Origin of the sequence: Bradyrhizobium sp. SRL28, assembly GCF_018596315.1 — a bacterium.
Taxonomy (GTDB): domain Bacteria; phylum Pseudomonadota; class Alphaproteobacteria; order Rhizobiales; family Xanthobacteraceae; genus Bradyrhizobium.
Genome location: NZ_JAHEAG010000002.1, coordinates 338,690 through 396,360, shown reverse-complemented (window position 1 = coordinate 396,360; position 57,671 = coordinate 338,690). Strand labels below are relative to the sequence as shown.

Genomic DNA, 57,671 nt, shown 5'->3' with positions numbered 1-57,671 from the left:
CCGTTCGACATGCTGCGTCATCAACGGCCGTGTGTATGCATTGACCACCGTCGTCGAGGCACGGTCATATTCACGGATCTCCGGGCAGACATCGGAGGACAGCGAGACCGAAAGCTCCGGTCCGGCAGCGGCCAGCAAAGCCCCGACCTTCCGCTCATGTTCCGGGAATTTATAGGAATGCAGCAGGCAGACGGCGACCGAGGTGACGCCCCGCGCCCTCAATTCCGCGACGATGAGGCCAACGCTGCTCTCGTCGAGCGGCGTGATGGCGCGCCCATCCGCCGCCATGCGCTCTACGATGCCAAAGCAGCAATCGCGCGGCACCAGCGGCGCGGGATATGCGATCTTCAGATCATAGAGGTCGTAACGACCTTCGGTGCGAATCCTGAGCAGGTCCTGGAAGCCGTCCGTGGTGAGGAAGGCCGTCTCCACACCCTTGCGCTCCAGCACCGCATTGGTCACCACCGTGGTAGCACCCAGGATCTGCAGATTGTCCTTGGAGGACTGCACGCCCGGTCGCACCAGGAGTTCGCCGACCCCCTGAACAACGGCAGCCGCCGGGTTTGCCGGCGTGCTCAGCACCTTGTGCAAATGCAGGATGCCTACATCGTCGATGAGCGCGAAATCGGTGAAGGTGCCGCCGGTGTCAAATGCTAACCTAGCCATAATGGTATCCGTTCTTGCTTCGTCAGGCCAATAAAGTTCCAATCGCGCATCCGGCCTGCGGCTGCGCGGTGTCGCACTGCATCGTGGATGTGTTGGCTCCTCGAAGGAGCTGCGCGTTACTTTTTAGGCAATCGGGGCCCTCGTAGCTGCCTCAACTTCGTTTCCGATCTGCCCCGTCATGAAAAGCTGTCCAAGTTCGGCGTGGGTAATTTCGCTGGTGCGTCCGTCCCAGATGACTTTGCCGAGGCGCAGCACGACGGCGCGTTCGGCGACCTCCATCGCCTTGCGTGTGTTCTGCTCGACGAGGAGTATGGCGCGGCCATCGGCATGCAGGCGCTTCAGCTCGTTGAACACGATCGTGATCGCTTGCGGTGACAGCCCAACGGATGGCTCATCGATCAGCACGATCTCCGGCTTGCGCAGCACCGCCATGGCGGTTTCAAGCAATTGCTGCTCGCCGCCCGAAAGGTTGCCGGCGAGCTGATAGCGCCTCGCCTTGAGGATGGGAAACAGTTCGAAGACATAATCCAGTTCCGCCTTCACCTCGCGGTCGCGGACAATATAGCCGGCCATCTCCAGATTTTCGTCGACGCTCATCAGCGGAAAATTGCAGCGGCCCTGTGGCACGATACCGATGCCCTGGGAAAGGATCGACTGCGGCTTGGCGCCGCCGATGTTCTTGCCACGCCAGCGGATCATGCCTTGCTTGAAGGTGGTCATGCCGAAGATGGTCATGAGCAAGGTCGACTTGCCGGCTCCGTTCGGCCCCATCAGCGCGATGAAGTCGCCGGGGTGCACGGTGAGATCGACGCCGTTGAGGATGTCGAGCGCACCATAGCCGGCGCGCAGTCCCTCGATCGAAAGATTGGGATCAACCGCCAAGATAAGCCTCCACGACCTTCTGGCTGCGCATGATCGCCTCTGGTTCGCCCTGGTCGAGCAGCGCGCCCTGATCCAGCACGACCACGCGCTGGCAAAGGCTCATCATCGCGTCGATGTTGTGCTCGATGACGATGAAGGTGACGCCGAGTTCCCGATTCACATTGCGGATGCTCTCGACGATGCGCTCGATCAGCATTGGATTGACGCCTGCGAGCGGCTCGTCCAGCAGGATCAGCCTTGGCTCCGGCATCAGACTGGAGGCAAATTGCAGCAGCTTCTGCTGGCCGAACGAAAGCTTTCCGGCATCCTGGTCACGTACATGCGACAGGCCGACCATCTCGATCAGATGGTTGGCGCGCTCCCGAAGCCGTGCGACTCGACGGCGCGAGGCCGGACCGGGCGAGAAGGTCGAGAGCAGGCTCGGGAAATCGAACATCTGCCCGGCCGCGATCAAGTTCTCTTCCGGCGTCATCGTCGTGAAGACCACCGTCTTCTGGAAGCTGCGCAGCATCTTGCCTTCATGCGCAATGCGGTGCATCGGCCAGCCGGTGATGTCGACCCCGTCGAGATGGACCGTGCCCGCGTCGGCCCGCTGCAGGCCGGTGACGCAGTCGAAGAAAGTCGACTTGCCGGAGCCGTTGGGGCCCATGAGGCAGCAGAGTTCGCGCTCCCGGACTTCGAGGTCGATGCCACGCACCGCCTGCACCGCGCCATAGCTCTTGCGAAGGCCACGAACGGTGAGAAGCGGTTTGCCAAGGGCGGGAAACAGCGAGGTCATTTGCGCGATCCCGACAGCATCGCGAGCCCGCGGTCGATGAGCGGCGTCAGGCCACTGGGCAGCCAGAATACCAGCAACAGCAGTACGAGGCCGTACATCACCATGCGGTATTCGGGGGAGATGCGCAGCGCCTCGGAGACGGCGACGAAGACAATGCTACCAACCACGACGCCTCGGATCGAACCCGCTCCGCCGCCGAGCACGATAATGAGGATCGTGGTCGAGTAGAACATCTGAAAGGTCAGTGGGCTGACCGTCGTGAGATAATGGGCGTAGAGACTGCCACCGAAGCCGGCAAAGGCCGCGCTAATGGTGAAGACGACGAGCTTGTAGTTCCAGGTCGGAATGCCGAGCGCCTCGGCCTGGATCTCGTTGTCGCGGATCGCGATCATGCTGCGGCCGGCCGGCGAGGTAACCAGGGCGTAAAACAGCCCGGTCATCAGCACGGCAACCGCCAGATAGAGATAATAATATCCAGTGATCGTTGTGACGGTGAGAGGATCCGCGCCGAAACCCAGAACCGGCTGCGGCACGCCAGACAGGCCCATATCGCCGCGCGTCAGGCTCACCCAGTTCTTGGCCACGGCCTCCCCGATGACGACGAGGCCAAGCGTGCACATCACGAAGGAATAGGTCCGAAGCCTCAGCGCCGGAATGCCAAGCGGCAACGCAATCAGCCCGGTCACCATCCCGGCCAGGATGAAATTGACGTAGAACGGCGTGCCGAAGTGCATCGCCGCCAGGGCCGAAACATAGGAGCCGATGCCGAAGAACGCTCCCTGAGCCAGCGAGAGCATGCCCATGTAGCCGACGATCAGGTTCAACCCATGCGCGGGTAGCAGGAAGATCATCGAGATGATGACGGCGTGCAGATAGTAACTGTCGAGCACGAAGGGTGCGCCGAGGAGCGCAATGAGGATCGCCAGACCCATCAACCGCGAGGTTGTCCGGGAGGCGACGCGTGCGCCGGGAGCCTGCAGGGATGTCGAGTTGGCCGTCATCGTCCGCCCCCCTAGAACCTGGACTGGACGCTGAAGAATCCGGTCGGACGGACCATCAGCATTCCAATCAAAATGACGAACCCAACCGCATCGCGATATTGCAGCCCGATAAAGCCCGCTACAAAGCTTTCGGCGATGCCGAGAATCCAGCCGGCAATCAGCGTGCCCCTTACGTTACCCATGCCGCCCATGACGATCACCGCAAAGGTCTTGAGAGTGATGGCCTCACCCATGCCGCCATAAACCGTGACGTTGATCGGCCCTGTCAGCACACCGGACAAAGCCGCCAACCCGCCGCCGAGCACAAAGGTACCCAGCACCACCCGCTCAATGTCGATACCGTTAACCAGACAGCACGCGGTGTTCTGGGAGACCGCCCGCATCGCCTTGCCCATGCGGGTGCGCCTAACCAGAAACTCGAGGGCGATGAACACCCCGATCGTCACCAGGACGATGATGATGCGCTGCCAAGCGAGGCTGATCTCGCCGAAGAAGACCGGCTCGAGCCAACCGCCAGGGAATATCTTGTAGGTGCCTCCGAAGGTGATGATGATCAGATTCTGCAGGATCAGCGACAGGCCGAGCGTGGCGAGCACCCCGGACTGGAATGGCGCCGTGACGAGTCTCTGCATCACCAGCCGGCCGATTACCACCGCGATGCCCATGGTAATGATCACCGCCAGGAAGATCGCCACCGGATAGGAAATGTTCAATTTTGTGATGACGTACCAGGCTGAGAAGGTGCCCAGCATATAGTATTCGCCGTGAGCGAAGTTGATCGCCCGCAGCACGCCGAAGATCATCGTCATGCCGGCGGCGACCAAAGCGTAGACAGAGCCTGCGACGATGCCGTTGATGATCTGCTCGATCAGCAACTCTGTCATGATCCATATCTCCTGCCGTTACGGCGGTGATCTGCTCAGCGGGTCGAATATTTGATCTGGGTATTGAACGTACCCTTGATCACGGGCTTTCCGTCGATGATCTCAAACAGGATCATCGGCAGATTGGCCTGATTGTGATCGTCGAAGGTCACCTTGCCCATGACGCCCTCATAGGACATCGTCGAAAGCGTCTTGCGAATATCGTCCTGGTTGTCGCTCTTGGCTTCCTTGGCCGCGGCGGCTACCAGCCGCATCGTTTCCCAATAGGCATAGGCGTGGACGTTGGGAGTCTCACCGGCATAGGCCTTGCGGTAAGTGGCGACGAATTCGTGATTCTTCGGCGTATCCCATTCAGGCACATAGGCCGCGGCCTCGACTGCGCCGTTCAGCGCTGTCGGAGCGATCTTGATCGCTTCGGGATTGTTGAATTCGGCACTGCCGATCAAGATGACCTTGCCGGCAAGTCCGGCCTCAACCATCTGACGGGCGATGATGGGCGTCGTATCGGCAAGTCCGTACATGATGATGGCGCCAGCACCCGAGCGGCGGATATTGGCCAGAACCGGGCGGAAATCCGCTTCCTTGTCCTTGTAATAATCCTCGCTGACAATCTCGGCGCCGAATTCGCCGAGATATTTCTTGGTCAGCACGATCGCGCCACGGCCATAGTCGCTGTCGACGGAGAGTACGGCGAACTTCTTGATCTTCTTTTGCTCGGTCGCATATTTGAGCACAACCGAAGCGCGGTTCTCGTCAGTCGGATAGTTGCGGAATGACCATTTGAAGCCGCCGACACCAGCCTTATAGGTGATGTCGGGATTGGACGAGGCCGCGTTGACGAGCAGGACACCGGCATTCTCCACTACGGGCTGCATGGCGATCGTGACCGAGCTGCAGACATCACCGATAACAACGCGAACCTTGTCCTGCGCGATCATGCGCTGCACCGAGGACACGCCTTCGGTCGGAATGCACTGACTGTCGCCCTGGAACAGCACGATTTTCTTGCCGTTGATACCACCCGCAGCATTGATTTCATCGCGGGCCAGTTGTGCTCCCCGCCAAGCGAAAGCGCCGTAGCGCGCGGCCGCTCCCGTATTGGGACTGACGATGCCGATACGCACGACATCGGATTGTGCCATCGCAGGAAAGACAACGGAGCAGGACAGCGCGAACGATGCAACTGCGACGCTCACAGCGGAAGCGAAACGACTGGACATGACACCCCTCCTCAAACCGACAGACATAAGATCAGGGTGTCGGCCTAGCTTAAGCCTTTTGGTCCAATCATCCCCGTCAGCGACGGAACGAAGCTTAGAACGATCAATCGACAGCCGGCTTCTTCGATCTCATTCTACCGTCATAACAAATGCTTATGGCGGATCGCGACGTGAGCTGCGCTTTCGGCCGGCCGGACCGTTCGCAGGCGGCATGCCCTCCGCAGCTGCGAAATCCACCGCCATTTTCAGGACGATCTCGCGAACAACCAGAGCCGCCTCGGAAAGCGGCAGATGATCGGATTGGCAAAGCGAGATCGTTGCGGAGATGACGGGTCGGATGAGGCGGCGCGTCACCAGGTTCTCGCACCCCCGGAACTGTTCCGCGGCCGAACTTGGCAGGATGGTCGGGCCAAGCCCTGCATTCAAGGCAACGCGCATCGTCGTCAGGGACTCGATCTCGGCTGCCACGCGCGGTGCAATGCGGACGTGGGCAAAAGAAGCTTCGATCAGCTTGCGCAGGAAATGGTAACTGCTTGGCAGCAACATCTTGACGCCCTGCAACGCGGCAAGCTCGACGGGATCATTCGGCCGTCCGGGCAATTTCAGCGAGCGCGGAGCGACGAGGAAGAATTCCTCCCGGAACAATGGCTGCAGGCGCGTGCCCTTGATCGCTCCAAAGCTGTAGATCAGCGCCATGTCGAGCCGGCCGGAGATGACCAACTCGCTCAGGACATGGCCAAAACTGTCACTGATGTTGAGCACAATGTCCGGATGCTTGTCCGCAAGTGCAAGCAGTAAAGGCCCCGCAAAATTGGCGGCGCCGCTGAAGGTGGCAAGGCCTATCGAGACATGCCCCTGCAGGGAAGTGGTCGCCTTGGTCACGTCGCGCTGGGACTGTTCCAGTTGCTTGAGCATCGCCTGGGCGTGGCGGTAAAGGGTAAAACCGGCTTCCGTCGGGGCGACCCCGTGATTGCTACGCAGAAGCAGCTTTTGCTTGAAATGCGCCTCGAGCGCGGCGACCTGCTGGCTCAACGCCGGTTGGGCGATCCGAAGAGTGTTGGCGGCACGCGACATGCTGCCCGTGTCGACGATCTTGACGAAACTGCTGAGTTTCTTGAAATCGACGCTCACGTACTACCTTTAGTTTGGTAACAAGGTCAGTCTGGGAAAATCACCGTCAAGCTACAGATGTTGACGGTTTATCGCAAACAGATCTCGAAGGAGCGACGGAGGCGCGTTTCGCGGCGATCGCACACTGTGCGTCATCGTTAAGCCTCCTGATTTCAAATCTCGATTTCAGGGAGATGCCAAGGCCCAAAGCGCGGATTTGGCGGCAGCGATTTTGATGGTTTCCCCGACCTTGGGACACGTCAGCGCCGGAACCTCAATCCGGAGCTCCCCGGCCTGCGTGCGCACAAGCAGGGTACGCCGCGCGCCGCGAAACACGGAATTCAGCACCTCGCCGCGCCACTCGGCGTCGACTTCGTCCGGCACCACACCCGCCGTTATATCCTCCGGTCTGACCAGAATGCGGACCCGGTCGCCGGCCGCAAAGCGCTGATCGCCATAGGCGACACCCTGCCAGCTCTCGCCCCGCACCCCGAGCTTGAACGAATTCGCAGCCGCCTCCACCGTCGTCACGGTGGCGTCGAGCAGATTCGGCGCACCAAAGAATGTCGCCACGGCTTCCGAATTCGGACGCTGATAGATGTCCTGCGGCGGGCCTGCCTGGAGAATCTTGCCGGACCGCATCAGCACCACGCGATCCGACAGCGCCATGGCTTCGTCCTGATCGTGCGTCACATAGAGCGTTGTGATGCCGAGGCGCTTTTGCAGCGAGCGGAATTCGTCGCCCATTTGCGCCCGCAACCGCGCATCGAGGTTACTGAGCGGCTCATCGAGCAGCAGCACTTCGGGCTCGAACACCAGCGCACGCGCGATCGCCACCCGCTGCTGCTGCCCGCCCGACAGCGCCGGCGCCGGACGGTCAGAAAAATGGTCCATCTCGACCAGCGTCAGCGCTTTTTCGACGCGCTGACGGATTTCGCTTTCCGGCCTGCGGCGCACGCGCAGGGGATATGCCACATTGTCGAACACCCGCATGTGCGGCCAGATCGCATAGGATTGAAACACCATGCCGAGCCGCCGGCGATCCGGCGGCAGATGAATGCTCTTTGCGGGATCATTGACCACGCGCGCGCCGATCGATATCCGCCCACCGGTGGTCTCCTCGAGCCCAGCCACCATGCGCAGCGTCGTGGTCTTGCCGCAGCCCGACGGCCCGAGCAAGGTGACGAACTCGCCGGCGTCGACCCTTAGATCGATGCCATCGACCGCGACGAAACCGCCGAAGGCACGCGAGACATTTTCGAGGACGAGTTCTGACACGGCAAATCCAGTCTAGAGGGTACTGATGTAGCGCTTGATCAGTCGGAGCTGAACCCAGCGGAAGACGAATACCAGGAGCATCATCATCAAGCCGATGACGCTGACCGTTTCGGCCTGTCCGTTTTCCCACATCCGCAGCAGCACCACGGAAAGTACTTCGGAGCCGACCGAATAGAGTAATACCGAGGCGCTCAGTTCGCGCATGATGCCGAAAAAGGTCAGCACCCATCCGACGGCAAAGGACGGCCAGGCCAGCGCAATCATGATCCGCCACAAGGTCTGCCACCAGGTCGCGCCATGAACCCGCGAGCATTCCTCGAGATCGAACGACAGCTGGCGGTAGGCCGCCGACATCACCCGCACCGCGATCGGCGTGCCCAGCGCGACATAGGCAATCAGCAGCGCCCAGATGGTTCCGTAGATCGAGATTGCCGAGGGCAGAAAGGCAAACCCCCACAGGAATCCCACCGCCAGCACCATGCCGGGCATCATCCAAGGCAGCCACGCCAGCACGTCGAGCACCTGGCGGCCTGCCCATCGCGTCCGCGTCGAGATATAGGCGACGATAGCGCCGAGCAGCATCGTGCTCGATGCACCGACCAGGCCGAGCAGGAAGGTATTGCGGAACGCCCGCCAGACTTCGCTATTGCCCAGCACGGAGCGATAATGCTCCAGGGTCAGCATGTCCCACTGGTAGAAGCCGAAAAACTGGAAGAACGATCCCAGGATCAGCTGGCCGATCGGCAGCACGACGCTGATCAGGAAGAACGCCACGCACAGCCCAAAAGTCAGCCAGCGCCACGGACCGAGATCGATCAGCCGCGGCGAATAGCCCTTTCCCGTTACAGTCTGGAAACTCTTGCCGCGCAACAGCCGCCATTGCCACAGCACCAGCAGGAACATCAGCGCCATGATGGAGAAGCTCAAGGCGGTGGCGAACTGGTAATTGGCGATCGACTGGTGATGGATTGAATTGTAGATCGCGGTGGTGATCACTTCGATTTTCGCCGGCGTTCCGAAGAACAGCGGCGATTCGAAGCTTTCCAACCCGCGGATAAAGCTGAGCAGGAACGCGGTGACGATGGCCGGCAGCATCAGCGCGAAGGTAACGCGGCGAAAGGTCCGCCACTGCGAAGCGCCGCACATCCGGCTGGCTTCTTCGAGCGCGGGATCCATCGAGCGAAAGGCCTCAACGACGAACAGAAACAGGAACGGCGTCGAATATTGCAGCATGTGCCAGACCACGCCGCCATAGGAATAGACGTTCACCAGCGCATTGTCCGAGCCGGTGATCCAGCGCCAGGCCAGATTGATGACGCCGACCTGCGGGTTGCCGAGCATGCCCCACGCCATCGCGGTGAGTATCGGCGGCACGAAGAACGGCAGCGTGATCAGCACTTCCAGTGCGCCGCGCGCCGGCGTGTTGGTGCGCGCGATGATCCAGCCGAACAGCACGGCCAGCGCCAGCGAGATGACGGTCTTTAGCAGAGAGATGCCGACCGTATTGGCGAACAGCACGGCAGTCGGCCAGGTCAGCACCTGGCGGTAGCCGGACAGGTCGAAGGTTCCGGGGATACCGGGCGGCGTGGTGTGCAGGCTCCCGTACAACAGCATCGACAACGGGTAGAGCGAGAGAAAGGCGAGCAGCAGAACCAGCGCCGCGACCGCGAGCCGCCGCGGCAGCTTGCCGTCGCGCAGGCCTTGCAGCCGGCTCGACGGCGCAGACGCCGGGCGTTCGATCTGTTGCGACGAGAGCGAGGTCGAGGTCATCGAGGAATTACTGGTAAAGCTTTTTGGCGAGCTCCATCATCGCCGGACGCTCCTCCAGCAGGGCCGGTCCCATCAGCTTGGCGTTGGCGAACGCCTTGGCATCGTCATTGGCGCGGTCGGCGACGCCTTCGACCACCGGCAGCATCCAGCCATTGGCGTAGAGCAGTTGCGACTCCGCTTCGAGGAAGTGGTTGATCAGAAGCCGCGCGGCGTTGGGATGGGCGGCGTTCTTCAGCATGGCGAATTCCATCATGGCGTAGGGCGCGCCCTCCTTCGGAATCACCACCTTGACCGGAAGTCCCTTCAGATCGGAAGCAAACGCGAAGATCTGCGGGACGTAGATCGGGTATTCGCCGCGCGCCACTCGCCGCGCGTCGTTGCGCATGTCGCGGCTGAAAACCGGTTTCTGTTCCGCCAGCTTTTCGTTGAACGCGGCGCCCAGCTTTTTCTGCAAGATGGCGAACATGGTATTGCCGCTGCCGAGCGGACGCATGTCGTCGGAAAGGATCTTACCCTTCCATCGGGGATCGTTGAGGTCCTCCCAGCTCTTCGGCTCGTCCTCCGGCTTGACGATGCGCGTATTGATCAGGATTCCCATTGGTTGCACATAGGCGGGAACGCTGACCTCGGTGGCCTTGAACGGGGCTCGCAAATTCTTGACATTGGGAATAGTGCCGACGGCCTGGATGTAATCGCCGGTCTTGCGCTGTTCCTCGATCATGGTGGTGGTGATGATCTCGGTATCACCCAGGAAGCGGCCGGCGGCCTGCTCGGTCCGGACCCGCTCGGCGAGTTCGCTGGCGCGCAGATCGAGGCTCTCCACCTTGATGCCGTATTTCGCCTCGAACGATTTCAGAACCGCCAAATAATATGGTGCCCCCAGCGCCATGCTGTAGACAACGACCTTGCCCTCTTTCTTGCCGGCGGCGACGACGGAGTCCCAGCCGCCGTCTTGTGCTGACGCCGGGAATGCGAGGCTGGCAAGAAGACCGGTAAGCCCGATCGCCAATGCGGTACGCTTCAATTTCGTCAACACGTCTGTTCTCCCCATATTTTATTGCTTTGCTACCGGCCGCATTACCGCGGCCTTCAAACTTCGATCACCACATATTGCCGCTCGATCGAAACCGGAAATGTCTCGGCTCGAAGCAGCGTCTCCTCGACCAGCGCTGCGCCTTCTTCCACTTTCAGATCAAAGGCGCGAACCTTGGTGCGGCGCGGATCACAGAATGATTTTCCAGTGCGGAGATCGAATTCCCAACCATGCCAGGGGCAGCGGACCATCTCGCCGGGCCGACTGAACTGATAGGACCCCGGCTCGCTGGATTCCACGAGGCCGACCACACGGCCCTTGCACAGCGACGCGCCTTCATGCGGACAGCGGTTGGCGATGGCGAAGAACTCGCCGCCGACATTGAAAATCCCGATGTCGCGGCCCTCCACCTGCACCAGCTTGCGCTGGCCGGGAGCGATGTCGTCCACGGTGGCAACGACGTGACGCGCCATCAGCCGATCCCGTAGAACGCCTGGGCGTTGCCATAAAGCAGCTGGGCGCGCTGCGCCTCGCTGAGCGGCGCCTTGAAGGCGTGGCGCGGATCGTCGAAATCCCAATGCGGATAATCGGTCGAGAACAGCAGGCGGTCCCAGCCGATGCGGTCGAACAGGTCGATTAGCTGCGAAGCGCGGCCCGGCTCCTCCATTGGCTGCGTGGTGAACCAGACATGCTCGCGGACATATTCCGACGGGCTGCGCTTGAGATGCGGCACTTCGCTGCGCAGACGCAGCCAGTGCTTGTCCATCCGCGCGCTGAACGACGGGATCCAGCCGAGCCCGCCCTCCATGATCACGACGCGCAGTGCCGGAAACCGCTCGAATACGCCTTCGAAAACCAGGCTCGACAGCACCGATTGCATGGTTTCGGCGACCGCGTGATGCTCTTCCATGTAATAGGACGGCCAGCCGCCGCCGGTCGACGGATGACCGTTGGTGCCACCGACATGGACCGCGACCGGCAGATTGTTGCGCGCCGCGGCCTCGAAGATAGGCCAATAGCGGCGGCGGCCCAACGGCTCGTCGGTCCGCGGCAGCAGCAGAATCTGGGTGAAATTCGGATCGGACGCCCGCGCCTCGATTTCCGCGACCGATCCCACGGTGTCTTCCTGCGCGATCAGGATCGACGCCCGCAGCCGCGGCTCGTTCTTGACCCAGCGCTCGACCTGCCAGGTGTTCATCGCCTGGGTCAGTGCCACGCCGAAATCCAGATTGCGCTGGCTGCCCGGATTCCAGCGCAGCGGAATCAGCATGCCGAAAGCGACGCCGTTGGGATCGAGATGCTGGCTCCGCATCAGTGACAGGCTGGAGCCCGGCGGGCCGCCCTCGTCGGGATAGGCATCGACACGGGCCGCATCCGGCGACATCCGCGGATGGGTCAGCGCCTCGGAAAAGGCGTGGCGCAGATGACTGCCATAGACCGTCAGATGCTCGATCCATTTTTTGGCGAGATAAGGATGGACCTCGGTCCAGGCATTCATCGCTGGATGAATGTCGCAATCGATCACGCGCAATTTCGCTTCCGTGGGCCGGCCGCGATCGAGCTCGAGCGTGCTCATGCGTTTACCTCCATGGCGTGGTTGGCCTTGGCCAGCCGCGGATAGGTTGCCAGCGCGTTGCCGTACAGGATCTTCTGGAGCACCGCCTCGGAAAGTCCGGAGGGCAATGCGCCGTCGCCGTCGAATTGCCAGTGTGGATAGTCTGTCGAGAACAAAAACAGCGCGTCGGATTCCAGATGCTCGATCAGGCGCATGATCGCCGCCAACTCATCCGGCGCATCGATCGGCTGCACCGTGAAGCGGACGTGATCGCGAATGATCTCCGATGGTGCGCGCGTCACCCAGGGCACCTCGGCGCGCACGCCCTTCCAGGTCTTGTCCGCGCGCCAGATGAAGCCGCTCAGCCAGGTCAACCCCGACTCGATGGCGACCAGCTTCAGCCCGGGAAATTTGGCGAACACGCCTTCCGAGATCAGGCTCTGCAACTGGTTCTCGAAAGCGGAGGATTGCGCAACGTAGTCCTCGACATAGTAGGATGGCCATCCCACCGCGGTCGGCGCATAACGATAGGCGCTGCCGGCGTGAACCCCGATCGGCAGGCCGAGCCGCTCGGCGGCCTGGTAAATCGGCCAGAGCTGGCGCCGGCCGAGCGTGACTTCGCCGGACACCAGCATCAGCACCTGCACGAAGCGGGGATCGTCGGCCCGACGTTCGATTTCCGCGACCGCGAGTTCAGTATTGTGGGCCGGGATCACGATCGAGGCCCGCAACCGCGGGTCACGGCTGAGCCATTCGTCGCGAATCCAGTCGTTGGTGGCGCGGCAAAACACCGCCGCCATGTCCTCGCTGTGCATTACCTGCGCACCGTAGAGGCAGTTCAGAATGCCGAACCGGGGCTGGTAGCGGTCGAGCACATGGCGCTGCATCGCCTCCAGCGACGAACCGGGCTTGGCGTACCCCTCGGGTTTCCAGTCCGGGCGGCACGACAGCGGCGCGTTCTGCGGATAGCTGGTCAGACTGAGATTGAGACGATCGAGCGCGCGAACCGAGACCATCTCGCGCCAGTAATCATCGAGATAGGGCAGCAGCACCTGCATCCCCGGCAACGCCGGATGCAGATCGCAATCGATCGCGCCGACGTATCTCGTCGGATGGTCGTTATCGGCTGATGGGCGGCCTGCCACCATGAACTGGTCTCTATTCGCTGTCCGGCTGAGGGTTTTGGTCGCCGTGCGACCGGCTTATATTGACGCATCAATAAATGACGTGTCAATTGATTTGATCCAGATCGATGCGCCGGGAACCCGACGGGTTTCCGCGCCGGAGCCCCAAGGATCGGCCGGAATGCGGAGCCTCAAGAAGGCAGTGAAGACAGCGGTGAAAGTCCCGGAGGCGAAAGCCCGGACCGGCGGGCCGCCGGGCCAACCGACTGCGGGGCTGCTGACGCAGCAGCACATCACTGTACTGCTGGTCAGCATCGGACTGCGACTCAACCGCGGCGCCAGCGCCTACTACCGCGCCGCCTTCGACCTCGGCATGGCGGAATGGCGACTGCTGCTGGTGCTCATGAGCACCGAAGCCCTCAATGTTGGCGAATTGTCCGCCGCCGCCGATCTGGACAAGGCCGCCGTCAGCCGCAGCCTGGTGCTGCTCGAGGAACGCAAATTGGTTTCGGTGACGCAGACCCGGACGCGTGGCCGCGCTGCGATCGCCAAACTGACGCCGGAGGGCAAGAAACTGTCGGCCCAGCTGATGCAGGTATCGCTGCAGCGCCAGGCCCGGCTGTTCAAGAACTTCACCAAAGTCGACAAGGAACGCCTGCATGCGCTGCTGGCTCAACTCTCGCAGGATCTTACCGGAGCCGATTGGGACCAATAGCCGACGCCTTGAGCCAACCGTCCCGCGACCGCCTGCATCGTTCCACCGGAGACATTCATGAAAATCAACGACCTGTTCGACGTGTGCGGCCTTGCTGTCTTGATCACCGGTGGCGCCAGCGGCATTGGGCTCGCCTATGCGCAAGCGATGGCGCAAAACGGCGCCCGTATCATGGTGGCCGATATCAACCCCGAGACGCTCGCCGCGACGGTGACGACGCTGAGGGCGCACGGAGCGGAGGTCGAGGGCGAGACGGTCGACGTCACCGAGCGGGCCGATCTCGATCGCGTCGTCGCCGCGACGGTGGCACGCTACGGACGCATCGACGTCGCCTTTGTCAATGCCGGCATCAGCGGCGGACCGGGCTTTCTCAGCGCCGACAAAAGCCGGCTTCCGGAGCGTTCGCTGGAGGCAATTCCCGACGAACTGTGGACACGCGTGCTGGAAACCAACCTCACCTCGGTGTTCCGCAGCTTTCAGGCCTTGGTGCCGCAAATGAAGCTGCAGGGTGGCGGGCGCATCATCGTGACCAGCTCGATTTCAGCGACCAAGACCGAAATTCATGTCGGCTCGGCCTATGTCGCCTCCAAGGCCGGTGTCGCGCAATTCGTCCGCCAGGCCGCGCTGGAACTCGCCAAATTCAACATTCTCGTCAACGCCATCGCACCGGGCCCGGTGATCACCAATATCGGCGGCGGGCGGCTGAAGGCGAGCGACGCGCGCAAGCCGTTCGAAAGAGCCTGCCCGATGCATGAGGTCGCAAGTCCTGACGACCTCAAGGGCGCGGCGATCTATCTGGCATCGAAAGCCTCGCGCTTCGTCACCGGCGCGCAGATCGTGGTGGATGGCGGCGTCACCCTCGGCGAAGCCGACTAACGCAGGCGCGCGGCATCCCGGTCACGCAACCCGCGCCGCGTGTCCGGACTTTCGATCGGCGATGATCATCGCCGCGCCCTTTTCCGCGATCATCATGGTCGGAGCGTTGGTGTTTCCCGACACCACACGCGGCATGATCGAGGCATCGACCACGCGAAGCCCGTCGATCCCGCGCACTCGCAATCTGGCGTCGACCACCGCCGAGGCGTCGCTGTCCGGCCCCATCTTGCATGTGCCGGATTGAAGATATGCGGTCATCACCGTCTGCCGTGCATAAGCGAGAAGATCGGCGTCCGTGGTGGCATTGCCGCCGGGCGCGAGTTCGACCGGCGCGAACCGCGCGAGGGCATCCTGGGCGACGATGCGCCGCGACATGCGGATGGTCTCGATCGCCACCCGCTCCGTCTCCGGGGTAGCCAGGAAATTATGCAGAATGGCGGGAGCCTGACAGATATCGGCGCTTGTGATGTGACAATGGCCGGTGCTGTGAGGATGCAGCACCGCGATCAGCGCCGAGAATCCCGGCTCCGTATGCACCTCACCGCCCACGCTTTCCGAACTGTATGGCGAGACATGAAACTGCAGGTTTGCCTGCTCGCGTGATGGATCGCTGCGCGTAAACGCGCACAGTTGCGGCGGCTGCAGGCTCATCGGTCCGCGATGCGTCGCCAGATAATAGGCCCCCATGGCATAGCGCCGCAGCGGATTGGTGATCCATTGATTCATCGTCACTGTGTTGCGGACGCGATAAGTGACGCGCAGCTGCCAGTGATCCTGCATGTTTTCACCGACGCCCGGCATATGATGCCGGACTTCGACGCCATGCCGGCCGAGAACATCGCCAGGACCGATTCCCGAAACCTGCAGCAATTGGGGCGAACCAATAGCGCCGGCCGCAAGGATCACTTCTTCTCTCGCCTGTGCGCTCTCGAGGCGGCTATTGCGCCGGAATGCGATGCCGGTGACGCGACAGCCTTCATACATGACCGCCTGCACGTGGGCCTCCAGAACGACCCGCAGATTGGGACGAGCCATCGCGGGGCGCAGGAACGCCTGCGACGCCGACCAGCGCCGCCCCTTACGGATCGTCGCCTGCACAAAGGCAACGCCAGCATTGTCGCCGCGGTTGAAGTCTTCCGTCTCTGGGATGCCGGCTTCGATCACCGCGCGCTTATAGGCGTGGATGATAGCCCATGGCGAGTGGGTATCCGAAACCGTCAGTTCGCCACCCGCGCCATGCGCCTCGTGCGCTTCGGCGTGCGGATGGTCTTCGATCGCACGGAAGTAAGGCAGCACGTCATCCCAGCCCCAGCCCGGATTGCCGAGATCGCGCCACCCGTCATAATCGCGCGCATGTCCCCGGATGTAGCACATTGCGTTGATCGACGACGAGCCACCGAGCCCTTTACCGCGCGGCACCGCAGTGATGCGGTTATTGGCATGAGGTTCTGGTTCGCTCACAAAACCCCAGTTGTGCTTTGGGTTGCCTAAAATTCGGCCGAGCCCGACCGGGGTATGAATCCAGAAATTACGATCGTGACCGCCGGCTTCGACCAGCAGCACGCTCACCGATGGATCGCGCGACAACCGATTGGCCAGAACGCAACCCGCCGATCCGGCGCCGACGACAATGTAATCGAACGTGCCGAACTGCTCCGAATTCTCCGGCATCTCGGCGGCCGCCCTCAGCTCTTCACGAACGGGCAGCCACCTTCCGACAAGGGCCGCCAGGCCTCCTCCACCGGAATCGTGCGGATTGGCTTGAAGCAGTCCCAATCGCTGGTCGATTCTTCCGGCGTCTTCGCCGAGAGCAGATAGGTCGGATGCAATTTCCGGCCATCGGCGCGAATAACGCCCTTGCCGAAGATGACGTCGTCGGTCGGAATCGCTTTCATCGCATCGACCAGCGCCTTGCCGTCGGCGGCGCTCTTAACCTGCGCCATCGTCTTGATGAGATGCTGGACCGCTGAATAATTGCCGGCCTGCTGGTCGTTGGGCATCAGCTTGCGCGGATGCGCGGCCTGATAGCGTTTGGCGAAGGTACGAGTTCCGTCGTTCATGTCCCAATAGAACGACACCACGATCTTGACGTTGGTGATCGCCTTGATGCCGATCGCGGGAATATTGGTGACATTGAGGATCAGGCCGGCCAGCCGCTGCTTCTTTCCGATGCCGAATTCAGTCGCCTGCTTCAGGCAATTGCTGGTGTCGTCCCCGGCATTCGCCAGCGCGATGACATCGGCGCCGGATGCCTGCGCCTGAAGCAGATAGGAGGAAAAATCCGAAGTGTTGATCGGATGGCGCACGGCGCCGAGTACCTTGCCGCCTGCGGCCGTGACCGCGTCGGCGGCGCTCTGCTCAAGATCCTTGCCGAAGGCGTAGTCCGCCGTGATGAAGAACCAGGTCTTGCCGCCGTCCTGGGTCAAAGCGCGGCCGAGGCTGTGGCCGAGCGACCACGTGTCATAGGTCCAGTGAATGAAATTCGCCGAGCATTGCGCGCCAGTCAATACCGACGATCCGGCACCAGATCCGATCAGGATCTTGTTCTTTTCCCGGGTCAGCCCCGAAATGGCGAGCGCCACGGCCGAATTTGGCACGTCGAGGATGACGTCGACGTTCTCGTTGTCATACCAGCGGCGCGCGATGTTGAGACCGATGTCCGGCTTGTTCTGATGGTCGGCAAACACGATCTCCACCGGCACGCCGGCTTTCGCGGCGAAATCGTCTGCGGCCATCTGCGCGCACAACACAGAGCCGATGCCCTGATGGTCGGCGTAAGGACCGGACATGTCGTTCATGACGCCGATCTTCAGCGGCTTTGAGTTTTGCGCACGTGCGAACCTAGGCAGTACTGACAGCGCGACGCCGGTGACCAGAAATCCTCGTCGATCAAGCATGATGTCCTCCCCTAACCCAGATTATTTGTAGATTTCTTTGGCGAGCGCGAGCATGGCGTCCTGGGTGTCGACATTAGTGGTGCCGAGCAGCTTGGCGCCGGTCAGAGCCCGCATCTCTTCCTTGACGGCGCCTTCGGCGGTCGGGACCACCGGGATCAGGCCCGCATTGGCATAGATCAGCTGCACCTCGTCGCCGAGATAATGATTGATGAACAGCCGCGCGGCATTGGGGTGCGGCGCGTTCCTGAGCAACGCCATGTCGAAGCGGATATAGGGCACGCCTTCCTGCGGGATCACCAGCCTGACCGGCAGACCCCTGAGCACGGTGGTGTTGGAGAATAGTTGCGGAATCCGCATCGGATACTCGCCGCGCGCGACGCGGCGTTCGTCATTGCCGACGTCACGGCTGAACACCGGCTGCTGGGTGGCGAGCTTTTCGTGAAAGTCACGGCCGAACGCATCCTGCAGCACCGAGAACATGACCTGGCCGCCGCCGAGCGCGCGCATGTCGTCGCAGAGAATCTTGTCCTTCCAGACCGGATCGAGCAGGTCCTTCCAGCTCTTCGGCTCCTCTTCACCCTTGACCTTGCCGGCGTTGACCAGGATGCCGTAGGCCAGAATGTAGCTCGGCACCAGCACGTCGGTCGCTGGCTGCTGTGGCGAAAGCCGCTTGGTGTTGGCGATGCCGCCATGCGATTGCAGCTCGCCGTCGCGCTGCGAGCGGATCATGGTCGCCGCACCGTTCTGGATGACGTCCCCGATGAAGCGCCCGGCCGCCTGTTCGGTGCGCAGCCGCTCGCGCAGTTCGCTGGCCCTGACGTCGAGCAATTCGACAGTGATGCCGTATTTCTTCTCAAAGCTCTTGATGGCGGCGAGATGGAACGGCGCGCCGAGAAACGAGGTGTAGAAGGTAAGCTTGCCTTCCTGCTTCGCAGCAGCAACCAGCGCCGGATCGTCGGCCTGCTGGGCCATCGCACCAAACGAGATCGCACACAGCACGGCCGCCGCCGCGACGACACGCAAACCAGCCCTTGTCATCTTGCTCCCTCGTCCCCTGTCGTCCCTCTAGTGGGGCTCTCAAAACCTGCACGCGCCGTCCCGCGCGCAGGGTCACGCAGATTTCTTGGTGATCTCCACGACGCCGCGGTCGGCATCGACCTTGACCCAGTCGCCGGTCTCGATGATGTCGAGCGGATCACTGTCGAAATCAGTGACGGCGGGCACCCGCATCACCACCGCGCCGAGCGCGACCTTGGTGGTGGTCCGGTTGTAGAGAATGGCCTTCGGGGCCGTACCAGCGAGCCGCGCCAGATGAAAATATTGCGACCAGCCCGACGAGCCCTTGGCGCCGGGGAAAACCAGGACCTTGTCCTTCAGCGAGATGCCGCATAATTCGTGCCGTGTCTCGACCACCTTGCCGGTCCGCGGATCGAACCCGCCCCAGCCCGATACGGTCTCCCGCGTCACCAGCGCCTCGCCCTCAGACACGCCGCCGACGACCTTGCGTCCGTGCAGAACGATCGTGCTCATCGCAGGCCTCCGTTCCAGCGCCCGCTGACCGCCGCCTCGACGCAATCGGCGACCGAGCCGAACCAGGCCTGCACGCCGGTAATGGCCGGAAGGTAATGCGCCTGCTTGGCGGAGTCGGTGGCGACCACTTTTGTGTCCTTGGGCATGATGCGCGAGATCGCCGGACAGGTATCGGTGAGGACGTGTCCCCCCGCCGCCTCGATCAGCGCGGTGTAGCCGCTGCGATCGGCGACTTCCTTCAGCGCGCGCGGCGTGAACACCCACAGCGAAGTATTGGCGCTGAGCCGCCTGCCCTCCAAGAGGCGGGCGGCGAGACCGACCTGTTCGATGGAGTTGTGTGGACAGCCGAGCATGATGAAATCGACGTCGTGCGACTTCGCTGTCGAATTCAGTTTCTCGTAGGCTATCCGCCGCTCGGCCTCGCCATAAACCAGTGTCGTCAGCGGCGCACGGCCGCCGAAAGCATATTCTTCCGAACGGGTCTCCGGCGTCACGCCGGGAATATGGTACATCTCCACGCCGCCGGATGACGCCGCCGCCGCACCAAAGTGCTTCAGCTTGATCATGTTGGGTTGCGCCACGAGGCCGCGGAAGGCGGGAATGTCCTCTTCCACCATTTCACCGATGGCGTAACCGAGAATGCCCCAGTCCATCATGTCGTCCACCGGCACCTTCACGTCGATCAGGTGAGTAGCGACGCGGTTCTCCGGGATGTGCAATCCGAAATAGGGAATCCGGCCGGTGATACTGGCCGCACCGGTGCTCTCGCGTCCCTCGGTGTTGGTCCGGGCGCCGAGCACAGCGTTGCAATAGATCACCGCGGAGGATTCCATCCAGGCGCAGTGTTCGCCCATGACAGGCACATTGCCGACCTGATAGGGCGTGCAGGTCGCCAGCATATTGACGCCCTTGGCGCCGAAGAACTTTTCGCCCTCTTTCTGAATCCGCACCGTCTCTTCAAGGCCCTGGTTCATCTCCGGGTGCTTGCTGTCGATGCCCATCACCAGATGGCAGGTGTAGGCCTTGACCTGCGGCATCTCGACCCTTTCGGTGCTATCGAGATTGAATTCGGAAAAGATCGCGTCGTTGCCCTTGCTGGCGAATTCGCGGATCATTGGGCCGGCGGCGACGAAGGTGCCGCAGACATTGTTGACCGGTACCAGCCGTTCGGCGCCCAGCGCCTCCCCATAGCGCACCAGAAGGTCCATCGCGCGGTGGACGGCGGGACCTTCGCCGCCATCCAGCATCCTCTGTTCGTCGTCGGTGAGCTTCATGATCAGGCGTTCGCTTCTGCAAAGGGGCGAATAGTGCGGGCAATCTCGTGTCCGCTGACATTGCGCTCTAGATTGTCGCGCAGGCGGACTTTCAGCGCCTCCATATCGATCTGGTGCACGCTGCCGGTGCCGGCGAGATCGAGCGCATGGGCGGCCGCCGCACCCATCGCGATGCAGGGTCCCATCACCCGCACGCTGGAGAGCGCAGCGTTGTCGGCATCGATGCAGCGGCCGGCGACGACGATGTTGTCGGCGTCGGCCGGCGTGAGGCTGCCGAACGGAACATAATGCATGTGGTCGTCGCCGAACGGCCGCCAGACGTGGTCGTTGCCGGAATCGTGCAGTTCGATCGGCCAGGCGGTACGCGCGATGGCGTCGTCGAATTTGCGCCCGGAGACAACGTCCTCGACCGTGAGCTGCTGCCGGCCGCGGATCCAGCGGGTCTGCCGGATGCCCGGAAAGCCGTAGGCGCGCACCCGCGCCTTGCCGAACGCTTTGGGAAATTCGGTCTTCAGGAATGTCACCGCGCGGTCGGCCTGGTCGCGTCCTTCGAGAGTCTTGGTGGACATCTCGAACGGGTCGAGCGGGGTTTCCATATGGGTCATGTTCATTGCGGCTATGCCGCGGCCCGGAATGATAAAGCTCAATCCCTCACGCCGGACCAGGCCGTATTGTTCGCCCTTCTCGCGCATTCGCACCGGCAGCTCGGCGCGGCTCGGTACGTGCTCCTCGTCGATGCCTTCGAGCACCACCATCTGGGTCCCGAACACCGGGCCGTCGGCGGCCTCCTGGCACGGAAACCCGGCCTGCCACACCAGCGCGGCGTCGCCGCTGGCATCGACGAAGCCGGTGGCGCCGACGCGAACGTCGCCGTAACGTGTCGCCAGCGACAGCGAGCGGATCCGCCGCTCCTTGACTTCGACCTCACGGACGATGGCGCCGAGCAGCACCGTGATGCCGGCCTCGCGAATGGCGTTCTCGATCCAGCGGCCGAGCGCGACCTCGTCGTAGACGATGATGTTGTTGACGCCCTGGCGGTAGTGGATCGCGCCGGTCTTGGACAGGTCGCGGATGATGTCCTCGGCGATGCCGTAGGTCACCTGGTAGCCGTCGGCACCGTTGGAAAACATGCCGCAGATCGTGCCGACGATCGAATTGACCGCCTGCCCGCCCAGCACCGGTAGCCCGTCCACCAGCAGTACCTGCTTGCCCAGCCGGGCGGCTTCGATCGCCGCCGATACGCCTGATATCCCCGACCCGACCACGCAAACATCGGCCTCGCGAAACAGCGGCGCGCTGCCGTGGCGAACCACCGTGCGCGTCGCCGTCGACGCCTTGGTACGAAAAGAGAAAGAACCGCCGCCCATGATGACCTTGCACGTTTCCTGATCGCGGCCCGCGATGAAGGGACTGCTTTGCGCCAGCCTGCCCTTTTGCAACATGGAAATAAACTACCTGTTTTAGGTGGTCAGTATTCTCGTTTTGGAAAAACTGCTAGGGTTCCTGCAGCGACGTATGGGAACAGCAAAAGGGAAAGACCATGGACACCGTTCGAAACATCAAGGCCTTCCTGCTGGTCGCCCGCACCAACAGCATCTCGGTCGCGGCGCGCCAACTCGGTGTGGTGCCCTCGGTCATCACCAAGCGAATCGATCGGCTGGAAGACCAGATGGGTGTGCCGCTGCTGCAGCGTTCGACCCGGGGCATCTCCCTGACCGGAGCCGGGGAAGCGCGGCTGCCGCGCCTGCAGACGCTGGTCACGGAGCTTGATGCGATTTTCCAGGAATCCCAGGTCTCGACCTCCGAGATGGAAGGTCATCTGCGGATCAAGTCGCCGACCACCATCGCCATTCTCGATCTCGGCGAGATGCTGACCCGTTTCCAGATCGCTCATCCCAAGATCAGCATCGAGCTGGTGATGCTCGATCGTTCGGTCAATCCGATCGAGGAAGGCTTTGATCTCGCCATCGGCGCGCTGCCGACATCTTATCCCGGCGTGATCGACGAACCGCTGTGCCCTTACCCGCGCGTCGTCTGCGCGTCACCCGCCTATTTGGAGCGCTGCGACACCCCGCAACATCCGCGCGATCTGGTGCAGCACGACTGCCTCACCTTCGCCACCACCGGCCTGAACTGGACCTTCGAAAGTCGTCGCGGATTGATCAACGTCGACGTCAAGGCAAAACTGAGCGCCAACGACAGCCAGTTGCTGCTGCGTGCGGCCATCGCCGGCATGGGCATCGCCCGGATCGCAAATCACATCGCCATGCCCAGCATCGAGAGCGGCGAACTCGTTACCTTGCTGCCGGACTATCCGGTGCCCGAATTCTGGGTGAAGGCGCTGATTCCCAAGAACCGGATCGATAAGCCGGCGGTGCGCCAGCTGGTCGGCATTTTGAAGCAAGGTTTTGCGCAAGGGACGATCGGCCAGAGGGCGCGCCCCGCTGCGAGCGACCACGCTGCGCCGCTTGCATGAGGATCTCCTGCGACGAATAGGCCGCCATTCCGGGGGGGCGCTCCTGCGCTAACCCGACGAAGGACAGACCTAGCCATGGACGCTCGCCTTCGCCTGCTGAATGCCGCGATAGACGCGGGTTCGCAGTTCGGCAAAGCGGGGTTCGACCCGCGTTGTGGCCTGGCTACGCGGTCCCGCGATGTCAATCGGGACGTCATCGAGAACACGGGTGGGCGACGACGACAGCACCAGCACGCGCTGGCCGAGATAGACGGCCTCGTCGATGTCGTGGGTCACGAAAATCACCGTGAGATCGAGTTCGCTCCAGAGCCGAAGCATCAGGTCTTCGAGATCGGCGCGGGTCTGGGCATCGACCGCTGCGAACGGCTCATCGAGCACCATCACCTTCGGCTGATAGGCCACAGCGCGCGCAATCGCCACCCGCTGCTGCATGCCGCCCGAAAGCTGCCAGGGATAGGAACCGGCGACGCCGGTGAGTGCGACCGCCTCCAGCGCCTCATCGACCAGGCGCGCACGCTCGGTCCTCGCGATCTTCTTCTCGCGCAGCGGCAGCTCGATATTCTCCCGCACGGTCTTCCACGGGAACAGGCTGCGGCCGTATTCCTGGAACACGACCGCCATTTCCGCCGGCGGCCCGACCACCGCGTGCCCATTGACCAGAATCGCGCCAGAGGTCGGCGCCAGCAGCCCGGAGAGACACTTTAGCAAGGTGGTCTTGCCGGCGCCCGACGGGCCGACGATGCACGTGAAGTCGCCGGCCGCGACGTCGAAGGTCAGATCGCCGATCGCTTCGACCCGGCGCTCCCTGGACTGGTAGACTTTGTTGAGATGGCTCACCGACACCACCGCAACTGCGTTCATTGCCATTCAGCTTCGCCTTTCCAGATCTCGCATGCCGTAATACCATTTCAACGCTCGCCGCTCGAACAGCCTGAAAACCACCGAGAGCGCGAACCCGAACAGGCCGAGCATCAGCACACCGCTCCACATCTCCGGGATCTCAAAACTGCGCTGGAACACGATGATGGCGGCGCCGAGTCCCGTAGTGGCGGCAAACATCTCGCTGATCACCATCAGGATGATGCCGATCGACAGCCCGACCCGCATGCCGACCACGATCTGCGGACTGGCACTCGGCAGTACGAAGTTCCACAAGCGGCTCATGCCCCTGATCTGGTACGTGCGGCAGGTCTCGTCGAGCACACTATCGGCGCCTTTGACGCCTTCCACCGTGTTGAGCAGTATCGGCCAGATCGCGCCGGTGACGATGACCGCAACCTTCATGGTGTCGCCGAAACCGGCCAGCATCACCAGCACCGGAATCAGTGCCGGCGGCGGGATCGCGCGAAAGAATTCCAGCACCGGCTCCGCCGCGCGGCGCAGCGCGGCGAACATGCCGAGCGGCACGCCGATCACGACCCCCGCAAGGCAGGCGATGGCGTAGCCAGCGATCAGGCGGCCGAGACTCGGCAGCACGTCGGTGACAAACCGCGGGCCGAGCCACAGCGCATCGAACCGCTCCAGCACGCGGGCAAGCGGCGGAAAGTAGAAATTGGTCGAATTGGCGCTCACCGCCAGCAACAACCCGAACAAGGCGAGCGGAAGCACGAGCTCGATCGCCAGACGATGCAGAATTTTTCCGGTGGTCCGAACCATGCTGCCCCGTATCCCCGGCTCAGATCGCGGCCGTATTGCGCACCGACGGGTGCCAGCGCAGCAGGCGCTGTTCGATCCCCCGTGCCGCGACGTTGATTCCGACGCCCATCAGGCCGGTCACGATCACCAGCGCGTACATGGTCGGGATCGCATTCGAGGTCTGCGCGACGACGATGCCGCGTCCGATACCATAGGTGCCGATCACCATCTCCGCGGTGACAGCGAGCACCAGCGCGATCGATGCGGCGAGCCGAATGCCGGTGAACAGAAACGGCAGCAGCGTCGGCCATGCGACGTGCACGATGAAGCCGGTCCGGCTGAATCGAAACGAACGCGCGGTGTCTCTGGCCACCGCGTCGATGTCGTTGAGGCCATACAGCATCTGCAGCAGCACCTGCCAGAACGCCGCATAGGTGATCAGCACCACGCCGGATTGATAGCGCGAGCCGAAAATCAAGATGACGCCGGGAATCAACGCCACCGAGGGGATCGGGCGCAGGAACTCGATGGTGGAATGGGTATAGGTCCGCGCGCCGGGCACGAGCCCGATCGCGAGGCCGGCGATCACGCCGGCCGCTGTCGCCACCACGAGGCCGATCGCCCAGGTGCGCGCGGTGCTCAGCAGGTACCCCCAGAACTCCTGCGTCGCGGCCAGGCTGAACAGCTCGACCAATAGCCTACTGAGCGGCGGAAAGAATTGTCGATCGGCAAGGCCAAGCCGCGGGGCGACCTCCCACAGAATGGCCAGCAGCAGAAAGCCGCTGACGCTGTTCAGACGTCGAGCCACGTTACTTGGCCTCGCTCCAGACGATGTCGTCATACACCGTGGGCTTGTTGATCATGCCGAATTCCTTGGCGTAGGTGGAGAATAGCTCGATCGATTCCTTCGGCACCGCGGTGAGGTAGGTCGGAAGAATCAATTTCGCGGCGACCTCGGGGCCGAGCTTGGTGAACTTCGGCAGCTGCTTGCGGACGCCGTCAGGATTCTTCTGGGCATAGTCGAGCGATTCGTTGATCGCCGCCCGAATGCTCTTGAACAGCTCCGGATTGCCCTTGAGCTGGTTCTCAAAGGTGAAATAGGCCGAGGTCAGCATGCTCTTCTTCGACATCGCGATGTAGGGCGAGTTGATCGCCGGGAAACCCGCAGCGATGGCGGCGGTGCCGAACGGCTCCGCACCGACCATGGCGTCGATCTTGCCGGATTGCAGCGCGGCCAGCGCGTCCGCGAAACCAAGTTCGATGAAGCGGACCTTGCTGGGGTCACCGCCATCGGCTTTCACTGCGATCCTGCCAAGCAGTTGCAGCAGTCCATTGAGTGCGTTGACGCTGACTGCTTGCCTTCGAGATCCTTTGCCGACTTGATGCCGCTGTTCGGTCCCGCGTGAATCATCGTGACGTCGGCGCCGCTGGTTGCGGTCGAACTCGAACCGGCAGCGATGATCTTGACCGGCAATCCCTTGTCGCGCGCCTGCAGCAGCGACACCAGGGAACTGAAGGCGAAGTGGTATTCGCCGCTCATCACCGACGGAACCAGTGCCGCGCCGGTCGTCCCCATATTCACTTTCAGATCGATGCCGTGCTTCTTGAAGATACCCACCTCTTCGCCGAGATAGAGCGCCGCCACGTCGGTCACCGGTATGAAGCCGGCCTGAACCGTCACGACCGCCTTCGGCGTGTCGGCTGCCGATACGCCGCAAAAACCCGCGATACCGGCCATGACAAGACCGAGCGCAACGGTCAGGACTCTCGAAGCGACGCTCATATTGATCTCCCCCTTTTGTTGTTGATCGCGGCGGCTGCTCGTCTTCGCCGCGATAGCGATCGGGCCGCTATTGCTGCAAGCCTTGATCAAGCCGAGCAGTCGCAGGCTCCGAATGAATTTACAAGAGGGATGCCGCAGCAAGCTCGGTCACGAACAAATTCGAAAAAGACCTTTTCCATTTTGGCAATACCGGCGCCCTCTAGAACCTGATGTTCTGTGGATTCTCCGGACGGCGCAAATTCGCGAATTGCCGAAGAAGATTCCCCCTCACCAGACATCGGTCTGCCGCCAACTAACTGCAGCGGATTCCCACTCAGCCTGCTCGCGTCGGTTGTCGTTGGATTTTCTTTGATCTCCCGGTGCACACATCGTGCACACACCGCCTTCTAACCAATGGTGCACACGAAAACCCGAGTGCACACGCGTGGCGACCTTCATCTAATTGCATTCCGATCCAGCACGCAGATTGTCGCTGGAAGCATTTCTTTCCCAATTCACATCGCAACGCGAGCGACGCGATGAAACGCCGACAACGATACACATCCAACCGAAATGAAAATCAGATCTGGCAATGAAGCCCGCATTGATCAAGTGCGAACTGAAGAGATCATGCGCGCTCCAACGTCAGCGTATGTGAGGAAACACCTCAATAGAATGAGAGCAGCGTGATGACGCCGTCTACCACGCTCGTCATAGACGCTGGCTGTCAGTCGGCTTTCGCCTTCACATATCGACCGGGTGCAGATTCGCCCGGAGGATAGAGGTTGCTGCCGAGTTGCGTGCGCGCCGGTAGTTGTTCTTCCGCCCGCGGCTTGAGCCAGGCGATCCAATCATTCCACCAGCTGCCGGGCTTTTCATCGGCGCCGGCCAGCCAGGTCGCCGGGTCGTCGCACCGATTGGTCGACACCCAATAGCTTCGCTTGTTCTTCGACGCCGGATTGATCACACCGGCGATATGGCCGCTTGCGCCAAGGACAAAGCGAGTATCGCCGCCGAACAGGCCCGTTGTCCGATAGGCGGATCGCCACGGCACGATATGGTCCTCGGCAGTCGCCAGAACATAGGCCGGCAGGTCAACCCGCCCCAGATCGACTGAAGTGTTGCACATCGTCAACCTGTTCGGTTCCCGGAGATTGTTCTCCAGGTACATGTTCCTGATATACCAGCAGTACATCGGGCCCGGCAGATTGGTTACGTCGGCATTCCAGAACAGGAGATCGAAACGCTCGGGCGATTTTCCTTTCAGATAATTATTGATCACGTTTGGCCATATCAGCTCTTTCGAACGCAGGGTCTGGAACACGAACCCCAGCTCGGCGCCGCGGTAGATGCCGCCATTTCCGATGGTCTGCTCACGCTGTCGCACGCTCTCCTCGTCCACGAATACGCCGAGATCACCCGGTTCGCGGAAATCGAGCATGGTCGTCAGCAGCGTCACGCTGGCGACCGATTCGTCGCCTCGGGTCCGAAGGATGGCAAGTGCAGACGACAGGATGGTTCCGCCGACGCACCAGCCGACGACATTGACCTTGTCGGCGCCGGAAATCGATCGAGTGATCTCGATGGCACGCATTGCGCCGTGCTCGACGTAATCATCCCATCCAAAATGCCCGCAAGAGGCATCCGGGTTGCGCCAGGAAACGATGAAGACCGTCATGCCGTGCTCGACCGCAAACCGGACGAAGGAATTGGCCGGCTGGAGGTCAAGAATGTAGAATTTGTTGATGCAGGGCGGCACGATCAGCAGTGGCCGCACAGCCACCTGCTCCGTCGCCGGTTCATATTGAAGCAGTTGAAACAGGTCGTTCTCGAATACGACCGCGCCCCTGGATGCCGCGACGTCCTTTCCGACCTGGAAAGCGCCCTCGTCCGTGATCGTCAGACTGCCCCTGCCCAGATCCGACATCAAATTGTCCAGGCCTGCCTTGAGGCTTTGGCCTTCGGTGTCCGTCGCGAGCTTGATGACGTCGGGATTGGTGGCGACAAAATTGGTCGGACTCATCGCCTCGACGAGTTGGCGCGTGAAGAAACGCAGCCGATGCTTTTCCTTTTCGTCCAGATCCAGCGCTTCGACGAAGTCAGTGCAATAGCGCGAATTCAGCAAATAGCATTGCTTCAGCAGACTATGGAGCGAATTGTCCCGCCATTCCGTGGCGTTGAACCTGCGATCGCCGCGCAGAGGTTCGAGGGCCGCCTCGGTCTGCATTCCTGCCGCCGATTTGAAGACGTTTTCCGTGAGCTGGTACAGACGCATCAGATGTTCAGCCTGTAGTTCGGCGATGCGTCCCGACGAACTCAGAGCTGAGCTGACGCTCGCGCCGTCGCGATCGGCATTCGGTGTCCATCCCAGCGACCGCCACAGGCTCGCACCCGCCTTCATGAATCCCTCGACAAACTCGTCAGGCATATTGAATGGCCGATTCATCGTTTCCCCTCACTCAGCAAATTGAATGCTTCGTTTGTTTCCGGTTTTGGGCCGCTTCTGTCCGGCGCCCTTCGTTGTCGTGCCCATCGCGCTCGCCACGTCCGTCCAGCTGCCGGAGGCCGGCCCGCAAGCCTGCGCAAGGGCGTCGCAAGGGTTCGCTTGATCGTCAGGATCCGGTGCGAACGATTGTCCCTTCCCTGATCTCGTCGACATTCACTGAAAGGCGTTTGATCTTGTCGTACAGCGTCTGCTTCGGGATGCCCAAAAGCATTGCAGTCGCCTGAACGTCGCCCTGCTTGCGCCGCAGCGCGTCCTCGATGATCGACCGCTCGATGTTCTCCAACTGTCGAGGCAGCGACACGTCCGATGCGCCGAACCCGGGCTTGTTGACGGCCTTGCCGTCGAGCACGCCGAGCACGAAGCGATCGGCGACGTTACGGAGCTCCCGTACGTTTCCCGGCCACGAATAGGCCAGCAGGACGGACAGCGTCTGCTCGTCCAGCAGCGGCGCGTCGCGCTCGAACCGTCTGGCAGCATCCAGCGTGAAGTGCTCGAACAGGAAGGGAATATCTTCGCGCCGCTCGCGAAGTGGCGGCAGTTCGATGAATGCGACTCCGAGGCGATAATAGAGATCGGCGCGAAACACCTTTTTTTCGCTCAGCTCGAGCAAATTCGTTTTGCTGGCCGCAATGACACGGCAATCGACGGAAATCGGCTTGTTCGAGCCGACGCGCTCGATCGACCGGTCCTGCAGCGACCTCAACAACTTCACCTGCACGCTCAGCGGCATGCTCTCGATTTCGTCGAGGAACAGCGTTCCGCCATTCGCATATTCGATCTTTCCGATACGCTGACGGGTGGCGCCGGTAAATGCGCCCACCTCATGGCCGAACAACTCGCTCTCGACCAGCGATTCGGGGAGGCCGCCGCAGTTTACCGCGACATAATTGCCGCCGCGTCGCCCGCTGTGATTGTGGAGACAGCGCGCAACCACATCCTTGCCGGTTCCGGTTTCGCCATAGATCGTGACGTCGACATTGGTCGCGGCCAATGTGGAGACGAGCCTGCGCACTTCCAGTATCTGCGGCGACCGGCCCAGCAGGCTCGCCTCGATTCCCTGGCGGTCCGCCAGAGCGGATCTCAACGAGCGCACTTCCAGGGTCAGCCGTCTCTTTTCGGCCGCCCTGCGCACCACCGAGATCAGCTGCTCCGAGGAACATGGCTTCTCGATGAAGTCGTAGGCACCATTTCGCATCGCCTGCACGGCCATGGAAATATCGCCATGTCCGGTGATCAGGATCACCGGCAGATCCTGATCCAGCCGGCGCAGATCGGACAGCCACTCAAGGCCGCTCTTGCCGCGCAGGAGCACGTCGCAGACCACGACGAATGGCATGTCAGCGGATACGGACCCAGCAGCGGTCTCGACCGAGGCGAACCCCGAGACGGAAAACCCGGCGAGTTCGAGCGCCTGAACGCCACCGATCCGGACATCGTTGTCGTCCTCGACGTAGATCACGCCGATCGATTGGTCATCGCCCATGCGAGGTCTCTGATGTGCCAGCCAATGGAAGGATCACGACGAATTCGGCGCCGCTCGGCGTCAAGTTTCGTGCGCGCAGTTCGCCACCAAAGGAGCGCGCGATGTGGTTGGAGAGCATCAAGCCGAGACCGAGCCCCTTGCCGGCAGGCTTGGTCGTCACAAAAGGCTCGAACATGCGCTGCAGAACATCGGACGCGATTGCAGGACCGCTGTTGCTGATGACGATGCGGCAGCGGGCGGTCTGCGCTTCTTCCCGGGTCGCGCGTATCAGGATCGACTTCCGATCGGCGCCCTCCACGGCGTCCAGCGCATTCGCCACGATATTGCACAACAGCTGCTCAAGTCGCGTCTGGTCGGCAACGACGGAGAGATTCGCGTCAATATCCGTTACGAGGTCGACTCCGGTCTCCTTGACGCGCGCGGCGAGGATCTTGAGGGATTCGGCCATAGCATGCTCGACAGCGACCGCGTCAAGCGGGCTGCTCGACTTGTATGCAAAGACCCGCAGTTGACTGGTCAAGCGTCCGAGCCGACGTACCAACTCGCCGATCCGGGTGAGATTTCCGCGGGCATCGCCGATCAACCCGCGGTCGACGAGCAGAACCGCATTGTCTGCGGCAGTCTGCAGGGCGGCCAGCGGCTGGTTCAGTTCATGCACGATTCCGGCCGACATCTGGCCGAGGGCGGCGAGCTTGCCGGCATGGACCAAATCATCCTGCGCAGCCCGCAATTCAGCGGTTCGCTCCTGCACCCGGATCTCGAGCATGTCGTTCGCCGCCTGCAACGCCGCCTGGTTGGCCAGGCGCTGCTTGATCGCTCGCCTGCGTTGCTCGACCAGACCAGCCGCCAGCAACGCAACGATGGAGGCGAGACCCGACATCGCACCGATGATGAGCGCAGTCTGCCGTATTGGCGCCTCATCGTCGAGAAGGACCAGCTTCCACAGACCGTGGTTGATCGGCCGTTCGCTGAGGGTGTAGGCGCGGTTTTCTGCGGTGACGCGTGCAGAGCCATCCGTGGACTGAGCGGCAAAGGTCCATCCGAGCGGCGTCAGCTCGTGGTTTCCGTATGGCTTGGATCGCGAAATCTCATCGCGCATCTGAAGCGACAGCGGCTCCATTGGACGAAAGCGCCATTCGTCGCGAGAGGAAAGTATCGCGACCCGGCGCTCGTCGAGCAGAAGAATATCGCTGTCAATGTCGCGCCACGCGCGCTCGAACGAGCCCAGGTTGACCTTGACAGTGGCGACACCCTTCGTCACCCCGCCCTCCTTCAGCGCATAGGAGAGATAGTAGCCGGCGCGCGCGCTGGTGATGCCGACTCCAAAGAACGCCCCTCTGCCTTTCGAGAGAGCCTCGCTCACATATGGGCGGTAGGAAAGGTTCTCGCCAAACGGCGTGCCCGGTTGGTCGAAATCGGCCGCGGCCAGCGTCTCGCCGGAGACGCCGAGGACATAGAGGTTGTCGGCTCCTGCCAGCAGATTGATCGATTTCAGGTACTGGCTGACGGCTTGCCGCAACGCGGAATCGCCGGGCGCCCCGAGCAGCTGGAAGACGCTGGGGGACGTTTCGAGCAAAGACGGCAGATACTCAAATCTTGAAAGATGACCGTCGAGCCGGGCTGCTTCCACGGCCAGCCGCTGCTGGGCGGCAGCGCGCAAATGGTCAAGTCCGCGCTGGAAAGCCACTGCATATCCTAGCCACGAAGCGGCAACGACCAGCGCGACTGCAATTGCTCCGCGCACAAGCCAACGCGTGGAACCCGACGCCACCGAACTGATTTCGGGTCGCCCCTTGATGTTCACCAGCGATGGAAGGTCCGTCATCTCGGGAACCAGACAAATCCGAGGAGCGCCGGCCACGACGGACGACCGCTCATGCATAGTCTAACTCTATGGTCTTGCCCCGGAATACGCGATAGGAAAATCCGGTATAGGCGATAATGACAGGCAGCGTGACGCACACCCCGATCAGGATGATCTTGAGCGACTCGGGGCTGCTGGCGGCTTGCCAGACGGTAAGCCTGTCGATCACCACGAAGGGATAGATGCTGTAGCTGAGGCCGAGGAAGCTCAGGAGGAACACGAGCACAAGCAAGGCAAACGGCAACCAGCACAGGGCGCCGCGCACGGCGGGCGAGCCGAGCAGGAGGCGCACCGTCAGCAGCGCTATCCCCGCCGTTATCGGGATCGACGCCACCGCAATCATCGCCGGCAAGGAAAACCACCTATCGCGAACCGTCTCGCTGATCCAAGGCGTCGCCATCGAAATCAGTATCAAGCCTACGACCATGGGCGGCCAGGCGATCTTGCTCCATTCGATCGCCTTGTCCTGGAGCTGGCCGTCGGTCTTCATCACCAGCCATGTCGCGCCGAGCAGCGCGTATGCCATCGGCAGCGCCACCGCAATGGCGCCGGCAAAGATCGGATAGTTCCAGCCCTCGCCGAAGCCGCTGATGTAGCGACCGAGCATCCAGCCCTGACACACGGAGGCGAGCATCGATCCGGCGATGAAGAGGCGGTCCCACATCGCCTTCCGGTTGGTTTTGGCCTTGACCCTGAAGTCAAAGGCTGCGCCGCGCAGTATCAGGCCGACCAGCATGAGAGCGGTCGGCAGATACAACTCCGACAGGACCAGCCCATGCGCCTTTGGGAAAGCTACCAGAAGCAGGCCGACGCCAAGGACCAGCCACGTTTCATTGGCGTCCCAGAACGGACCGATGGACGCGACCATGGTGTCCCGCTCCTCGGGCGTCGCCCGATGCATGAGCATGCCGACCCCGAGATCGTATCCGTCGCTCACGACGTAGACGAGCAGCGATACCCCCATCAAGCCGATGAAGATGAGCGGAAGGAGTTCATCGAAGGACATCGAAATCATGCGAATTCTCCCCGGCGCTGATACTGGTGCGGGCCGTCCTCATGGTCTTTCGATGTGATAGGGCCTTTGGTCTTTTCCGCTATCTCCGACATGTATTTCAGCACTCCGACATACGCCACGAGCAAGGCCAGATAGAGCACAACGTAGATTGCGAGCGTCAGGGCAACGCTTGACGACGGCACCCGTGAGGCAACGTCGGCCGTTCGAATGAGACCGGAGACGATGAAGGGCTGGCGTCCGATCTCCGTGACGTACCATCCGGCAATGGTGGCAACCCAGCCGGCAAAGGTCATCCCGGCGAACAGCTTGAGCATGGGCCGCGGCATCCGGGCGAAATCCCAGCCATCGCGCCAATGCCTCCACAGGCCGATCCAGCTAACCAGCAGCATCAGGATGCCGGTCCCCACCATGATCCGGAAGCACCAGAACACCGCAAAGGCCGGCGGATGGGCCGATGGAAATTCGTTCAGCCCCTTGATTTCACCTTCAAGATCGTGCCGGAGGATCAGGCTCGCGAGCTTCGGTACGGCCAGCTCGAAATGATTCGATCTCGTCGCATCGTCCGGGATCGCAAACAGAAGAAGCGGCGCGCCGCGCGTCGTTTCCCAGACGCCTTCCATCGCCGCGATCTTCTGCGGCTGGTGCTTCAGCGTGTTGAGTCCGTGCAGATCGCCCGCCACCATCTGCGCGGGCGCCGCCAGCGCAGCGAAGATGAGCCCGGTCCGCAACACGCGTGATGCAGTGTCGATCGCGACGCCCTTGAGTATCTGCCAAGCGCTGATCCCGATCAGCAGGAACGCGCAGGTCAGCGCGGATGCCAGCGTCATATGGACCAAACGATACGGAAAGGAGGGATTGAAGATAATCTCCAGCCAGTTCTTGGCGTGAAACACCCCATCGACGATTTCGTATCCCGCCGGCGTCTGCATCCATGAATTCAGGGCCAGGATCCAGAACGCACTCATCAGCGTACCGAACGCGACAAGGAAGGTCGCTCCCAGGTGAACCATCTCGCCGACCCGGCGGTGGCCGAACAGCATGACGCCGAGAAAGCCCGCTTCCAGAAAGAATGCGGTGAGCACTTCATATGCGAGCAACGGGCCGGCGATATTGCCGACGCGCTCCATGTAGCCCGGCCAGTTGGTGCCGAACTGAAAGCTCATGGTGACGCCGCTGACGACCCCGAGCGCGAATGTCAGGGCGAATATTTTTGTCCACAGCCGGTAGGCGCGCAGCCAATCCAGCTTTTGCTGCGGGTCGGTCGCGCGCAGGTGCTTCAACCGAAAAAACAACAGAACCCAGCCCAGCGCGATCGAAATCGAGGGGAACAGAATGTGGAACGTGATATTGGCGGCGAACTGGATGCGCGCAAGGAACACAACATCCATCAGGATTCCCTCCAGCTTCGGCGCAGCGTCTTCGCATCAAGCAAGCTTGCATCGGCCGACACGACGTCCCTCCGCTTGCGACCCGATATCAATGGAGCTTCACATGCGGCTCGGTGCGCCGGGTGATCAGGCGGGCCAGCGTGTCGAGCGCAACCTTCACCGAGCCGTGCAGCGCGTGTTCGTGCATCTTGTAGAGAGACAGGTACATCATCCTGGCGAAGATGCCTGCGAAGACGAGGTTACCGCCCACGAGCGCTCCCATCATCGAGCCGACCGTGCTGAATTCGCCGAGCGACACCAGCGAGCCGAAGTCCCGATACCGGTAGTCCTTGAGCGGCTCGCCTCGCAGATAGCGCGGAATCTGTGAATACAGATGAGAGGCCTGCTGGTGAGCCGCCTGCGCGCGAGGCGGCACATTGCCGCGCTCGCCCCACGAGCAAGCCGCGCAGTCGCCGATTGCAAAGATGCCGTCGTCGCGCGTTGTTTGCAGTGTCGGCCGCACGACGAGCTGATTGATGCGGTTGGTTTCGAGGCCAGCGATATCCTTCAGGAAATCGGGTGCCTTGACTCCCGCAGCCCACACGATCAGTTCGGCGGGGATCGTCCGACCGTCCGTCAGGTTTACCCGGTCGGCACCGACCTCGGAGACCTTGGCGCCCACCAGCAGATTGACGCCCAGCTTGACGAGCAACTTCTCCGTCTCTTTCGAAACCCGTTCGGGCAAGGCGGGAAGCACCCGTTCGGCGGCTTCAATCAGCGTAATCCTGATGTCCTTCTGGGGATCGACCTGATCGAGGCCATACGCCACCACTTCGCGCGTCGTTCTGTGGAGCTCGGCCGCAAGTTCGACGCCGGTCGCACCGGCCCCGATGATCGCGACTTTCAACTGGTGCGCTCCCAGGGGCGCCGACTGGGCATGCGCGCGGATACACGCATTGACCATTCTTTCGTGGAACCGCCGTGCGTCCGACTGTGATTCGAGCTTGATCGCATGGTCCACAACCCCAGGCGTGCCAAAGTCGTTGTTCTGGCTTCCGACGGCGACGACGAGCGCGTCATAGTCAAAGGTCCGCTTCGGCGTGACCTTGCGGCCCTCAGCGTCGAAATACGGCGCAACCAGCACCTGACGGCGATCCCGATCGATTCCGATCATCTCCCCGATCCGGTAGCGAAAGCCATGCCAGTAGGATTGCGCAAGATAGTCGACCTCGTGGGTGGCGATATCCATGCTCCCGGCGGCAATCTCGTGGAGCTTCGGCTTCCACACATGCGTGCGGTTTCGCTCGATCAGCGTAATGTCGAGCTTTCCCTTGCGCCCGTATTTGTCGCCCAGGCGCGTCGCAAGCTCCAATCCACCGGCTCCGCCTCCGACGATCACGATGCGGGATGTTCCCAACTGTAGCTCACTCATGATGGCCTCGACCGATCAGTTCACAGCTCGTCCAACCGCTTTCCCGATCAAGCTCGCTCCGAAACGGCGTCAGCGGCCGCGACGGCAGCCATGTTGACGATGCGCCGCACGGTGGACGACGGCGTGAGAATGTGGGCCGGCTTCGCCGCCCCGAGCAGAATGCCGCCCACCGTCAGCCCCTGCCCTGCGGCCATCCGCAACAAATTGTAGGAAATATTGGCGGCATCGAGATTCGGCATCACCAGCACATTCGCCGGCCCTTCGAAATCGCTGTCGGGAAACTCGTGATCAAGCACCGACTGCGACAGCGCGGCATCCCCGCGCATCTCGCCCTCCACGGACAGATCAGGCGACCGCTCGCGAATGATCGCGCGCGCCTCACGCATCTTGTGCGCTTCCGGGACCGCCGAGCTGCCGAAGCTCGAATGCGACAACAGCGCCACCCTCGGCGTGATGCCAAACCGCCTGACCTCGGCGGCCGCCAGCAATGCGATATCGGCGACCTGCTCGGCGGTCGGATTGAGATTGCAATGCGTGTCGCAAATGAACAGCTGATGCTTTGGGAGAATGAGCATCTGCATCACGGCGAGCGTGCGCACACCGTCCCGGGTCCCGATCACGTGGCGTATGGCGGTGAGGTGATTGGCGGTCCTTCCGATGACCCCGCACAGCATTGCATCGCCGATGCCCCTCTCGAGCAGGATCGACGCCAGCACCGTCGCATCGCTTCGCGTCTCCGAGAGGGCCAGCGCGGCCGACACGCCATCGCGCTTTCTGCGCGCATGGTACACTTCCGCGCACTTGGAATAGACCTGCGCATCATGTGGATCGATGATCTCGCAATCGCTGCCTGGCTTGAGCCGGAGACCGAAAGCCTTGATCCGCTCTTCGATCGTCGAGGGCCGGCCGAGAAGCAGCGGCCTGGCAATCCTTTCGTCGGCAATGACTTGTGCTGCGCGCAGCACGCGCTCATCCTCGCCCTCCGCCAGAAGCAGCGATTTGCCGCTTCCCTTCGCCACCAAGAAGACCGGCTGCATCGCGTTGCCGGACTGGTAGACAAACCGGCCGAGTTTCTGACGATAGGCCTCCATATCGACGATCGGACGCCTGGCGACGCCGGTGTCGGCGGCTGCCTTGGCCACCGCGGGCGCGATCATTTCGATGAGCCGCGGGTCGAACGGCTTGGGAATGAGATAGTCGCGGCCAAAGCGCAGCCCCTCCCCCTTATAGGCGGCGGCGACCACCTCCGGCACCTCCGTCATCGCCAGATCCGCGAGCGCGCGGACCGTAGCGAGCTTCATCTCCTCATTGATCGTGGTCGCCCCGCAATCCAGCGCGCCTCTGAAGATGAACGGAAAGCACAGCACATTGTTGATCTGGTTGGGGTAGTCGGAACGTCCCGTCCCGATGATCGCGTCGGGGCGGACCGCCAGCGCATCCTCCGGCATGATTTCGGGTATCGGGTTGGCCATGGCGAAGATCAGGGGATCTCGCGCCATCTTCTTGACCATGTCTGATGTCAGCACATTGCCGGCCGACAAGCCGAGGAAGATATCCACGTCCTGAATGATCTCGTCCAGCTTTCGCGCATCCGTTTTCACCGCATAGCGCGCCTTGTTGTCATCCATGCCCTCGGTGCGGCCCGCATAGACAACGCCTTTTGCGTCGGTCACGATGATACGATCGTGTCGCAATCCAAGACTGACGATGAGATCGAGGCATGCAAGCGCCGCGGCGCCGGCGCCGGAGCAAACCAGCTTGACGTCCGCGATGTCCTTCTTGACCAGCTTCAGCCCGTTGAGGATCGCCGCCGCCGCGATGATCGCGGTGCCGTGCTGGTCGTCGTGAAAGACAGGAATCTTCATCCGGGCGCGCAGCTTCTGTTCGATGTAGAAGCATTCCGGCGCCTTGATGTCCTCCAGGTTGATGCCGCCGAAGGTCGGCTCCATCCTGGCGATCGTTTCGACCAGCGCGTCAGGATCCTCCTCGGCGAGTTCGATATCGAATACGTCGATTCCAGCGAACTTCTTGAACAGGCACGCCTTGCCCTCCATGACCGGTTTGCCTGCCAGCGGGCCGATATTGCCGAGACCGAGCACCGCGGTGCCGTTGGTGACGACGGCCACGAGGTTGCTGCGCGCCGTCAGTTCATCGGCCTGCAGGGGGTCCTTGGCGATGACCAGGCAGGGCTCCGCCACGCCGGGCGAATACGCCAGCGCCAGATCGCGCTGCGTTGCCATTGATGTCGTCGGCACGACGGAAATCTTCCCCGGCGTCGGCAGGCGATGATATTCGAGTGCGGCTTCCCTCAGATCCTGATCCATCGTGTTTCCTCGACTTGATTTCTTCGTGCGAAAGGCCGGTGCGACCGATCCCTTGCTGCCTTGAGCTGTGAGTGGCTTCACGCGCTTCCGCTGCGATTGCGCGTGGCCGCCATTCCGTCCTCGAAGCGGCGGTGCAATATTTCCATCGTTTGCTTCTGGGAATCGGCCGCCGTCTCGGCAAGCTGGCGCATGTTGGCCAGGGCCTTCTCGAATCCCTGCCTGGCTATTTCAGTGCGGCGTCCCGCGACAGATTCGACGCTTGCCTCGGCGGCGATCGCCTTCATGGTTTCCTGGAAAACCTCGGTCTGTTGAGCCATCAGGCTTCGCCAGCTGTCATATGCCGAACGATTAACCTCGATGAGCGCATCGATGTTCTTCTTCTCGGTGTTGATCAAGGCCATCATGTCGACGCCGCTGATCTGGCAAGACTCGATGAGCTTGGCGAAGTCGAACCCGGTAAAGCCCCAGTCGGCCTCGTTTGATCTTGATTTGCTGTCGGACATTTCCTCTCCTTCATCGGTTGTTGGTGCAGTGTCAGGTTTGAAGCGGAGTTGACGGTCGAGATGCTTCCTCTTGTCGATCAGGCGCGATCGGCGCAGGACGTCCCTCGCCGTCGAGCGCGACGAACGTAAAGATGCCCTCCGTCACCTTGACCCGGTCCCCCAACCGACTGCGCAGCGCCCAGGCCTCCAGGCGAATCGCCACCGACGTACGCCCGACACGTTCGGCCGCGGCATAGACGCAGAGGACATCTCCGACATGCACCGGTTTGATGAAATGCATCGCCTCGATCGCAACCGTTGCGACACGCCGCTGCGCACGCTGTCCGGCATGAATTCCTCCGGCGATGTCCATCTGGGAAAGCACCCAGCCACCGAAGATATCGCCGCTCGGATTCGCATCCGCCGGCAGGGCGAGCGTTCGTGTCGTGAGATCCCCTCGTGGCTGCATCGACATGGCGGCGGCTCAGACCATGCTCTGGCCGCCGTTGGCGGATATCGTCGAGCCCGTGATGAAACCGGCATCATCAGATGCCAGGAACACGACCGTGCGTGCGATCTCGTGCGGTTCGCCCAGACGGCCGACCGGGATCAGGGGAAGAATGTTCTTGGCCACGACTTCCGGGTTGATCGCCTTGACCATCTCGGTAGCGATATAGCCGGGACAGATCGTGTTGACGGTGATGCCGGAGCGAGCTCCCTCCTGGGCCAGCGCCTTGACGAACCCGATGTCGCCCGCCTTGGCGGCGGAGTAGTTGACCTGGCCCATCTGGCCCTTCTGGCCATTGATGGAGGAGATGCAGATCACGCGGCCGAACTTGCGCTCACGCATTCCTTCCCACACCGGCCGCGTCATGTTGAACAGCGAGTTCAGATTGGTGTTAATGACCCCATACCATTGGTCCGGCGTCATCTTGTGGAACATGCCGTCCTTGGTGATACCGGCGTTATTGACCAACACGTCCACCGGGCCCAGATCGGCTTCGACCTGCTTCAGACCTGCAACGCAGGCGTCGTAACTCGACACGTCCCACTTGTAGACGTTAATGCCGGTCTCTCCCCTGAACTTCGCGGCCGCTTCGTCATTGCCGGCATAGCTTGCAGCCACTTTGTAGCCGGCCGCCTTGAGCGCGATCGAGATCGCCTCGCCAATGCCTCGCGTTCCACCGGTCACCACCGCAACTCTGGACATCTTCCCCTCCTGTTCCTGATCGGTACGTTGTGTGTTCGCCGGCTCTCGGCGAGCCGTTGTCGCTCGCGGACGGCGGGTGCCGTCCGCATCCGGCTCCGGTCGCAACGACCGGGCTCGTCGCTCGCCTAACGCTCGACCGTGAGGGCGACGCCCATGCCGCCGCCAATGCACAGCGTGGCAAGGCCTTTCTTCGCGCCGCGTTTCTGCATCTCGAACAGAAGCGTCGTCAGAACGCGCGCGCCGGATGCACCGATCGGATGGCCGATGGCAATGGCACCGCCGTTCACGTTCACGATCGAGGGATCCCAGCCCATATCCTTGTTGACGGCGATGGCCTGCGCCGCGAAGGCCTCGTTGGCCTCGACAAGATCGAGATCCCTGACTTTCCATCCGGCCTTTTCAAGCGCCTTGCGGGACGCCGGAATTGGCCCCGATCCCATCACCGCCGGATCGACGCCCGCGGTCGCCCAGGACACGATCTTCGCAAGCGGCGTGAGCCCACGCTTGCTGGCTTCGTCGGCGCTCATCAACACCATCGCGGCCGCGCCGTCGTTCAGGCCCGAGGCATTGCCGGCGGTTACCGTGCCCTCCTTGTTGAAGGCGGGCTTGAGCTTTGCCATCGCGTCGAGCGTCGTGCCGGCGCGGATATACTCATCCTGGTCGACGACGACGTCGCCCTTTCTGGTCTTGACCGTGACGGGAACGATCTCGTCCCTGAACTTGCCGGCCTTCTGCGCGTCCTCGGCCTTGTTCTGCGAGCTGGTGGCGAACGCGTCCTGCTCTTCCCGGGTGATCTGCCATCTAGCGGCGATGTTCTCCGCCGTGACTCCCATGTGATAGCCGTGGAACGCATCCAAGAGGCCGTCCTTCAGCATGGAGTCGACGAACTTGGTGTCGCCCATCTTGGTGCCGTTCCGCATGTGTGACAGATGCGGCGCCATCGACATCGACTCCATGCCGCCGGCGACGATGACCTTGGCATCGCCGTTGGCGATCTGCTGCAGGCCCAGGGCGACCGAGCGCAGGCCCGAACCGCAGAGCTGGTTCATTCCCCACGCCGTCTTCTCCTGCGGAATGCCCGCCGCCATGGCGGCCTGCCGCGCCGGATTCTGGCCCTCGCCGCCGGCAAGGACCTGGCCAAGGATGACTTCGTCGACGTCGTTGGGTGAGACATTGGCTCGTTCGAGCGCGCCTTTGATGGCAACGGCCCCCAATTCATGGGCAGAGACCGAGCCGAGCGCTCCGTTGAACGCACCGACCGGCGTCCGGGCGGCAGACACAATTACTACTTCAGTCATGATCAACTCCTCGTTTAGCGTTCCCTGCGCTTCCGCTTCCGTTTTCAAGGTCAAGCAACGACTGGTCGAGGCGCGCCTGCCTCTATCTCGTCATCCGCAATCTTTACGGACTCCGGATCGTCTGCTTCGACATCCCGCTCCTGGTTCAGACGCTGATGGAGCATTCTTTCATCGAGCGCCCCTTCCCATTTGGCGACGACGACTGTCGCAACGCCGTTTCCTATGAGGTTGGTGAGCGCGCGCGCCTCCGACATGAAGCGGTCAATGCCAAGGATCAAGGCGATGCTCGCGACCGGAATCGTCCCGACGGATGCGAGTGTTGCGGCCAGAACGATGAAGCCGGATCCCGTGACACCAGCGGCGCCCTTGGATGTAAGGAGCAGAACGCCAATGATGCCGAGCTCTTGCCAGATCGTCAGCTCCGTACCGGTCGCCTGCGCCAGGAAGATCGCGGCCATTGTCAGGTAAATACAAGTGCCATCGAGGTTGAACGAATAGCCGGTCGGAATGACCAAACCGACGACCGACTTCTCGCAGCCAAGATTTTCACACTTGGCGATCATGCGCGGCAGTACGGATTCCGACGACGAAGTGCCAAGCACGATCAGGAGTTCTTCCTTGATATAACGGATGAACTTGAAGATCGAGAAACCGCTAAGGGCAGCAACGGAGCCGAGCACGACGAAGACGAACAACAAGCATGTTACGTAAAACGCCAACATGAAGTTTCCCAACGAAATTAGCGTCGCCACGCCATACTTGCCGATGGTGAACGCCATGGCGCCGAACGCTCCGATCGGCGCAACTTTCATGATGTAGCCCACGATCTTGAAGAACACGTGGCTCACGACATCAATCAGCCGCAGCACGCCCTCACCGTGTTGACCGAGAGCTTGCAACCCAAATGCAAACAAGATCGCAAAGAACAACACCTGTAAGATTTCGCCATTGGCAAAAGCGCCGACGACCGTCGACGGGATGATGTCCATCAAAAACTGGACCGTGCCCTGGTCCTTCGCTTTTGCGGTGAAGGCCGCGATCGATTTTGTGTCGACGGTCGACAGATCGACGTTCATGCCTGCGCCAGGCTTCCACAAATTGATAACGATGAGTCCGATGATCAGCGCAGCCGTCGTTAGCACTTCGAAATAGATCAATGCCTTCAAACCAACACGCCCGACCTTCTTCATGTCGCGCATGCTGGCAATCCCATGCACAACCGTGAAGAAGATGATCGGGGCGATGATCATCTTGATGCATTTGATGAACGCATCGCCGAGCGGCTTCATCTGCTCGCCAAGCTGCGGATAAAAATGGCCTAGTAATATGCCGGCTGTGATTGCAGCCAGAACCTGCACATAGAGGTGCTGATACCATTTTGCGGAATGGTGACCGCCTGTCGTTGCTGCTGCTGTTGCCATATCTCATTCCTCCCTTAATTTTTTCTCAGTCCGCATGCACAACCCCAGGCGTAAGCCTGCTGCGATACCAACTGACCGCGCCGCCATGCAGCGGAATGAAGTTGTTGCGCGTGATGTTCGAGGGGATCGTTTCCGCCGCCGCCGGATGAAATTCGATCATCCGCTCGTTATTGGCGAACACTGTGTTGACGATGGCTGTGACCAGATCGTCCGGCAAATCCTTATGCGCAACGGCAAAATTGAACAGGCCGACCGTGTCGTAACGGCGCCGCAAGGTGGGATACGTACCTGCCGCGACAACGGATGCGGAGAGTTCCGGCATCGTCAGGCGCAGCGTTGCGATCTCCTGCCGCGTGAGAGGCAGGTAGCGCACCTTCGCCTTTCGCTCTATGTCGATAAGCATCGGAGCCGGTACGCCGGCGCCGACCGCGAGCGCATCGATGGTTCGTGCCACCGACTTCTCCGCGAGTTCCGCCCAATCGCCGTGAACCAGGGTGGCCTCGATCTTCAGCGCCTTGAGGAACTCGGGAAAGTAGGCGGCGGTGGTGCCGCCCTCGGGCCCGACACCGATACGTTTGCCGGCGAAGTCGGCAAACGATTGAATCGGCGAGTCACCGAGCACCTGAAACTGAAACGGCGTATCGTACATCGCGAACATGGCGCGCATGTTTCGGTATTGCCGCCCATCGGTCCAGGCGGCGCTGCCGTTCCAGGCTTGCAACGCCACGCCTTGTGTGACGAAGGCCAGCTGAATTTCACCGGTCTCAAGCAGCTTGATATTATCGACCGGGCCGCCGGTTGGTCGCGCCACCACCGCGATGCCGAGTTCTCGCGAGAGCAATCGAGCCAGCCCTTCGCCATAGACATAATAAGTGCCGCCTTCCGACGCAGTGCCGAGCGTGAGCACCTGCGGCCAATGCGCCTCGCGCGCCGACGCCAATTTGGGCGGAAGCAGAACAAATGCGAGAAGGATAAGAACTCGCCACGTTCTTGAAACCATGACTGTCTCCCTCATTTCAACCGCGCCCTGACTGTACGCCGCTTTACTTCACAGTCACTTTTTCTTTTGCGGCGGCAGGTCCGTGCAGTGGCCCTCGAACACCTCGGCCGCCATGCCGATGGACTCGCCGAGTGTGGGATGCGGGTGAATGGTCTTGCCGATATCGGCCGGCTCGCAGCCCATCTCGATCGCAAGGCAGATCTCGCTGATGAGATCGCCGGCATGCGTGCCGACGATGCCGCCGCCGATGACGCGGTGCGTCGTGGTGTCGAACAGCAGCTTGGTAAAACCCTCGTCGCGGCCGTTGGCGATGGCGCGGCCGGAGGCCGCCCACGGAAAGACCGCCTTGCCGACCTTGAGTCCCTCGGCCTTGCACTGCTCCTCCGTCTTGCCGGCCCAGGCGACTTCGGGATCGGTATAGGCGACGGAAGGAATCTGCCGGGCGTCAAAGTACGACTTCTCGCCATGCGCGACTTCGGCGGCCACATGGGCTTCATGCACGGCCTTGTGCGCCAGCATCGGCTGGCCGACGATGTCTCCGATCGCGAAGATGTGCGCCACGTTGGTGCGCATCTGCTTGTCGACGTCGATGAAACCTCGATCGGTCACCGCGATTCCGGCCTTTTCGGCGCCGATCTTCTTGCCGTTCGGGCTTCGGCCGACTGACACGAGAACGAGATCATAGACCTGCGGCCCAGCGGGCGCCTGCTCGCCCTCGAAGCTCACCTCGATCCCGGCCTCGGTCGCCTTCGCGCCCACCGTCTTGGTCTTCTGCATGACCTTGTCGAAACGGCCGGCGTTCATCTTCTCCCAGACCTTGACCAGATCACGGTCGGCTCCCTGCATCAGTCCGTCGAGCATTTCGACGACGTCAATGCGAGCACCGAGCGTCGAATAGACCGTCGCCATCTCGAGACCGATGATGCCGCCGCCGATCACCAGCATGCGCTTGGGGATTGATTTCAGTTGCAGCGCGCCGGTCGAATCGACGATGCGCGGATCCTCTGGCAGGAACGGCAGCTTCACGGCCTGGCTGCCGGCAGCGATGATGGCGTTGGTAAACTTGACCGTCTTCTTGCCTCCGGCCGAGACAATTTCGAGATGATGCGGGTCGAGGAAGGCGCCGACGCCGGTCGCAACCTCGACCTTGCGGGCCTTCGCCATGCCGGCAAGGCCGCCCGTCAGCTTTTTGATCACGCCATCCTTGAACGCGCGCAGCTTGCCGAGGTCGATCTGCGGCGCGCCAAAGGAAATGCCATGGTCGGGGAGATGCCTGACCTCGTCGACCACGGACGCCGTATGCAGCAGCGCCTTGCTCGGGATGCAGCCGACGTTGAGACACACGCCTCCGAGCGTATCGTAACGCTCGACCAGCACCGTCTTCATGCCGAGATCGGCGGCGCGGAAGGCGGCCGAGTAGCCACCGGGGCCGGCGCCCAGCACCAGCATGTCGCATTCGATATCCGCCTTGCCTGAATAGGATGCTGCGGAAGGCACAGCCGGCGGCGGGCTGGCAGTCGCCGCCGGCTGCGCTGCTGGCGCGGGCGTCGACGCGGCAGCGGCGCCTGCAGCCTCCAGCACGAGGATGGTCGATCCTTCGCTCACCTTGTCGTCGACCTTGACCCTTACCTCCTTCACGACGCCGGCGTGGGAAGATGGAATCTCCATCGATGCCTTGTCGGACTCAACCATGATGAGGCTGGTGTCGACCGCGACGGTCTCGCCCGGCTTCACCAAGACCTCGATCACCGCGACGTCCTTGAAGTCACCGATATCGGGAACCTTCACTTCGATCTGCTGAGCCATGCTGCTTCCCCCGATCTCAGAACAGCACGCGCCGCAGATCGGCGAGCACGCTTGCGAAGTAGACGTTGAAGCGCGCGGCCGCCGCACCGTCGATGACACGGTGGTCCCAGGACAGCGACAGCGGCAGCGTCAGCCGCCAGTTCGACGTCTTGCCGTCGGGGGAGTGCTGCTTCCAGTAACCCTTGCAGACGCCCATGATCGCGACTTCGGGCGCGTTGATGATCGGCGTAAAATAGATGCCGCCGATGCCGCCGAGCGAGGAGATCGAGAAAGTCCCGCCCTGCATCTGGTCGGGCTTGATCTTGCCTTCGCGCGCGAGTTTGGCGAGGGCGTTCATCTCCTTGGCAATCTCCGGCACCGATTTCTTGTCGGCGTCGCGGATCACAGGCACCATCAGGCCGTTCGACGTATCAGCGGCAAAGCCGATGTGCCAGTAGTTCTTGTAGACGAGCGCGTCGCCGTCGAGGCTCGCATTGAACTCCGGGAATTTTTGCAGCGTTGCTACCGCGGCCTTCACCATGAACGGCAGCAGCGAGAGCTTCACGCCGCTCTTCTCCAGTTCCTTGTTCATCGTCACCCGGAATTGTTCGAGATCGGTGATGTCAGCCTCGTCGTGGGTCGTGACGTGCGGGATGACGACCCAGTTGCGGTGAAGATTGGCCGCGGAAATCTTCTTGATCCGGCCGAGTTCCTTGCGCTCGACCGGCCCGAATTTTGCGAAATCAACCTTGGGCCAGGGCAGAAGGTCTATGCCGCCCAAGCCGCTTCCGCTTGCGGCCGCTGCTTGCGGCCTGGCAGAGGGTGCCTCACCTTTGCCGAAGGCTTCGACGTCTTCACGCAGAATACGGCCGTGATTGCCTGAGCCCTTGACCTTGCCGAGATCGACGCCCAGTTCGCGCGCCAGCTTGCGTACGGCCGGACCGGCATAGGCGAGCGCGAAACTTTTTTCGTCAAGGGCGCCGACCACCGCCGTTCCTGCGGCGATGGCCGGCGAGGATGCAGGCGGCGACACGGGAGGGATGTCGGCCTGCAAAGGTGCTGCCCCAGTTGCGAGCGATAGGATGATCGAGCCCTCACTGACCTTGTCGCCGGTCTTGACCTTGATCTCGCGCACGATGCCCGCGAGGGGCGCCGGCACTTCCATCGTCGCCTTGTCCGACTCGAGCGCGATCAGCGGATCCTCCGCCTTCACGCTGTCGCCGGCCTTTACGAAGATCTCGATGACCGGAACGTCCTTGAAGTCGCCTATGTCAGGGACGCGCACCTCGGCGACTCCGGCCGGTGCGTTGACCGGCGATGGCGGAGCGCTGACGACCGGGCGTGCCTCGGCCTGCTCTGCGCCGGCGCCCTCGAACTGCACAACCAGCGTGCCTTCGCTTACCATGTCGCCAACCTTCACGGCCACCGACTTCACCACGCCATCGCGTGGCGACGGCACCTCCATGGTCGCCTTGTCGGACTCCAGCGAAACCAGGGGATCCTCGGCCTTCACCTTGTCGCCCGGCTTGACGAAGACCTCGATCACCGGGACGTCCTTGAAGTCACCGATGTCGGGAACCTTGATGTCGATCAGACCACTCATCGCTCTGTCCTCGGCTCCGCTGGCTCACACGGTCCAGGGCGCAGCACGCCCGGCGTCGATTTTGTATTTGGCGATGGCCTCAGCCACGATTGCCGGCTTGATCGCCCCGTCGTCGGCGAGCGCCTTGAGCGCAGCGATTGCGACGTAATGCCGGTCGACCTCGAAGAATTTCCGCAGCTTCACGCGATAGTCGCTGCGGCCAAAACCGTCCGTGCCGAGCACGACGTATCGACGGCCGGCGGCCTGCACATATTCCCGGATCTGATCGGGGTAGTTGCGCATGTAGTCGGTGGAGGCCACGACCGGCCCGGGATGTCCGTCCAGCTGCGTCTCCACCCAGCTCTTGCGGCGCGGCTCGGTCGGATGCAGCAGGTTCCAGCGTTCCGACGCCATGCCGTCACGGCGCAGTTCGTTGAAGCTGGTCGCGCTCCAGATGTCGGCAGTGACGCCGAAATCCGCCTTGAGCAGATCGGCGGCCGCGATCACCTCGCGCAGGATCGTGCCCGAGCCGACGAGCTGGACGCGAAGCCCCTTCTTTGGCGTCTCGCCGCCACTTTTCAGGAGATAGAGCCCCTTGAGAATTCCCTCCTCCGCTCCCTTGCCGGCGTCGGCGAGGGCCGGATGCGGATAGTTCTCGTTCATCAGGGTGATGTAGTAGTAGACGTCCTCCTGCACCTCGTACATTCGCCGCATGCCTTCGCGGACGATCGTCACGACCTCATAGGCAAAGGTCGGGTCGTAGGACACGCAGTTCGGTATGGTGGCGGCGAGGACATGGCTGTGGCCATCCTCATGCTGCAACCCCTCGCCGTTGAGCGTGGTGCGGCCTGCGGTGCCGCCGAGCAGGAATCCGCGGGCACGCATGTCGCCGGCGAGCCAGGCGAGGTCGCCGACGCGCTGCAGGCCGAACATCGAATAGTAGATATAGAACGGAATCATCGGCACGTTGTTCGTGCTGTAGGACGTCGCCGCGACGATCCAGCTCGACATGGCGCCGCCTTCGTTGATGCCCTCCTGCAGGACCTGCCCGCTCTTGTCCTCGCGATAGTACATCAGTTGATCGGCGTCCTGCGGCCGGTAGAGCTGGCCAACCGATGAATAGATGCCGAGTTGGCGGAACATGCCTTCCATGCCGAAGGTCCGGGATTCGTCCGGCACGATCGGCACAATGTGCTTGCCGATCGCCTTGTCGCGCACGAGGGTACCGAGCATCTGCACGAACGCCATCGTCGTCGAGATTTCACGGTCGCCGGTGGCGTCGAGCAGCCGCTGGAATGTCGACAGCGGCGGAATTTGTAAGGACGTGGATTTGCGCCTGCGCTGCGGCAGGCTGCCGCCGAGCTTTTCGCGCTGTGCGCGGAAATACTTCATCTCCGGGCTGTCTTCCGGCAGGCGGAGGAAAGGAACCTTCGCCAGATCATCGTCGGCGACCGGCACCTGAAAACGGTCGCGGAAGCCGCGCAGCGCGTCCTGCGTCATCTTCTTCGCCTGATGCGCGATCATCTGGCCTTCGCCGGACTCGCCCATGCCGTAGCCCTTGACCGTCTTTGGCAGAATGACCGTCGGCTGGCCCTTATGATTCACTGCGGCCGTATAGGCCGCAAAGACCTTCTCCGGATCATGTCCGCCGCGCGCGAGCTTCCAGATCTCGTCGTCGCTCATGTCAGCGACGAGCTGTTTCAATTCATCGTACTTGCCGAAAAAATGTTCGCGGATATAGGCGCCGCTCTTGCTCTTGAAATCCTGGTACTCGCCGTCGACGCACTCTTCCATGCGCTTCAGCAGCAATCCGCTCTTGTCCTTTTCGAGCAGGCGATCCCAACCCGAACCCCACAGCACCTTGATGACGTTCCAGCCGGCGCCGCGGAAAACGCTTTCGAGCTCCTGGACGATCTTGCCGTTGCCGCGAACGGGCCCGTCGAGCCGCTGGAGGTTACAGTTGATGACGAAAATCAGATTGTCGAGATTTTCGCGACCTGCGAGCGAAATCGCGCCGAGCGATTCCGGCTCGTCCGTTTCGCCGTCGCCCATAAAGGCCCAGACCTTGCGATTTGATGTCTCGGCCAGCTTGTGGTTCTGGAGATACTTCAGGAACCGCGCCTGATAGATCGCCACCAAGGGCCCCAGTCCCATCGACACCGTCGGGAACTGCCAGAAGTCCGGCATCAGCCACGGGTGCGGATAGCTCGACAAGCCCTGGCCGCCGGTCTCCTGCCTGAAGCCGAGAAGCTGCTCCTCGCTCAGCCGTCCTTCGAGAAAGGCGCGCGCATAGATGCCGGGCGAGCAGTGTCCCTGCACGAAAATCAGATCGCCGCCATGGCCGTCGGTCGGCGCATGCCAGAAATGGCCGTAGCCGATATCGTAGAGCGTGGCAGCCGACTGAAAGCTCGCGATATGACCGCCGAGCTCCGAACTTTCCTTGTTGGCGCGCAGAACGATGGCAAGAGCGTTCCACCGGATGATCGAGCGAAGCTTGTGCTCGATCGCACGATCGCCCGGCAGCGCCGGCTGCCGATCCGGCGGGATCGTGTTGCAGTAGGGTGTTGTCAGCGACTGCGCTATCTGAAGCCTGTCACGGCGCGCGGCGTCAATAACCGCGTTGACGACGAACTCGGCTCGTTCGTTGCCGCGATGACCGCGGACCGCCGACAAGGCGTCCAGCCATTCCCGGGTTTCCTGCGGATCCAGATCCTGCGCGTCCGCTACCTTCATTACGCTCTCCATTGCAGGCCAAGCCGAAAACAGGCGTCAACGTTCATTGCGCTCCGCGTACTGCGGAAACCGCGCAATGCCACACAGGCGATATCGCCCGGCGCTCTAGGTCATCAGTTGAATACTGGCTGGCATCTGAACGTCCCCTCGCGTTGTTTGTTCTCGAGCTGTCGCTTCTTTTGCGGATAGCTTCTTTTGCAGATACCCGTGCAGCATTCGTGCCAGACCACGAAGGGCACCACGGTTCGCGTGCATGTCATTCATTTTGCTTGATATTGCGATGCAAGCCGCCGCGTCTCGCGATGCGACCGGTCCGGATCTGTCTGATGCTCCGGAAAACCAACCGGACGGGCCACACGAAATGTCGGACCGGCGCGGCGGCGGGTTCCAAGTGCGAGGTTCGAAGCCGGAAACCGGCCTGCGCGCTCGAAGCGAAAGCGCCCGCAACGCAGCGTCCGGTCACGACGGGGTCGCTGCTGGGAAACAAAGAATCGAATTGACGAAGTTCGCTTGGATAGCTGAATGTCCGCAACCGGCGCATTCACGAGGCTGACCAAATGACCGTCGTACTCGATCTCCTTAACAACGATCCGAGAACGAAGATGCGGCCCGACATGCCGCGTCATCCCGAAAAGGCCAATCGCCCCGACACGCCCATGCAGAGCAAGCCTGCCTGGATTCGCGTGAAGGCTCCCGGCTCTGCCGAATGGGCCGAGACGAAGCGTATCGTGCGCGAGAACAAACTCGTGACTGTCTGCGAGGAAGCGAGCTGCCCCAACATTGGCGAGTGCTGGGCGAAGAAGCACGCGACCTTCATGATCATGGGCGATACGTGCACGCGCGCCTGCGCTTTCTGCAACGTTCGCACCGGTCTGCCCGGTCCGCTCGACGCCGATGAACCGGTCAAGGTCGCCGAAGCAGTTGCCAAGCTGGGACTGGAGCATGTCGTCGTCACCTCGGTCGATCGCGACGACCTTGCCGACGGAGGCGCCGCCCATTTCGCTGCGACGATTGCGGCCATCCGCGCTGCAAGCCCGGGTACGACGGTCGAAATCCTGACGCCAGATTTTCTACGCAAGAAGGGCGCGCTCGAAACGGTCGTTGCGGCGAAACCCGACGTGTTCAACCATAACCTGGAGACGGTGCCGTCGAAATATCTGACGGTACGGCCCGGCGCGCGCTATTTCCATTCGGTCCGGCTGCTGCAGCGCGTGAAGGAACTCGACGCACAGATCTTCACCAAGTCCGGGATCATGGTGGGCCTCGGCGAAGAGCGCAGCGAAGTGCTGCAATTGATGGACGACCTTCGTTCCGCCGACGTCGACTTCCTGACCATTGGCCAGTATCTCCAGCCCACGCGCAAGCACCATGCTGTCATGCGCTTCGTACCCCCTGACGAATTCGAGGCGTATGAGAAGGTCGCTTATGCCAAGGGCTTTCTGCTGGTGTCAGCCACGCCGCTGACACGCTCCTCGCACCACGCGGGCGATGACTTCCGCAAGCTGCGTGAGCGCCGGCGGGGCTAGCGATTGGTTGTGGTCGAGCCACACGTTCCGGTGCTCGACGATCAGGCCCGTGGTTAAAACCGAGCTCGTTAGCTCAGCAGAACCATCCCAACGTCTTCATCTTGCCTGCACCCTCTAACTAACTATTTAAAAAATTGACTTCTCGTTCCAAACCATCATGGGCAAGTTTGAGCTAGCTTCAGCCAATAACCTCTTGAGGTCATATCGACAATCAAGCGTCAGAAAGCATCACGCGTTGAAACTGCCGTAGCGGAGACGTTGAGCGAGCGCCAGCACACACGTCTTCCCGCCAAACGAGCTGCAAGCGAAACCCCGGTCAGCAGCTCGCTAGACGGCCTTTGTCAGAGCCCCATCGACGATGAGGTTGGTGCCGGAGATGCGGCTAGCTACCGGGCTCGCAAGGAACACCACGCCAGCGGCGACTTCCTGCGGCGTCCCCATGCGTCCGGTCGGATTGAGCGACATCGCCGTCTTGTAGAGATCGGGCATGCCGCGCTCGATATTCTGCCAGATGCCGCCTTCGAAATAGGTATTGCCCGGCGACACCGCGTTGACGCGGATGCCCTTGGCGATCAGTTGATTGCTGAGGCCCTTGGCGTAGTGGATCAAGGCCGCCTTGAACGCGCCATACGAACCGGCGGCGAAATCGACCTCGAAGCCCGACACGCTGGAGACGATAATGATCGAGGCCGATCTCGACTTTTCCAGATAGGGCACCGCGGCCGCGACGGAATTGACGGTATGCATCATGTCGGTGCGGAACGATTTCTCCCAGGTCTCGGGCGTATCGCCAACCGCCAGCGCGCTGACATTGCACACGATGGTATCGATGCCGCCGAGTTCGGCGGCGGCGCCATCAATCCAGCCCTTCAGCGCATCCGGGTCGGCGACATCAACCGCCCTGCCCCACGATTTGACGCCTTTCGCCAACAGGCTCTTCACGACATTACCGACCTCGTCGGCATTCCGCGCGCAGATCGCGACGTTGGCGCCCTCGGCTGCAAACAGCTCGGCGATCGCAAGCCCAATGCCCTTGCTACCGCCGGTCACGAGCGCGCGCTTTCCCTTTAGTCCGAGATCCATGGTCGCCTCCGTTGCTGGTGCGGCGGCCTGCTCGCATGCCGGCAGGCCGCCTCGGTCCGGTTACATCTTCCTCCAGTCGCCTGCGCCTTCGAACGCGGCGGCGGCCCGATAGATTGTCGGCTCGTCAAAATACTTGCCGATCAACATCAGCCCGACCGGCAGACCGTTGCTCATGCCACAGGGAAGGCTCATTGCCGGATGTCCGCTGGCGTTGAACGGCGCGGTGTTGGGAACCATTTCGAACGCGCGCTGGATATAGAGTTCGCGCGGCGCGTCCGGCGGCGGCAGCGGCGTCGCCTTCATGGGCAAGGTCGGCATCAACAGCAGGTCGTAATTGCTCATCGCCGCGTCATAGGTAGCGCGCAGCTTGCGGTTCAAATTCTGCGCCTTGGCGTAGAAGTGACCGCGATAGTGCTTTGTGAAATATTGGCCGAGCAGCATCGTGATCTTGAGACTGTCAGACAATTCGTCGGCGCGATGCTTCCAGGCCGAGTGGGCGTCAAGCAGCGTGGTATTGTAGAGACCGCGCCAATTCGTCCCCATGCCGTTGCCCTTCATCATGAACTCGGTGGCGCCTTCGGCGGCGATCGGCAACCAGATCGCGGGCGCCGCGAGATGCATCGGGATTGAGATTTCCTCGACGGTGGCGCCGAGCTTGCGGAACAGGTCGGCGCCCGCCTTGACCTTGGCATCGACGTCCGCCTCCGAGCTCGGATGCCCAAAGCCTTCCTTGACGACGCCGATACGCAATCCCCTGACGCCGCCGCCGATCTCGTCGGTATACTTCGCAACCCTGAGCGCGCCTTGGCGGGGATCGAGTCCATCCGCACCCGCCAGCACCTCCAGCAGCAGCGCGTTGTCGCGGACATTGGCCGTCATCGGGCCCGTGTGATCGATCGTGAGCTCGATCGGCATCACGCCGGTATAAGGCACGAGGCCATAGGTGGCCTTCATCCCGTAAATGCCGCTGAAGGCCGCCGGAATGCGGATCGATCCGCCCTGGTCGCCACCGATCGCCATATCGGCCTCACCGGTCGCCACCACGACCGCACTGCCCGACGACGAGCCGCCCGCGGAGTAGCCCATCTTGTGCGGATTGTGGACCGGACCGGCAGCGCAGGTGTGGCTCCCGCCGGAGAAGCAGAAATATTCGCAATGGACCTTCCCGATGATGGTGCCGCCGGCATCGAGCATGCGGGTGACGATGGTCGCATCCGTCTCAGGCGTGTAGCCTTCGAGGGTCGAGGCGCCGTTCATCATGGGAACGCCGGCGAGGCAGATGTTGTCCTTCAGCGCGATGGTCTTGCCGGCAAGCTTGCCGCTGGGGGCGCCCTTGATCTCGGTCTTGACGTACCAGGCGTTGTATTTGTTCTCCTCGCCTTCCGGGCGATAGCCAGGCGTACGCGGATATTTCACCGCCGGAACATAGTCCGGCATGGCGTCGACCGCTTCGTAGGCAGCGTAGTTCGCCTGCATCAGGGCGTCGTAGGATTTGAGCTCTTCGTCGCCCATATGCATGCCGAGGTCTTCGGCGACGCTGCGCAGTTGATCGAGTGTGGGTCTCCTGACTGCCATGGCTTGGGTCTCCCTCTGATCATGCCCGCGAGAAGCGGGCTTTACGTTGCGATACCGACGAATTCTCCAACCAGACTTGCATCGCCCAGTTCGGCCGGCGCTACTTCCCGGGTGATCGCCCCCTTCTGGATGATAAGGATGCGTTGCGAGAGTGCGGCGATGAAGTCGAGATTCTGCTCGACCAGGATCATCGTGAGGCCGCGCTTGGCCCGCAAACGCTGCAGGGTCTCGACGATCTCGTCGATGATGGACGGCTGAATGCCCTCCGTCGGCTCATCCAGCAGAACCAGACGCGGGTCGCCGCAAAGGCAGCGCGCCATCGCCAATAGTTGCTGCTCGCCGCCCGAGAGTGCTCCGCCGGTGCGGTCGAGCAACGCCTTCAGGCGGGGAAACTCCTCCAGCACGGCGGCGATGATGTCCTCCTCGGCGCTATCCTGCGTGCTGCAGCCCATGCGCAGATTCTCGTAGACGGTAAGCCCAGGGAAGATCTCGCGGCCCTGCGGCACGTAGCCGAGCCCTAGCCGCGCGCGCCGATAAGGTTCGACCGTCGTGACGTCGTCATGGCCAAACATCACGCGCCCGCCGGTCGCCGGCAAAAAACCCATCAGCGCTTTCAGGAGCGTCGTCTTGCCCATGCCGTTGTGGCCGAGAATGCCGATGAATTCGCCCTCGTTGACGGAGAAGCTCACCCCGTTGAGAATCGGAATGCGGCCATATCCCGTTCGCAGTCCCTGTACATCGAGCATCATGCGGCCGCCTGTTTACCCAGATAGATGTCGCGCACCTGCGGATTGCGCATGATGCTTTCCACCGTATCCTCGACCAGCACGCTGCCCTGGTTGAACACGGTGACCTGTTTGGCGATCATGCGGATGAACTGCATGTCGTGCTCGACGACGATCAGCGCCTTGGTACGGTTGATCTCGCGCACCAGTTCGGCAGTTTTGTGGACCTCCTCATGCGTCATGCCGGCGGCGGGCTCGTCGAGCAGGATCAATTGAGGATCGGTGGCCAGTACGAGGCCGAGTTCGACCCATTGCCGCTGCCCATGGGCGAGCTGGCCGACCAGGCGCTCGGCTGCTTCGGTCAGGCCGACCCGTTCCAGCATCTCGTCGACGACGCGTTTGGTTTGCGCCCGAGAATGGATTCGGTTCGCCGCCAGCCAGATGTTTTCACGCACCGAGAGACCGTCGAACACGCTGGGGACCTGGGTCTTGATGCCGATGCCAAGCCGCGCGATCTCATGGGCGTGGGCGTAGGAGATCTCCTGGCCACGGAACAGGATGTGTCCATGAGTTGGTTGCAGCTGCCCGGTCAGCATCTTGAAGAAGGTGCTCTTGCCAGCGCCGTTCGGGCCGATAAGGCAGCGCAACTCCCCTTCGGCAAGCGAGAAGTCGACGTGGCGCACGGCACGAACACCGCCGAAATGCATGCTGAGATCCCGGGTCTGCAGCAGCGGCTCGGTCATCAGCCCTCCTCCGCCCGTTTGGGCTCCAGCCGCGTCTTGGCCCGCTTGCCGCGTGAAGACAGCAGCCATTGGCCGAGATCGCCGAGCGTGGGCACCAGCCCTTTCGGCACCAGCAATACGAAGGCGATCAGGATGATACCGAGGATCAACGGCGCATTGGCAAAGATCTTGGCCCACCAATCCGGGCCGCCGCTCGGCTGGTTGGCGCCGAGCGCGGTGGTGAGCCATTGAATGCCGATGCAGCCGACGATCGGACCGATCAGTGTGCCGCGCCCGCCGACAATCACCCAAATGATGATCTGCGCGGATTGGGCGAGGCCGAAGATCGTGGGGCTGACGAAATTTCCCCAATTGGCGAACAGGCAACCGGCAAATCCCGCAAGCGCACCGCCGATCGTGAAGGTCGCGAGCTTGTAGGCCCGCGGATCATAGCCCAGCAGTTCGGCGCGCCGTTCGTTTTCCCTTATGCCAACGATGATGCGGCCGAAGCGGCTCGCAAGCAGCAGCCGCAATCCGAAATAGGTTGCGAGGAGCGAAATGGTCGCAAGATAGAACATACCCTCGAGGTCGATCGGTGAAGCCTTGTTGCCGGGGAAATTGAGCGGCGGAATGCCGGGAATGCCGTTGAAGCCGCCGAGCCGCGCCGACCCGATGCGAAACTCCGGTCCCGCGGTGGAATTGACCGAATTGAACAGGATCAGCGTCACCGTCAGCGTGATGACGCCGAGATAGACGTCGCTGATGCGGCCATAGAACATGAAATAGCCCAGCAGCGCGGCGAAGGCGGCGGGCAGAACGATCGCAAGCAGCAGCGGAATCGTGCTCTCGCCGATGTTGAACACCGCGATGGCATAGGTGTAGGCGCCAAGGCCAAAGAAGGCCGATTGCCCGAAACAAAGGATGCCGCCATAGCCCCAGATCAGCGCCAGGCTGAGCGCCAGGATCGCCATGATCATGTAGACCGTGAGTTCCAGCACCACATCCAGTTCGAACAGACGCGGTATCAGCACCAGGAACGCGATGCCAATCACGGCGACGAGGCCGAGACCCAGAAGATTGAGCGCGCGGCCGTTCACAGCCCCCTCCGGAAGAAGCGGCCAGTGATGCCTTGCGGCAGCAGGCGGATCAGGACGATGGCGGCGCCGAGCAAGGCCACCTCGCCGAACACGGGCGTGGTGACGAAGGTAGCGATCTGATTGATCGTGCCGAACAGCGCGGACGCCGAAACCGTGCCGGTGAGGATAGCGGCGCCACCGCCGATCACCGTGATGAAGGATTTGGCGACATAGGCGACGCCGATGGTCGGAAACACGCCGGAGACCGGCGCCAGCACGGCGCCGGCGAGACCCGACAACGCGGCGCCGACGCCGAAAGTAATCGCGTAGACGCGGGGCGGATTGACACCCAGCGCCGCCGCCATGTTGGCGTTCTGCATCGTGCCACGGGCAATCAGCCCGAGCCGTGTCCAGCGCATCACGGCGAAGATCGCCGCCAGCACCACGGCCGCAACAGCGATCACGAACAGCGTGTAGGCGCTGGTGCGATAGGCGCCGATCTGGAAACTGCCGAGCGGCGCCGAAATGCCGACGGTGGTATTGCCGAAGATCGCCGTCGTCAGCCCGACCAGGAACAGGCTCAGGCCCCAGGTCGCGAGCATGGTGTCGATCATGCGACCATAGAGAAAGCGAATAATGGTTCGCTCGACGACGACACCGATGAGGCCGACCACGATTGGCGCGACCACCAGCATCGACAGCCAGATGTTGACGCCGTTGTTGGTCGCAACGATCGCCGCATAACCGCCGAGCATCAGGAACTCGCCATGGGCGAGATTGATGACGCGCATCATGCCGAAGATAATCGCCAGCCCGACGCTGATCAGCGCCAGACTGGCGATCGCGTAAAGGACCTGGATTGCCAGGAGAGCAACGAGATCCACGTTTACCTTTCCCAAGCAAGATCCGGGGCAGACCCGTCCTCAAATCTTGATCACGTATTGCTGGTTGTCGTTGGGGTTCTTGATGAGGTCGCAGACGGCGGCGGTATCGGCC

Annotated in this window: 51 protein-coding genes (2 of these 51 running past the window's edge); 4 read left to right on the top strand and 47 right to left on the bottom strand. The window is 61.9% G+C overall.

Features of this window, described 5'->3' with window-relative positions; genetic code table 11:
• The 13 genes from KIP88_RS06260 to KIP88_RS06200 form a co-directional block, all read right to left on the bottom strand.
• Positions 1–666 carry the beginning of a hydantoinase/oxoprolinase family protein gene (locus KIP88_RS06260; protein ID WP_214486985.1) on the bottom strand. Its footprint begins 1,413 nt before the window's first position, so only the first 666 of its 2,079 coding nucleotides appear in the window; it begins with the start codon at positions 664–666; the stop codon falls past the left edge of the window.
• Between the two features lie 123 nt (positions 667–789).
• Positions 790–1,548 carry an ABC transporter ATP-binding protein gene (locus tag KIP88_RS06255; RefSeq protein WP_214486984.1) on the bottom strand — a complete coding sequence of 253 codons (759 nt, stop codon included), beginning with the start codon at positions 1,546–1,548 and terminating at the stop codon, positions 790–792.
• Positions 1,538–2,326, bottom strand: a complete 789-nt coding sequence (locus KIP88_RS06250) for an ABC transporter ATP-binding protein (RefSeq protein ID WP_214486983.1) — start codon at positions 2,324–2,326, stop codon at positions 1,538–1,540. The genes KIP88_RS06255 and KIP88_RS06250 overlap by 11 nt, the downstream gene beginning before the upstream one ends.
• Positions 2,323–3,327 carry a branched-chain amino acid ABC transporter permease gene (locus KIP88_RS06245; RefSeq protein ID WP_374226427.1) on the bottom strand — a complete coding sequence of 335 codons (1,005 nt, stop codon included), beginning with the start codon at positions 3,325–3,327 and terminating at the stop codon, positions 2,323–2,325. Before KIP88_RS06245 ends, KIP88_RS06250 begins: the two co-directional genes overlap by 4 nt.
• Before the next feature lie 11 nt (positions 3,328–3,338).
• Positions 3,339–4,211 carry a branched-chain amino acid ABC transporter permease gene (locus tag KIP88_RS06240; RefSeq protein WP_214486982.1) on the bottom strand — a complete coding sequence of 291 codons (873 nt, stop codon included), beginning with the start codon at positions 4,209–4,211 and terminating at the stop codon, positions 3,339–3,341.
• 35 nt (positions 4,212–4,246) lie between these two features.
• Positions 4,247–5,431 carry an ABC transporter substrate-binding protein gene (locus KIP88_RS06235; RefSeq protein ID WP_214486981.1) on the bottom strand — a complete coding sequence of 395 codons (1,185 nt, stop codon included), beginning with the start codon at positions 5,429–5,431 and terminating at the stop codon, positions 4,247–4,249.
• Between the two features lie 153 nt (positions 5,432–5,584).
• Positions 5,585–6,562 carry a nitrogen assimilation transcriptional regulator NAC gene (nac, locus tag KIP88_RS06230; protein ID WP_214486980.1) on the bottom strand — a complete coding sequence of 326 codons (978 nt, stop codon included), beginning with the start codon at positions 6,560–6,562 and terminating at the stop codon, positions 5,585–5,587.
• Between the two features lie 165 nt (positions 6,563–6,727).
• Positions 6,728–7,819 (bottom strand): ABC transporter ATP-binding protein, encoded by a 1,092-nt coding sequence (locus KIP88_RS48125; protein WP_214486979.1) that lies wholly within the window; start codon positions 7,817–7,819, stop codon positions 6,728–6,730.
• Between the two features lie 12 nt (positions 7,820–7,831).
• Positions 7,832–9,589: an iron ABC transporter permease gene (locus KIP88_RS06220; protein WP_249790547.1), complete on the bottom strand. Its 1,758-nt coding sequence runs from the start codon at positions 9,587–9,589 to the stop codon at positions 7,832–7,834.
• A gap of 7 nt (positions 9,590–9,596) precedes the next feature.
• Positions 9,597–10,625, bottom strand: coding sequence for an extracellular solute-binding protein (locus KIP88_RS06215; protein ID WP_308163265.1), 1,029 nt, complete (start codon positions 10,623–10,625; stop codon positions 9,597–9,599).
• 53 nt (positions 10,626–10,678) lie between these two features.
• Positions 10,679–11,095, bottom strand: coding sequence for a Rieske (2Fe-2S) protein (locus tag KIP88_RS06210; RefSeq protein WP_214486977.1), 417 nt, complete (start codon positions 11,093–11,095; stop codon positions 10,679–10,681).
• A complete protein-coding gene (locus KIP88_RS06205) occupies positions 11,095–12,198 on the bottom strand; it encodes an amidohydrolase family protein (protein ID WP_214486976.1) in 1,104 nt (367 codons plus the stop codon). The genes KIP88_RS06210 and KIP88_RS06205 overlap by 1 nt, the downstream gene beginning before the upstream one ends.
• A complete protein-coding gene (locus tag KIP88_RS06200; protein ID WP_214486975.1) occupies positions 12,195–13,325 on the bottom strand; it encodes an amidohydrolase family protein in 1,131 nt (376 codons plus the stop codon). The genes KIP88_RS06205 and KIP88_RS06200 overlap by 4 nt, the downstream gene beginning before the upstream one ends.
• 157 nt (positions 13,326–13,482) lie before the next feature.
• Here KIP88_RS06200 and KIP88_RS06195 point away from each other — a divergent pair, with 157 nt between their 5' ends.
• Both KIP88_RS06195 and KIP88_RS06190 read left to right on the top strand, forming a co-directional pair.
• Positions 13,483–14,016 (top strand): MarR family winged helix-turn-helix transcriptional regulator, encoded by a 534-nt coding sequence (locus tag KIP88_RS06195; protein WP_214486974.1) that lies wholly within the window; start codon positions 13,483–13,485, stop codon positions 14,014–14,016.
• A 57-nt stretch (positions 14,017–14,073) separates the two neighbouring features.
• A complete protein-coding gene (locus KIP88_RS06190; RefSeq protein WP_214486973.1) occupies positions 14,074–14,892 on the top strand; it encodes an SDR family NAD(P)-dependent oxidoreductase in 819 nt (272 codons plus the stop codon).
• A gap of 21 nt (positions 14,893–14,913) precedes the next feature.
• On the opposite strand, the gene KIP88_RS06185 is transcribed toward KIP88_RS06190, so the two are convergent.
• The 6 genes from KIP88_RS06185 to KIP88_RS06160 form a co-directional block, all read right to left on the bottom strand.
• Positions 14,914–16,563, bottom strand: a complete 1,650-nt coding sequence (locus KIP88_RS06185) for a GMC family oxidoreductase (RefSeq protein ID WP_214486972.1) — start codon at positions 16,561–16,563, stop codon at positions 14,914–14,916.
• 14 nt (positions 16,564–16,577) lie between these two features.
• The gene (locus KIP88_RS06180) at positions 16,578–17,789 is read right to left on the bottom strand and encodes an ABC transporter substrate-binding protein (RefSeq protein ID WP_214486971.1); all 1,212 of its coding nucleotides are present in this window, start codon (positions 17,787–17,789) and stop codon (positions 16,578–16,580) included.
• Positions 17,790–17,810: 21 nt separating this feature from the next.
• The gene (locus KIP88_RS06175) at positions 17,811–18,827 is read right to left on the bottom strand and encodes an ABC transporter substrate-binding protein (protein WP_214486970.1); all 1,017 of its coding nucleotides are present in this window, start codon (positions 18,825–18,827) and stop codon (positions 17,811–17,813) included.
• Between the two features lie 72 nt (positions 18,828–18,899).
• Positions 18,900–19,319 carry an aconitase X swivel domain-containing protein gene (locus KIP88_RS06170; protein ID WP_214486969.1) on the bottom strand — a complete coding sequence of 140 codons (420 nt, stop codon included), beginning with the start codon at positions 19,317–19,319 and terminating at the stop codon, positions 18,900–18,902.
• Positions 19,316–20,593: an aconitase X catalytic domain-containing protein gene (locus KIP88_RS06165; protein WP_214486968.1), complete on the bottom strand. Its 1,278-nt coding sequence runs from the start codon at positions 20,591–20,593 to the stop codon at positions 19,316–19,318. Before KIP88_RS06165 ends, KIP88_RS06170 begins: the two co-directional genes overlap by 4 nt.
• Positions 20,594–20,595: 2 nt before the next feature.
• Positions 20,596–22,035, bottom strand: a complete 1,440-nt coding sequence (locus KIP88_RS06160; protein WP_249790546.1) for an FAD-dependent oxidoreductase — start codon at positions 22,033–22,035, stop codon at positions 20,596–20,598.
• 98 nt (positions 22,036–22,133) lie between these two features.
• Here KIP88_RS06160 and KIP88_RS06155 point away from each other — a divergent pair, with 98 nt between their 5' ends.
• On the top strand, positions 22,134–23,069 hold the full coding sequence (locus tag KIP88_RS06155; protein ID WP_214486967.1) for a LysR family transcriptional regulator: 936 nt from the start codon (positions 22,134–22,136) through the stop codon (positions 23,067–23,069).
• A gap of 69 nt (positions 23,070–23,138) precedes the next feature.
• Here the strand turns inward: KIP88_RS06155 and KIP88_RS06150 are convergent, their stop codons facing one another.
• The 21 genes from KIP88_RS06150 to aceE all read right to left on the bottom strand — a co-directional run bounded on the left by KIP88_RS06150 (position 23,139) and on the right by aceE (position 49,968).
• The gene (locus KIP88_RS06150) at positions 23,139–23,936 is read right to left on the bottom strand and encodes an ABC transporter ATP-binding protein (RefSeq protein WP_214486966.1); all 798 of its coding nucleotides are present in this window, start codon (positions 23,934–23,936) and stop codon (positions 23,139–23,141) included.
• A complete protein-coding gene (locus tag KIP88_RS06145; RefSeq protein WP_214486965.1) occupies positions 23,937–24,725 on the bottom strand; it encodes an ABC transporter permease in 789 nt (262 codons plus the stop codon).
• 19 nt (positions 24,726–24,744) lie between these two features.
• Entirely contained in the window at positions 24,745–25,512 is a 768-nt protein-coding gene (locus KIP88_RS06140) for an ABC transporter permease (protein WP_214486964.1), read from the bottom strand.
• 1 nt (position 25,513) lies between these two features.
• On the bottom strand, positions 25,514–26,005 hold the full coding sequence (locus KIP88_RS47815) for an ABC transporter substrate-binding protein (protein ID WP_214486963.1): 492 nt from the start codon (positions 26,003–26,005) through the stop codon (positions 25,514–25,516).
• The gene (locus tag KIP88_RS47810; RefSeq protein ID WP_214486962.1) at positions 26,002–26,487 is read right to left on the bottom strand and encodes an ABC transporter substrate-binding protein; all 486 of its coding nucleotides are present in this window, start codon (positions 26,485–26,487) and stop codon (positions 26,002–26,004) included. The genes KIP88_RS47815 and KIP88_RS47810 overlap by 4 nt, the downstream gene beginning before the upstream one ends.
• A 706-nt stretch (positions 26,488–27,193) precedes the next feature.
• Positions 27,194–28,912, bottom strand: a complete 1,719-nt coding sequence (phaC, locus tag KIP88_RS06125; protein ID WP_214486961.1) for a class I poly(R)-hydroxyalkanoic acid synthase — start codon at positions 28,910–28,912, stop codon at positions 27,194–27,196.
• Positions 28,913–29,078: 166 nt separating this feature from the next.
• A complete protein-coding gene (locus KIP88_RS06120) occupies positions 29,079–30,455 on the bottom strand; it encodes a sigma-54 dependent transcriptional regulator (protein ID WP_214486960.1) in 1,377 nt (458 codons plus the stop codon).
• Entirely contained in the window at positions 30,445–32,280 is a 1,836-nt protein-coding gene (locus tag KIP88_RS06115; RefSeq protein WP_214486959.1) for a sensor histidine kinase, read from the bottom strand. Before KIP88_RS06115 ends, KIP88_RS06120 begins: the two co-directional genes overlap by 11 nt.
• A gap of 49 nt (positions 32,281–32,329) precedes the next feature.
• On the bottom strand, positions 32,330–33,325 hold the full coding sequence (gene cydB, locus KIP88_RS06110) for a cytochrome d ubiquinol oxidase subunit II (RefSeq protein ID WP_214487296.1): 996 nt from the start codon (positions 33,323–33,325) through the stop codon (positions 32,330–32,332).
• A gap of 5 nt (positions 33,326–33,330) precedes the next feature.
• The gene (locus tag KIP88_RS06105) at positions 33,331–34,722 is read right to left on the bottom strand and encodes a cytochrome ubiquinol oxidase subunit I (protein ID WP_214486958.1); all 1,392 of its coding nucleotides are present in this window, start codon (positions 34,720–34,722) and stop codon (positions 33,331–33,333) included.
• Positions 34,723–34,810: 88 nt separating this feature from the next.
• A complete protein-coding gene (locus tag KIP88_RS06100; protein ID WP_214486957.1) occupies positions 34,811–36,133 on the bottom strand; it encodes an NAD(P)/FAD-dependent oxidoreductase in 1,323 nt (440 codons plus the stop codon).
• Between the two features lie 47 nt (positions 36,134–36,180).
• Positions 36,181–38,457 carry an NADP-dependent malic enzyme gene (locus KIP88_RS06095; protein WP_214486956.1) on the bottom strand — a complete coding sequence of 759 codons (2,277 nt, stop codon included), beginning with the start codon at positions 38,455–38,457 and terminating at the stop codon, positions 36,181–36,183.
• A gap of 77 nt (positions 38,458–38,534) precedes the next feature.
• Positions 38,535–38,960 (bottom strand): phasin family protein, encoded by a 426-nt coding sequence (phaP, locus tag KIP88_RS06090; RefSeq protein WP_214486955.1) that lies wholly within the window; start codon positions 38,958–38,960, stop codon positions 38,535–38,537.
• A 31-nt stretch (positions 38,961–38,991) separates the two neighbouring features.
• On the bottom strand, positions 38,992–39,414 hold the full coding sequence (locus KIP88_RS06085) for an acyl-CoA thioesterase (RefSeq protein WP_214486954.1): 423 nt from the start codon (positions 39,412–39,414) through the stop codon (positions 38,992–38,994).
• Between the two features lie 9 nt (positions 39,415–39,423).
• On the bottom strand, positions 39,424–40,149 hold the full coding sequence (gene phbB / locus KIP88_RS06080; RefSeq protein ID WP_214486953.1) for an acetoacetyl-CoA reductase: 726 nt from the start codon (positions 40,147–40,149) through the stop codon (positions 39,424–39,426).
• A 125-nt stretch (positions 40,150–40,274) separates the two neighbouring features.
• Positions 40,275–41,447: an acetyl-CoA C-acetyltransferase gene (locus tag KIP88_RS06075; RefSeq protein ID WP_214486952.1), complete on the bottom strand. Its 1,173-nt coding sequence runs from the start codon at positions 41,445–41,447 to the stop codon at positions 40,275–40,277.
• Positions 41,448–41,497: 50 nt separating this feature from the next.
• Positions 41,498–42,868, bottom strand: coding sequence for a dicarboxylate/amino acid:cation symporter (locus tag KIP88_RS06070; protein WP_214486951.1), 1,371 nt, complete (start codon positions 42,866–42,868; stop codon positions 41,498–41,500).
• 25 nt (positions 42,869–42,893) lie between these two features.
• Positions 42,894–43,868 carry a TAXI family TRAP transporter solute-binding subunit gene (locus KIP88_RS06065; protein WP_214486950.1) on the bottom strand — a complete coding sequence of 325 codons (975 nt, stop codon included), beginning with the start codon at positions 43,866–43,868 and terminating at the stop codon, positions 42,894–42,896.
• 54 nt (positions 43,869–43,922) lie between these two features.
• Positions 43,923–45,674 carry a dihydrolipoyl dehydrogenase gene (lpdA, locus tag KIP88_RS06060; RefSeq protein WP_214486949.1) on the bottom strand — a complete coding sequence of 584 codons (1,752 nt, stop codon included), beginning with the start codon at positions 45,672–45,674 and terminating at the stop codon, positions 43,923–43,925.
• 16 nt (positions 45,675–45,690) lie between these two features.
• A complete protein-coding gene (locus KIP88_RS06055; protein ID WP_214486948.1) occupies positions 45,691–47,256 on the bottom strand; it encodes a dihydrolipoyllysine-residue acetyltransferase in 1,566 nt (521 codons plus the stop codon).
• A gap of 24 nt (positions 47,257–47,280) precedes the next feature.
• Positions 47,281–49,968, bottom strand: coding sequence for a pyruvate dehydrogenase (acetyl-transferring), homodimeric type (aceE, locus tag KIP88_RS06050; protein WP_214486947.1), 2,688 nt, complete (start codon positions 49,966–49,968; stop codon positions 47,281–47,283).
• Between the two features lie 557 nt (positions 49,969–50,525).
• Between aceE and lipA the strand changes: the two genes are divergently transcribed.
• Positions 50,526–51,494: a lipoyl synthase gene (gene lipA, locus KIP88_RS06045; protein WP_214486946.1), complete on the top strand. Its 969-nt coding sequence runs from the start codon at positions 50,526–50,528 to the stop codon at positions 51,492–51,494.
• Positions 51,495–51,821: 327 nt separating this feature from the next.
• Here the strand turns inward: lipA and KIP88_RS06040 are convergent, their stop codons facing one another.
• From KIP88_RS06040 to KIP88_RS06010, 7 genes are all read right to left on the bottom strand, one after another.
• Positions 51,822–52,577 carry an SDR family NAD(P)-dependent oxidoreductase gene (locus tag KIP88_RS06040; protein WP_214486945.1) on the bottom strand — a complete coding sequence of 252 codons (756 nt, stop codon included), beginning with the start codon at positions 52,575–52,577 and terminating at the stop codon, positions 51,822–51,824.
• Between the two features lie 60 nt (positions 52,578–52,637).
• A complete protein-coding gene (locus KIP88_RS06035; protein ID WP_214486944.1) occupies positions 52,638–54,152 on the bottom strand; it encodes an amidase in 1,515 nt (504 codons plus the stop codon).
• 41 nt (positions 54,153–54,193) lie between these two features.
• Positions 54,194–54,901, bottom strand: a complete 708-nt coding sequence (locus tag KIP88_RS06030; RefSeq protein WP_214486943.1) for an ABC transporter ATP-binding protein — start codon at positions 54,899–54,901, stop codon at positions 54,194–54,196.
• Positions 54,898–55,620 (bottom strand): ATP-binding cassette domain-containing protein, encoded by a 723-nt coding sequence (locus KIP88_RS06025; RefSeq protein ID WP_214486942.1) that lies wholly within the window; start codon positions 55,618–55,620, stop codon positions 54,898–54,900. The genes KIP88_RS06030 and KIP88_RS06025 overlap by 4 nt, the downstream gene beginning before the upstream one ends.
• Positions 55,620–56,630: a branched-chain amino acid ABC transporter permease gene (locus KIP88_RS06020; protein ID WP_374226432.1), complete on the bottom strand. Its 1,011-nt coding sequence runs from the start codon at positions 56,628–56,630 to the stop codon at positions 55,620–55,622. The genes KIP88_RS06025 and KIP88_RS06020 overlap by 1 nt, the downstream gene beginning before the upstream one ends.
• A gap of 62 nt (positions 56,631–56,692) precedes the next feature.
• Positions 56,693–57,559 carry a branched-chain amino acid ABC transporter permease gene (locus KIP88_RS06015; protein ID WP_214486941.1) on the bottom strand — a complete coding sequence of 289 codons (867 nt, stop codon included), beginning with the start codon at positions 57,557–57,559 and terminating at the stop codon, positions 56,693–56,695.
• 39 nt (positions 57,560–57,598) lie between these two features.
• Positions 57,599–57,671, bottom strand: partial view of an ABC transporter substrate-binding protein gene (locus KIP88_RS06010; RefSeq protein ID WP_214486940.1) — the final stretch only. Its footprint extends 1,151 nt past the window's final position; 73 of the gene's 1,224 nt are visible here — the last part of the coding sequence; the start codon falls outside the window, past its right edge; the stop codon is at positions 57,599–57,601.

Bases quoted from the DNA above. Each gene is read 5' to 3' on its own strand.
- KIP88_RS06250 (WP_214486983.1), bottom strand. From the start codon at position 2,326: ATGACCTCGCTGTTTCCCGCCCTTGGCAAACCGCTTCTCACCGTTCGT.
- KIP88_RS06245 (WP_374226427.1), bottom strand. From the start codon at position 3,327: ATGACGGCCAACTCGACATCCCTGCAGGCTCCCGGCGCACGCGTCGCC.
- KIP88_RS06240 (WP_214486982.1), bottom strand. From the start codon at position 4,211: ATGACAGAGTTGCTGATCGAGCAGATCATCAACGGCATCGTCGCAGGC.
- KIP88_RS06235 (WP_214486981.1), bottom strand. From the start codon at position 5,431: ATGTCCAGTCGTTTCGCTTCCGCTGTGAGCGTCGCAGTTGCATCGTTC.
- KIP88_RS06220 (WP_249790547.1), bottom strand. From the start codon at position 9,589: ATGACCTCGACCTCGCTCTCGTCGCAACAGATCGAACGCCCGGCGTCT.
- KIP88_RS06210 (WP_214486977.1), bottom strand. From the start codon at position 11,095: ATGGCGCGTCACGTCGTTGCCACCGTGGACGACATCGCTCCCGGCCAG.
- KIP88_RS06205 (WP_214486976.1), bottom strand. From the start codon at position 12,198: ATGAGCACGCTCGAGCTCGATCGCGGCCGGCCCACGGAAGCGAAATTG.
- KIP88_RS06200 (WP_214486975.1), bottom strand. From the start codon at position 13,325: ATGGTGGCAGGCCGCCCATCAGCCGATAACGACCATCCGACGAGATAC.
- KIP88_RS06195 (WP_214486974.1), top strand. From the start codon at position 13,483: ATGCGGAGCCTCAAGAAGGCAGTGAAGACAGCGGTGAAAGTCCCGGAG.
- KIP88_RS06190 (WP_214486973.1), top strand. From the start codon at position 14,074: ATGAAAATCAACGACCTGTTCGACGTGTGCGGCCTTGCTGTCTTGATC.
- KIP88_RS06185 (WP_214486972.1), bottom strand. From the start codon at position 16,563: ATGCCGGAGAATTCGGAGCAGTTCGGCACGTTCGATTACATTGTCGTC.
- KIP88_RS06180 (WP_214486971.1), bottom strand. From the start codon at position 17,789: ATGCTTGATCGACGAGGATTTCTGGTCACCGGCGTCGCGCTGTCAGTA.
- KIP88_RS06175 (WP_214486970.1), bottom strand. From the start codon at position 18,827: ATGACAAGGGCTGGTTTGCGTGTCGTCGCGGCGGCGGCCGTGCTGTGT.
- KIP88_RS06170 (WP_214486969.1), bottom strand. From the start codon at position 19,319: ATGAGCACGATCGTTCTGCACGGACGCAAGGTCGTCGGCGGCGTGTCT.
- KIP88_RS06165 (WP_214486968.1), bottom strand. From the start codon at position 20,593: ATGAAGCTCACCGACGACGAACAGAGGATGCTGGATGGCGGCGAAGGT.
- KIP88_RS06160 (WP_249790546.1), bottom strand. From the start codon at position 22,035: ATGTTGCAAAAGGGCAGGCTGGCGCAAAGCAGTCCCTTCATCGCGGGC.
- KIP88_RS06155 (WP_214486967.1), top strand. From the start codon at position 22,134: ATGGACACCGTTCGAAACATCAAGGCCTTCCTGCTGGTCGCCCGCACC.
- KIP88_RS06150 (WP_214486966.1), bottom strand. From the start codon at position 23,936: ATGGCAATGAACGCAGTTGCGGTGGTGTCGGTGAGCCATCTCAACAAA.
- KIP88_RS06145 (WP_214486965.1), bottom strand. From the start codon at position 24,725: ATGGTTCGGACCACCGGAAAAATTCTGCATCGTCTGGCGATCGAGCTC.
- KIP88_RS47810 (WP_214486962.1), bottom strand. From the start codon at position 26,487: ATGAGCGTCGCTTCGAGAGTCCTGACCGTTGCGCTCGGTCTTGTCATG.
- phaC (WP_214486961.1), bottom strand. From the start codon at position 28,912: ATGAATCGGCCATTCAATATGCCTGACGAGTTTGTCGAGGGATTCATG.
- KIP88_RS06120 (WP_214486960.1), bottom strand. From the start codon at position 30,455: ATGGGCGATGACCAATCGATCGGCGTGATCTACGTCGAGGACGACAAC.
- KIP88_RS06115 (WP_214486959.1), bottom strand. From the start codon at position 32,280: ATGACGGACCTTCCATCGCTGGTGAACATCAAGGGGCGACCCGAAATC.
- cydB (WP_214487296.1), bottom strand. From the start codon at position 33,325: ATGTCCTTCGATGAACTCCTTCCGCTCATCTTCATCGGCTTGATGGGG.
- KIP88_RS06105 (WP_214486958.1), bottom strand. From the start codon at position 34,722: ATGGATGTTGTGTTCCTTGCGCGCATCCAGTTCGCCGCCAATATCACG.
- KIP88_RS06100 (WP_214486957.1), bottom strand. From the start codon at position 36,133: ATGAGTGAGCTACAGTTGGGAACATCCCGCATCGTGATCGTCGGAGGC.
- KIP88_RS06095 (WP_214486956.1), bottom strand. From the start codon at position 38,457: ATGGATCAGGATCTGAGGGAAGCCGCACTCGAATATCATCGCCTGCCG.
- phaP (WP_214486955.1), bottom strand. From the start codon at position 38,960: ATGTCCGACAGCAAATCAAGATCAAACGAGGCCGACTGGGGCTTTACC.
- KIP88_RS06085 (WP_214486954.1), bottom strand. From the start codon at position 39,414: ATGTCGATGCAGCCACGAGGGGATCTCACGACACGAACGCTCGCCCTG.
- phbB (WP_214486953.1), bottom strand. From the start codon at position 40,149: ATGTCCAGAGTTGCGGTGGTGACCGGTGGAACGCGAGGCATTGGCGAG.
- KIP88_RS06075 (WP_214486952.1), bottom strand. From the start codon at position 41,447: ATGACTGAAGTAGTAATTGTGTCTGCCGCCCGGACGCCGGTCGGTGCG.
- KIP88_RS06070 (WP_214486951.1), bottom strand. From the start codon at position 42,868: ATGGCAACAGCAGCAGCAACGACAGGCGGTCACCATTCCGCAAAATGG.
- KIP88_RS06065 (WP_214486950.1), bottom strand. From the start codon at position 43,868: ATGGTTTCAAGAACGTGGCGAGTTCTTATCCTTCTCGCATTTGTTCTG.
- lpdA (WP_214486949.1), bottom strand. From the start codon at position 45,674: ATGGCTCAGCAGATCGAAGTGAAGGTTCCCGATATCGGTGACTTCAAG.
- KIP88_RS06055 (WP_214486948.1), bottom strand. From the start codon at position 47,256: ATGAGTGGTCTGATCGACATCAAGGTTCCCGACATCGGTGACTTCAAG.
- aceE (WP_214486947.1), bottom strand. From the start codon at position 49,968: ATGAAGGTAGCGGACGCGCAGGATCTGGATCCGCAGGAAACCCGGGAA.
- lipA (WP_214486946.1), top strand. From the start codon at position 50,526: ATGACCGTCGTACTCGATCTCCTTAACAACGATCCGAGAACGAAGATG.
- KIP88_RS06040 (WP_214486945.1), bottom strand. From the start codon at position 52,577: ATGGATCTCGGACTAAAGGGAAAGCGCGCGCTCGTGACCGGCGGTAGC.
- KIP88_RS06035 (WP_214486944.1), bottom strand. From the start codon at position 54,152: ATGGCAGTCAGGAGACCCACACTCGATCAACTGCGCAGCGTCGCCGAA.
- KIP88_RS06030 (WP_214486943.1), bottom strand. From the start codon at position 54,901: ATGATGCTCGATGTACAGGGACTGCGAACGGGATATGGCCGCATTCCG.
- KIP88_RS06025 (WP_214486942.1), bottom strand. From the start codon at position 55,620: ATGACCGAGCCGCTGCTGCAGACCCGGGATCTCAGCATGCATTTCGGC.